The sequence below is a fragment of the Kribbella antiqua genome, from assembly GCF_004345665.1.
Taxonomy (GTDB): domain Bacteria; phylum Actinomycetota; class Actinomycetes; order Propionibacteriales; family Kribbellaceae; genus Kribbella; species Kribbella antiqua.
In genome coordinates, this window is record NZ_SLWR01000019.1 from 57,289 (window position 1) to 108,326 (window position 51,038).

At 68.1% G+C, this 51,038-nt stretch carries 45 protein-coding genes (1 of these 45 running past the window's edge); 26 read left to right on the top strand and 19 right to left on the bottom strand.

The features are described 5' to 3' along the window. Nucleotides 1–587: the 5' portion of a winged helix DNA-binding domain-containing protein gene (locus EV646_RS37175; protein WP_132157257.1), read on the bottom strand. Its footprint begins 517 nt before the window's first position; only the first 587 of its 1,104 coding nucleotides appear in the window; its start codon is at nucleotides 585–587; the stop codon falls past the left edge of the window. Nucleotides 588–758: 171 nt separating this feature from the next. Between EV646_RS37175 and EV646_RS37180 the strand changes: the two genes are divergently transcribed. From EV646_RS37180 to EV646_RS37200, 5 genes are all read left to right on the top strand, one after another. Beyond that, nucleotides 759–1,253 (top strand): hypothetical protein, encoded by a 495-nt coding sequence (locus tag EV646_RS37180; protein ID WP_132157259.1) that lies wholly within the window; start codon nucleotides 759–761, stop codon nucleotides 1,251–1,253. Between the two features lie 205 nt (nucleotides 1,254–1,458). Then, on the top strand, nucleotides 1,459–1,902 hold the full coding sequence (locus EV646_RS37185; protein WP_132157261.1) for a hypothetical protein: 444 nt from the start codon (nucleotides 1,459–1,461) through the stop codon (nucleotides 1,900–1,902). A 136-nt stretch (nucleotides 1,903–2,038) separates the two neighbouring features. After that, nucleotides 2,039–2,644, top strand: a complete 606-nt coding sequence (locus EV646_RS37190) for a hypothetical protein (protein WP_132157263.1) — start codon at nucleotides 2,039–2,041, stop codon at nucleotides 2,642–2,644. 740 nt (nucleotides 2,645–3,384) lie between these two features. Beyond that, nucleotides 3,385–3,633, top strand: coding sequence for a hypothetical protein (locus EV646_RS37195; protein ID WP_132157265.1), 249 nt, complete (start codon nucleotides 3,385–3,387; stop codon nucleotides 3,631–3,633). 366 nt (nucleotides 3,634–3,999) lie between these two features. After that, the gene (locus EV646_RS37200; RefSeq protein WP_132157267.1) at nucleotides 4,000–4,614 is read left to right on the top strand and encodes a hypothetical protein; all 615 of its coding nucleotides are present in this window, start codon (nucleotides 4,000–4,002) and stop codon (nucleotides 4,612–4,614) included. Nucleotides 4,615–5,577: 963 nt separating this feature from the next. Here the strand turns inward: EV646_RS37200 and EV646_RS37205 are convergent. Then, complete coding sequence (locus EV646_RS37205; protein ID WP_132157269.1) at nucleotides 5,578–6,141, bottom strand: RBBP9/YdeN family alpha/beta hydrolase; 564 nt, start codon at nucleotides 6,139–6,141, stop codon at nucleotides 5,578–5,580. A 96-nt stretch (nucleotides 6,142–6,237) separates the two neighbouring features. Between EV646_RS37205 and EV646_RS37210 the strand changes: the two genes are divergently transcribed. The 5 genes from EV646_RS37210 (at nucleotide 6,238) to EV646_RS37230 (ending at nucleotide 11,912) form a co-directional block, all read left to right on the top strand. Then, a complete protein-coding gene (locus EV646_RS37210) occupies nucleotides 6,238–6,705 on the top strand; it encodes an Lrp/AsnC family transcriptional regulator (RefSeq protein WP_199237453.1) in 468 nt (155 codons plus the stop codon). Nucleotides 6,706–6,923: 218 nt separating this feature from the next. Beyond that, nucleotides 6,924–8,369, top strand: coding sequence for a M4 family metallopeptidase (locus tag EV646_RS37215; protein ID WP_132157271.1), 1,446 nt, complete (start codon nucleotides 6,924–6,926; stop codon nucleotides 8,367–8,369). A 38-nt stretch (nucleotides 8,370–8,407) separates the two neighbouring features. Continuing rightward, nucleotides 8,408–9,343, top strand: a complete 936-nt coding sequence (locus EV646_RS37220; RefSeq protein WP_132157273.1) for an oxidoreductase — start codon at nucleotides 8,408–8,410, stop codon at nucleotides 9,341–9,343. 58 nt (nucleotides 9,344–9,401) lie between these two features. Next, entirely contained in the window at nucleotides 9,402–11,021 is a 1,620-nt protein-coding gene (locus tag EV646_RS37225) for an alpha/beta fold hydrolase (protein WP_132157275.1), read from the top strand. Between the two features lie 87 nt (nucleotides 11,022–11,108). Next, nucleotides 11,109–11,912: an aldo/keto reductase gene (locus EV646_RS37230; protein ID WP_158291120.1), complete on the top strand. Its 804-nt coding sequence runs from the start codon at nucleotides 11,109–11,111 to the stop codon at nucleotides 11,910–11,912. Here the strand turns inward: EV646_RS37230 and EV646_RS37235 are convergent. Continuing rightward, nucleotides 11,909–12,769, bottom strand: coding sequence for a hypothetical protein (locus EV646_RS37235; protein WP_132157279.1), 861 nt, complete (start codon nucleotides 12,767–12,769; stop codon nucleotides 11,909–11,911). The genes EV646_RS37230 and EV646_RS37235 overlap by 4 nt on opposite strands. Nucleotides 12,770–13,042: 273 nt before the next feature. Between EV646_RS37235 and EV646_RS37240 the strand changes: the two genes are divergently transcribed. The 8 genes from EV646_RS37240 (at nucleotide 13,043) to EV646_RS37275 (ending at nucleotide 25,704) form a co-directional block, all read left to right on the top strand. Then, nucleotides 13,043–14,077, top strand: a complete 1,035-nt coding sequence (locus EV646_RS37240; protein ID WP_132157281.1) for an AAA family ATPase — start codon at nucleotides 13,043–13,045, stop codon at nucleotides 14,075–14,077. 29 nt (nucleotides 14,078–14,106) lie between these two features. Next, nucleotides 14,107–15,069: a DUF58 domain-containing protein gene (locus tag EV646_RS37245; RefSeq protein WP_132157283.1), complete on the top strand. Its 963-nt coding sequence runs from the start codon at nucleotides 14,107–14,109 to the stop codon at nucleotides 15,067–15,069. Continuing rightward, the gene (locus EV646_RS37250) at nucleotides 15,069–16,022 is read left to right on the top strand and encodes a VWA domain-containing protein (RefSeq protein ID WP_132157285.1); all 954 of its coding nucleotides are present in this window, start codon (nucleotides 15,069–15,071) and stop codon (nucleotides 16,020–16,022) included. Before EV646_RS37245 ends, EV646_RS37250 begins: the two co-directional genes overlap by 1 nt. A gap of 180 nt (nucleotides 16,023–16,202) precedes the next feature. Continuing rightward, on the top strand, nucleotides 16,203–21,704 hold the full coding sequence (locus tag EV646_RS37255) for an ATP-binding protein (RefSeq protein ID WP_132157287.1): 5,502 nt from the start codon (nucleotides 16,203–16,205) through the stop codon (nucleotides 21,702–21,704). Nucleotides 21,705–21,725: 21 nt separating this feature from the next. After that, nucleotides 21,726–23,999, top strand: a complete 2,274-nt coding sequence (locus tag EV646_RS37260; RefSeq protein WP_132157289.1) for a penicillin-binding protein — start codon at nucleotides 21,726–21,728, stop codon at nucleotides 23,997–23,999. A 46-nt stretch (nucleotides 24,000–24,045) separates the two neighbouring features. Next, nucleotides 24,046–24,726 carry a hypothetical protein gene (locus tag EV646_RS37265; protein WP_132157291.1) on the top strand — a complete coding sequence of 227 codons (681 nt, stop codon included), beginning with the start codon at nucleotides 24,046–24,048 and terminating at the stop codon, nucleotides 24,724–24,726. 8 nt (nucleotides 24,727–24,734) lie between these two features. Then, entirely contained in the window at nucleotides 24,735–25,286 is a 552-nt protein-coding gene (locus tag EV646_RS37270) for a DUF6529 family protein (protein WP_132157293.1), read from the top strand. Nucleotides 25,287–25,467: 181 nt separating this feature from the next. Continuing rightward, nucleotides 25,468–25,704 carry a Rieske (2Fe-2S) protein gene (locus tag EV646_RS37275; protein ID WP_241996580.1) on the top strand — a complete coding sequence of 79 codons (237 nt, stop codon included), beginning with the start codon at nucleotides 25,468–25,470 and terminating at the stop codon, nucleotides 25,702–25,704. Here the strand turns inward: EV646_RS37275 and EV646_RS37280 are convergent. Continuing rightward, complete coding sequence (locus EV646_RS37280; protein WP_132157295.1) at nucleotides 25,701–27,275, bottom strand: GAF domain-containing sensor histidine kinase; 1,575 nt, start codon at nucleotides 27,273–27,275, stop codon at nucleotides 25,701–25,703. The genes EV646_RS37275 and EV646_RS37280 overlap by 4 nt on opposite strands. A 1-nt stretch (nucleotide 27,276) precedes the next feature. After that, nucleotides 27,277–28,440 (bottom strand): FIST signal transduction protein, encoded by a 1,164-nt coding sequence (locus EV646_RS37285; protein ID WP_132157297.1) that lies wholly within the window; start codon nucleotides 28,438–28,440, stop codon nucleotides 27,277–27,279. Nucleotides 28,441–28,560: 120 nt separating this feature from the next. Here EV646_RS37285 and EV646_RS37290 point away from each other — a divergent pair, with 120 nt between their 5' ends. The 5 genes from EV646_RS37290 to EV646_RS39665 all read left to right on the top strand — a co-directional run bounded on the left by EV646_RS37290 (nucleotide 28,561) and on the right by EV646_RS39665 (nucleotide 32,219). Further along, on the top strand, nucleotides 28,561–28,929 hold the full coding sequence (locus tag EV646_RS37290; RefSeq protein ID WP_132157299.1) for a response regulator: 369 nt from the start codon (nucleotides 28,561–28,563) through the stop codon (nucleotides 28,927–28,929). 75 nt (nucleotides 28,930–29,004) lie between these two features. Next, nucleotides 29,005–29,523, top strand: coding sequence for a sigma-70 family RNA polymerase sigma factor (locus tag EV646_RS37295; RefSeq protein ID WP_132157301.1), 519 nt, complete (start codon nucleotides 29,005–29,007; stop codon nucleotides 29,521–29,523). A gap of 30 nt (nucleotides 29,524–29,553) precedes the next feature. Beyond that, the gene (locus tag EV646_RS37300; protein ID WP_132157303.1) at nucleotides 29,554–30,201 is read left to right on the top strand and encodes a response regulator; all 648 of its coding nucleotides are present in this window, start codon (nucleotides 29,554–29,556) and stop codon (nucleotides 30,199–30,201) included. A 106-nt stretch (nucleotides 30,202–30,307) separates the two neighbouring features. Continuing rightward, the gene (locus EV646_RS37305) at nucleotides 30,308–31,933 is read left to right on the top strand and encodes a glycoside hydrolase family 13 protein (protein ID WP_132157305.1); all 1,626 of its coding nucleotides are present in this window, start codon (nucleotides 30,308–30,310) and stop codon (nucleotides 31,931–31,933) included. Nucleotides 31,934–32,051: 118 nt separating this feature from the next. Further along, on the top strand, nucleotides 32,052–32,219 hold the full coding sequence (locus tag EV646_RS39665; RefSeq protein WP_199237455.1) for a hypothetical protein: 168 nt from the start codon (nucleotides 32,052–32,054) through the stop codon (nucleotides 32,217–32,219). Here EV646_RS39665 and EV646_RS37310 read toward each other — a convergent pair. The 3 genes from EV646_RS37310 to EV646_RS37320 all read right to left on the bottom strand — a co-directional run bounded on the left by EV646_RS37310 (nucleotide 32,214) and on the right by EV646_RS37320 (nucleotide 34,734). Beyond that, nucleotides 32,214–32,987: an ABC transporter permease gene (locus tag EV646_RS37310; protein ID WP_241996581.1), complete on the bottom strand. Its 774-nt coding sequence runs from the start codon at nucleotides 32,985–32,987 to the stop codon at nucleotides 32,214–32,216. The genes EV646_RS39665 and EV646_RS37310 overlap by 6 nt on opposite strands. Next, nucleotides 32,987–33,670, bottom strand: coding sequence for an ABC-2 family transporter protein (locus EV646_RS37315; protein ID WP_158291121.1), 684 nt, complete (start codon nucleotides 33,668–33,670; stop codon nucleotides 32,987–32,989). Before EV646_RS37315 ends, EV646_RS37310 begins: the two co-directional genes overlap by 1 nt. An 83-nt stretch (nucleotides 33,671–33,753) precedes the next feature. Beyond that, complete coding sequence (locus EV646_RS37320; protein ID WP_132157311.1) at nucleotides 33,754–34,734, bottom strand: ABC transporter ATP-binding protein; 981 nt, start codon at nucleotides 34,732–34,734, stop codon at nucleotides 33,754–33,756. A gap of 61 nt (nucleotides 34,735–34,795) precedes the next feature. On the opposite strand from EV646_RS37320, the gene EV646_RS37325 reads away from it, so the two are divergent. Beyond that, nucleotides 34,796–35,569 carry a MerR family DNA-binding transcriptional regulator gene (locus EV646_RS37325; RefSeq protein ID WP_158291122.1) on the top strand — a complete coding sequence of 258 codons (774 nt, stop codon included), beginning with the start codon at nucleotides 34,796–34,798 and terminating at the stop codon, nucleotides 35,567–35,569. A gap of 162 nt (nucleotides 35,570–35,731) precedes the next feature. Next, nucleotides 35,732–36,229, top strand: a complete 498-nt coding sequence (locus EV646_RS37330) for a DUF3145 domain-containing protein (protein WP_132157315.1) — start codon at nucleotides 35,732–35,734, stop codon at nucleotides 36,227–36,229. A gap of 206 nt (nucleotides 36,230–36,435) precedes the next feature. Here EV646_RS37330 and EV646_RS37335 read toward each other — a convergent pair whose 3' ends face one another. The 4 genes from EV646_RS37335 to EV646_RS37350 all read right to left on the bottom strand — a co-directional run bounded on the left by EV646_RS37335 (nucleotide 36,436) and on the right by EV646_RS37350 (nucleotide 40,727). Then, entirely contained in the window at nucleotides 36,436–37,443 is a 1,008-nt protein-coding gene (locus tag EV646_RS37335) for a LacI family DNA-binding transcriptional regulator (RefSeq protein WP_132157317.1), read from the bottom strand. Nucleotides 37,444–37,480: 37 nt separating this feature from the next. Beyond that, on the bottom strand, nucleotides 37,481–38,305 hold the full coding sequence (locus EV646_RS37340) for a carbohydrate ABC transporter permease (RefSeq protein WP_241996578.1): 825 nt from the start codon (nucleotides 38,303–38,305) through the stop codon (nucleotides 37,481–37,483). Next, nucleotides 38,302–39,066 (bottom strand): carbohydrate ABC transporter permease, encoded by a 765-nt coding sequence (locus tag EV646_RS37345; protein WP_241996579.1) that lies wholly within the window; start codon nucleotides 39,064–39,066, stop codon nucleotides 38,302–38,304. Before EV646_RS37345 ends, EV646_RS37340 begins: the two co-directional genes overlap by 4 nt. Nucleotides 39,067–39,395: 329 nt before the next feature. Continuing rightward, a complete protein-coding gene (locus EV646_RS37350; RefSeq protein ID WP_132157321.1) occupies nucleotides 39,396–40,727 on the bottom strand; it encodes an ABC transporter substrate-binding protein in 1,332 nt (443 codons plus the stop codon). A gap of 326 nt (nucleotides 40,728–41,053) precedes the next feature. Between EV646_RS37350 and EV646_RS37355 the strand changes: the two genes are divergently transcribed. Continuing rightward, nucleotides 41,054–43,273 (top strand): glycoside hydrolase family 9 protein, encoded by a 2,220-nt coding sequence (locus tag EV646_RS37355; RefSeq protein ID WP_132157323.1) that lies wholly within the window; start codon nucleotides 41,054–41,056, stop codon nucleotides 43,271–43,273. Here the strand turns inward: EV646_RS37355 and EV646_RS37360 are convergent. The 7 genes from EV646_RS37360 to EV646_RS37390 form a co-directional block, all read right to left on the bottom strand. Next, nucleotides 43,252–44,271: a glycosyltransferase family 4 protein gene (locus EV646_RS37360; protein ID WP_132157325.1), complete on the bottom strand. Its 1,020-nt coding sequence runs from the start codon at nucleotides 44,269–44,271 to the stop codon at nucleotides 43,252–43,254. The two genes, EV646_RS37355 and EV646_RS37360, sit on opposite strands and share 22 nt — an antisense overlap. A 25-nt stretch (nucleotides 44,272–44,296) precedes the next feature. Then, on the bottom strand, nucleotides 44,297–45,718 hold the full coding sequence (locus EV646_RS37365; protein ID WP_132157327.1) for an acyl-CoA carboxylase subunit beta: 1,422 nt from the start codon (nucleotides 45,716–45,718) through the stop codon (nucleotides 44,297–44,299). A gap of 55 nt (nucleotides 45,719–45,773) precedes the next feature. Continuing rightward, entirely contained in the window at nucleotides 45,774–47,009 is a 1,236-nt protein-coding gene (gene fabF, locus EV646_RS37370; RefSeq protein ID WP_132157329.1) for a beta-ketoacyl-ACP synthase II, read from the bottom strand. A gap of 91 nt (nucleotides 47,010–47,100) precedes the next feature. Then, the gene (locus EV646_RS37375; RefSeq protein ID WP_130380551.1) at nucleotides 47,101–47,349 is read right to left on the bottom strand and encodes an acyl carrier protein; all 249 of its coding nucleotides are present in this window, start codon (nucleotides 47,347–47,349) and stop codon (nucleotides 47,101–47,103) included. Nucleotides 47,350–47,425: 76 nt separating this feature from the next. Next, entirely contained in the window at nucleotides 47,426–48,421 is a 996-nt protein-coding gene (locus EV646_RS37380; protein WP_132157331.1) for a beta-ketoacyl-ACP synthase III, read from the bottom strand. Then, nucleotides 48,418–49,611, bottom strand: coding sequence for an ACP S-malonyltransferase (locus tag EV646_RS37385; RefSeq protein WP_132157333.1), 1,194 nt, complete (start codon nucleotides 49,609–49,611; stop codon nucleotides 48,418–48,420). The genes EV646_RS37380 and EV646_RS37385 overlap by 4 nt, the downstream gene beginning before the upstream one ends. Before the next feature lie 79 nt (nucleotides 49,612–49,690). Further along, nucleotides 49,691–50,890 carry a PucR family transcriptional regulator gene (locus tag EV646_RS37390; RefSeq protein WP_132157335.1) on the bottom strand — a complete coding sequence of 400 codons (1,200 nt, stop codon included), beginning with the start codon at nucleotides 50,888–50,890 and terminating at the stop codon, nucleotides 49,691–49,693. Nucleotides 50,891–51,038 lie beyond the last annotated feature (148 nt).

The following is a 51,038-nucleotide window of genomic DNA, read 5'->3' on the forward strand; positions in this document are numbered from 1 at the left end:
GGATCGACGGCGGATCCGAGCCAGAGGTCGGCGGTCGACATCGCCGGGTTGCCGCCCTTGCCCCAGATGCCGCGCGGTGGGGTCTGGATGGTGGGTAGCAGGCAGCGTACGGCGTGGGCCAGCGCGGCCGGATCGCGGTCGGGCCACAGCGGGGCGAGGTGCTCACGCAGGTGTACGGCGGTCGCCGGGCCGGCGGTCATGCGTTCGATGCCGGCCTTCAGTACGGCGTCGATGTCGATGCCTTCGAGGCGATGCCGCCCGTACGTCTGGTTCTGGAAGACCTCACGCTCGAGCATCGGCTGGATCAGCGGACGGAACGCGAGGAAATCGCGGCTCGACATCAGGTGGATCGTTGCCCGCATCATCGAACCGCGCACCGCCTTGCGATCCTCGATGAGGCCCGCGAGCTCGCCCGGTTCGAAGTTGTTGAGGCGTGTCCACAGGCCGACGTACGGCGCGAGCGGGGACTGGGCTTGCATGCCGACGAGATGTTCGATCGTCTCCAGCGCGGTCGCGTCATGGCGCTCGATCAGCCACTGCCGCTGGAGCGTGGCGCGGTTCTGGGCCTGCAGACTCAACTTCGACATGGCTGATCCTCTCGTGCTCATGAGTTCAACGCTAGGCAGGGAAGCGGCCAACTTCGGTCCTCTATTCGTACGACGTGCAGCCGGCGACGGGTCGCACGTCGTACGAGCGGAAGCCGCCACTCCTGTGGATAACTTCGGACCCGGTGGGCCGGAAACCAATAGATTCAAGGCATGACCGGATTGCCTTCCGTAGACGATGTCCGTGCCGACCTGCCTGCCATCCTGGAGCGGTTCCGCGCGAGGCGCACGCGTGCGTTCAGCTTCGGCGCTGGTGTGCCTGAAGCGGTGGTGCTGACGTACGACGAGTTCGAAGACCTCGGCGGCGAAGCCAAGTTCGCCGTCGGCGACGACGTCCTCGAGCCAGCCCAACTGGCGAGACGATTGGCCGCCGTGGTGGGCGCCGCCCGAACAGGTGAGGGCGACCCAGTGGTCTGGGGCGAAGCCGGCGAACCAGAGGCAGTCGTCATGTCGACCGCCCAATACCGCTCCCTCCGAGGCGACGACGAACCACCGGCTGGTGTGATCGACGACCCAACCGCCCGCACCTACGCAACAGAACCACTCCCAGACAGCCGACCCTTCGATCTGGATGAGATCGCCGCGCTGATGGGACCAGAGGCTGTCCAGGAGTTGGAGGAGATTCGCCGTGAAGGCGACAACCCGTGAGCGGCCATCGGGGCTACGAGCTGTTGCTCACGAGCCAGTTCGTCGACGATCTTCGTCGTTTGGCGGCAGATGCCCGCGCCGCGACCCCACTAAGGCGTTCCTCCGACGGCAGCTCCTGCGGCAGCTCGAGCAGCTCAGCGAGGGAACTACCGACGGGCACCATGCGCTCGGATACGAACCAGGGAAAGGGGACCTGCGGGACTGCGTGACGGACTATGTGCAGTCGCATCCGGAACGGAAGGCGGACTATCGGCTGGTGTTCCGGGAGATCGGTCCGGCAGCGCCGGGGGAGCGGCCGCGACGGGAGTTGCTCGCGATCAAGCCTCGGCGCGGCTCGAACAACATCTACGCGCATGTGTGCGCCCGCCTGAAGCGCCATCCAGCTGACCGCCAACCGGGCTTGAACCGTTTCGGCGATCGACCAGCGGATTCCGGCGGGAACCAGGCGACCCGGCAGGCAGAGTTGGATGCGAAGAGGGCGATCGCACACGCTTGGGCCGGGCAGCAACCGTTGGCGTCCTCCCGCCCACTCGACCTGGCCGGCCTGACCGTCGCACGCACCACCTCGTCTCGTCGCAGTGCCAGGCACCGCTTGAGCCCGACGCACCACAGCCCCACTCATCCCCGCAACCGCGCCGCCGGCCTCTAAAGAGGTCGGCCGCCCGCCCGCACCGTCGTACTCGGTGGGCGTTGCAGGCTGCTGCAGCCTGTGGAAACACCCGTCGGCGAACACCCTCCGTATGACACCCTTACACCGACCGCACTCACGATCGGAGCCGTACCGCATGATCCGCCGACCGCTCACCCTGACCGTTGCCACGCTCTGCGGCGCCCTAGCGCTAACCGCCTGCAACGGCTCCCCCGAAGCCGGCCGGCCCGACCCGACGCCAACCTCTGCATCGCCAACCCCCACCCCAACCGCTCCATCCACTCCTGCCTGGACCCCAGAGGAACAGGCTTCCGTTACCGCTGCGACAGCGCAGTACAAGATCGCTCGTGCCGCCATCGACGCGGCGCTGCACAGCCCGTCCACGGCAACTCGCGCCAAGCTTGCGCAGGCTGGAAACGGCGGTGCCTGGATCATTGACGTCCTGGGTGATGTGAAGTTCAACCAGGACCATGGGTGGTACCAGGAGGGCAGGGTGGTCATAGAGTCCGTGTCCGTTGCCTCGGTGAAGCTGCAGGCGCCACAACCCGAGGTTCGTCTGAACGTGTGTCTCGATACGTCCAAGACCTCCATCCGCTACCAGGCGAATCGGAAGCCCGTGCCCGTGGGCCCGGACAACGGAGATCGACACAAGGCTCAAGCCGCTCTGGTCTACGCGCCGCCGGCTGGTCAGACCAAGAAGATGTGGTTCCTCGTCGCGGAGGAAGGTTCAGGCACATGTTGATGGCTGGCGCACGTGCCCTGGCGACGATTCTGATCACAATGGCTGCAGCGTTTGCGCAGGTTGGATCGGCGGCAGCGGATGACAAGGTGCCGCCGAAGCCCGAGGGAGACTACGTCCTGGTCTGCTACAGCAACCACAAATGTCTATGGGTTCTCCGCTCAGTCGTCGAGAACGGCCAGCCATCAACGACGTCTCCCGGCAAGAAGCCCGTCAAGAAGGTCACGCCGGCATGTCAGTTCGGTGGTGCTGCGCAGGCGTGTACCTCGGCATTGGGTAACTGGTCGAACAGCCAGCAGTGCTATCTGCAGAGCCTGAGTCCACAACCTCCTTACAGCGACCCCCGGTGGCAGGGTCACACGGATGGGGCTGTCTGGGCTTGTGTGCGGGAGCAGGGGTATGACGAGGGGGAGCATTTGGTGACGAGGTGGGTGTGGTTGCCTGGGGCGCCTGACACCGTCGTCGTCGATCCAGTGACGTTGGCTTATCAGGCGATTGCGGCGATGGAGTTGGCGCCGCCGATGGTTCGGACAGCGCCGGGGGTTGGGCAGGTTGGGCTCGTCAATATGCCTGTGTGGTTGTGGGTTGAGAAGACGGAGAACACTTGGGGGCCGATTACTCGGAGTGCGAGTGTGCCGGGGTTGGGTGTGACGGCTACTGGGCGGGTGGTGGCTGTTGATTGGGCTATGGGGGATGGGAGGACGGTGCGGTGTGCGGGGGCTGGGACGCCGTACGAGAAGTCCATGGGGGTGAAGGATTCGCCTGATTGTGGGCATCGGTACAAGGAGACGTCTCGCGAGTTGCCGAAGTGCGCGTACCCGGTGACGGCTACTGCTCAGTGGGACATCACGTGGCAGAGCACCCTCGGCGAAACTGGGCAGATCTCGATGACGCAGCAGGCCACGATCCAGCTGAGGATCGCCGAGGCGATTCCGGTACTGGTCGATCCCAACGCCCCCGAGGCTGCCGCTCCAGCCAAAGCCAGCTGCTGACATTCCTGTTCGCAGCCGAGCAATCCGCGGCTGCGCGAGAGCGGGCAGCTGCGTTCGCGTGGCCATTAGTGGCCGGATGAACTCCACCCGAGACACTCCGCGATGGTGCAGCGCGGTGCGACTGTCTGTGGCGTGCTTCGGCGCGTTGCAACCGGCCGTAACCAGGAGCGGATCTTCCTGGGCCATCGACGCGATGTTGAGTACGTGGCTGTTGTCGGGCCGGGCAAGTGCCAGGGGCGCTCCGTCGATGACCGCCGTCAGTTCCAGGCGCTGCAGGTTCCTGCAGGCTGTGGAAAACGGCCGTCGGTGAACACCCTCCGTATGACACCCTTACACCGACCGCACTCACGATCGGAGCCGTACCGCATGATCCGCCGACCGCTCACCCTGACCGTTGCCACGCTCTGCGCCGCCCTAGCGCTAACCGCCTGCAACGGCTCCCCAGAAGCCGGCCGGCCAAATTCCACCGTTACCGCCTCCAGTCGAACTCCGACTCCCACGCTCAGCACCCCCGCCGCTACTCCCACCTGGACACCCGAGGAACAGGCAGCGATCACGGCCGCCAAGGCGCAATACGCGGCGGCGCGTACCGCCGCTGGCGTCGCGCTCCACGATCCGCGTACCGCAAGTCGCGACCAGTTGGAAGCGGCCGGGAATGGCGGCGCCTGGCTGACATCAATCGTCGAGCGCATCGTCTTCCTGCGTGACCGGGGGCTTTATCAGAGCGGAAACGCCAAGATCGTCTCCGCGTCCACAACCTCTGTGGACCTCGCGGCGGAGCAGCCCTTGGTGGTTCTCAAGAGTTGCATCGACGGCGCCGGAGTGATGATGCGCTATCGCGCGACTGGTAAACCGGTGCCAGTCGTCACCACCAAAGACGGTGCTCGGCACACGATGAGCGTTCGCCTCGTCTATGCGACTGCGAAGACCGGATCCAAGAGGTGGTTCCTGGTCGAGGAGAAGGCGACCGGAACATGCTGAGGCCGGTCCGGCGCCACCTTCTGACCTTGATCCTCGCCTTCTCTGCCGCTGGCCTTTTCCCTGCCCTGTCGTTGGCGCTGCCGACACCACCACCTGGCTACGAATGGGTCTGGGACCCGATCTCGAGCACCTACACCTTGGCGCTCAGTGCTGGTATCCCGGTCGAGGAAGATCCTGCGTCAGAAGGCCAGGATCCGAAATCCAAGAAGAAGCGCACATGCCAGTTCAAAGGTGCGGCACAGGCCTGTACGGACGCAGCTCTGGGTAACTGGTCCAACAGCCATCAGTGTTACATGAGGCGCGAGGAGCCCCAGCCGCCTTTCAGCGATCCACGGTGGGAAGGCCACACCGATGGGAGTATCTGGGCATGTGTCCGTCAGCAGGGATACGACGAGGGCGAGCATCTGGTGACCCAATGGGTCTGGTTGCCTGGGGAACCGGACACCGTGGTGATCGACCCCGTGACCCTGGCCTACCGAGCTTTAGCGCAGATGCAGTTGGCACCGCCGGTGGTGAAGAGCGCTCCGGGGGTTGGGCAGGTTGGGCTTGTCAATATGCCTGTGTGGTTGTGGGTTGAGAAGACGGAGAACACTTGGGGGCCGATTACTCGGAGTGCGAGTGTGCCGGGGTTGGGTGTGACGGCTACTGGGCGGGTGGTGGCTGTTGATTGGGCTATGGGGGATGGGAGGACGGTGCGGTGTGCGGGGGCCGGTACGCCGTACGAGAAGTCCATGGGGGTGAAGGATTCGCCTGATTGTGGGCATCGGTACAAGGAGACGTCTCGCGAGTTGCCGAAGTGCGCGTACCCGGTGACGGCTACTGCTCAGTGGGAGATCACGTGGCAGAGCACCCTTGGTGAAACCGGGCAGATCTCGATGACTCAGGAGGGTGCCACGCAGTTGCGGATTAGGGAGGCTGTGCCTGTGCTTGTGGATCCCGATGGGGGTGAGGTGGCCGCGCCGGCTAAAGGTGGATGTTGAGGGATTGGCCGGCTAGGAAGGCGGTTAGGAGGGATTGGCCTAGGGGCCAGGTGTTTAGGTTGCTGGCGGAGTTGATGTGGCCCTGGGGGCCGGTGGTGATTAGGGGGATGGACCAGGCGGTTGCGAGTCGCGCTGCTGCGTTCACTGTGCAGTAGGGGTCGTTGTCGCTGGCAATCAATACGGCGGGGAGGTTGATGGGGGCCGTGGGCAATGATGTAAAGGTGGGGAGGCGGTCGGCTGGGAAGGTGGGGGCAGTTGGGTCCGGTGGGGCGACCAGGAAGGCGCCGCGGACCGAGGTGGGGCGAGGGGCGGTTGTGGTGAGCCAGTGGGCCAGGGCGTGGCAGCCGAGGCTGTGGGTGATGAAAGTGACGGGGGAGGTGGCCTTGGCTACGGCTGTGGTGATGGCTTGACACCAGTCGTCGAGGTCGGGGGCAGTCCAGGAGGTTGGTTCGAAGCGGATCGCGTCGGGGAGCCAGGCGGTTTGCCAGATGGATTGCCAGTGGTGTTCGTCCGAGCCGTCGAGGCCGGGCACGATCACGAAGGTCATTTGGTCTCTCCTGGGGATCATTTGTCAGTACGGGCGCAGATCGCTGCGCTCCCTGCCATGATGGAGCAGACCATCGTGGCTAGATGCTGACAGCTGATGAATCGAAGGCAGATGACCGAGGCAACGACTAGTTCATTGGATCCGATCGACCGGGAGATCCTTGCGATCCTGCAGGTCGATGGGCGGCTGAGTGGGGCGGACATCGGGCGAAAGGTCAATCTGTCGCAGCCTGCGGTGTCGGCGCGCATCCAGCGGCTGGAGCGGTCTGGGGTGATCACCGGGTACCGGGCCGTGGTCGATCCGGCGCGTATCGGGCTCAACATTCATGCGGTGGTGCGGGTGAGGACGACTCACGCGCGGATCCCGGAAGCGCTCGAGCTCTTCGCGACGCTGCCTGAGGTGACATCGACCTATCGATTGACCGGCGAGGACTGCTTCGTGCTCGATGTGCACACGGTCGATGCGGGTCGGCTCGAGCAGGTTGTCGACACCGTGGGCCGGCTTGGCCCGATCACCACGTCTCTGGTTCTGCGCGAGTACCCGGCCAAACCGCTGCAGCCCTGACCAGAGCTGCAGGCCCTGACCAGAGCTGCAGGCCCTGACCAGAGCTGCAGGCCCTGACCAGAGCTGCAGGCCCTGACCAGATCCGGGCAAACGCAGAGGACAACCCTTGCACGGGGGAAACAAGGCAACGCACTGCTTCCCAGCAGGCCATCCGGAGAACTAGGGTTCGACGGATCGTAGTTGTTGCGTTACGCAACACGCCTACCTTGGGAGGGAAGATGGCGAAACGCGTGATCGCGCTCGTCACCGCCGGACTGGCCGCCGCCTCGTTCGGGCTGTCTGTTACCAGTGCTGCGGGGGCAACGCCGGAGGCGAAGCCGGCGGATGGCCTGAAGCTCATCAAGACGAAGACTTCGCTGCTCGGCAAGCACTACTGGTACCAGCAGACGTTCAAGGGCCTGCCGGTGGTCAACGGGTACTACGCCAAGCACGTCACCAAGTCCGGCGCGGTACAGATCGCTGACGGGCGGGACGCCGTACCGGCTGATCTGGATGTGAGTGCGAAGGTGCCGTCGGCAACGGCGGCCAAGTCGGCCAACGCAGTGGTCGGGGCGCGAGCCCGCAGCGCGGAGCCGAACAAGAACCTCAACAGCACGCCAGCTGCCACGTCCACAACCCAGCAGCTCGCCGTTATCGGCGGACCGAACGCCAGGCTGGTCTGGAATGTCACCAGCAGGTCGACCGAAGGCGTCAGCCGTTCGCTGGTCGACGCCAAGACCGGCACCGTGGTCGAGTCGAAGGTGATCAGCGACAACGCCGATGGCCGCGGCATCGTGTTCGACCCGAACCCGGTGGTGAGCGAGCGGGACGAGTCGCTGACCGATCAGGACGACGCGAACACCGACGAGCTGTTCCCGGCGCACAAGAGCGTGATCCTGCGCAACCTGGCCGGCAACGGGAAGCTCGAGGGGAGCTACGTCAACATCGCGAAGGCGAAGGGCGGGCTCGCGCAGAGTGCCGACAACCGGTTCCTGTACTACCGCGACGACGACCGGTTCGAGCAGGTGATGGCGTATTACCAGGTCAACCAGACCCAGGAGTACATCCACAGCCTCGGGTTCAGCGACGTCAACAACGAGTCGCAGGACTTCGAGATCAACACCTACAACGGCGACAACTCGTTCTACGACCCGTCGAAGGACACCATCACGATGGGCGAGGGCGGCGTCGACGACGCCGAGGACGCCGAGGTGATCTGGCACGAGTACGGTCACGCGATCCAGGACGACATCGTTCCCGGGTACGGCGAATCGCTGGAAGCCGGCTCGATCGGTGAGGGCTTCGGCGACTACTGGGCCGTCACGATGTCGGTCCCGGTTAGCCGGAACTTCGATCTGCCGTGCGTCATGGACTGGGACGCGACGTCGTACACGAGCACTGAGCCGCACTGCCTGCGCCGGACGGACACCGGCAAGACGACGGACGACGTCGTGGGTGAGGTGCACGACGACGGTGAGATCTGGTCGAACGCGCTGTGGGACATCCACAAGGCGCTCGGCCGGACGAAGGCCAACAAGGTGATCCTGGAAGGCACGTTCTTCTACGCGCCGGACACCTCGTTCGCCGACGCCGCCCGCGTCACCGTCCAGGCGGCCCGCCTGCTCTACGGAAAGGCCACGGCCGCGAAGGTCACCGAGGCCTTCCAGGCCCGCAAGATCCTCTGACCGACACCAGGGTGTGCGCCCACGGCTACTGTGGGCGCATGACCTGGAGTACGGCGGACATCCCCGACCTGACCGGACGTCGCGCACTCGTCACCGGCGCCACCAGCGGACTCGGCTACGAGACGGCGCTCGAGTTGCTCAGACACGGCGCCGACGTGCTGATCGCGGCGCGCAATCCGGCAAAGGCGGCCGAAGCAGCGGCCAGCCTGAGCACGTCCTCCGGTCGCACGCCCACGGTCGTCGAGCTCGATCTCGCGGATCTGACGAGTGTCGAGAAGGCCGCAGATCAGGTGGTCAAGAGCTACGACAAGCTCGATCTGCTGGTGAACAACGCCGGCGTGATGGCGACGCCGTACCGGCAGACCGCGGATGGGTTCGAGCTGCAGCTCGGGACCAACCATCTCGGGCATTTCGCGCTCACCGGGCGGTTGCTGCCATTGTTGCTCAAGGCACCGGCTCCGCGCGTCGTGACCGTCAGTTCCTTTATGCACAAGACCGTTCGGGGGCTTCAGGCAACGGACTTCCGGCGGCCGGCGCAGGGGTACTCGAAGTGGGTCGCGTACGGGAAGTCCAAGCTCGCCAACGTCCTCTTCATGCTCGAGCTCGACCGCCGAGCGCGGACCGCGGGCGCCAACCTGCTCAGCGTCGGCGCACATCCTGGGTACGCCGCCACTCATCTGCAGGCGGCCGGTCTGGAGCTTGCCGGCCGAAACCGGCAGGCCAGGCTATGGGCGGGCGCCACCAAGCTTGTCGCGCAGTCTGCGGCGGCGGGGGCGTGGCCGAGCCTGTACGCCGCGACCTACCCGGACCTCCGGCCGGGTTCGTACGTCGGTCCAGGATTCTTCGAGTACCGCGGGGCGCCGGCGATCGTACTGCCGACCCGCACCGCCCAGGGCCCCGAGCTCGCCAAGCAGCTCTGGGACTGGTCCGTCGAGGCCACCGGAGTGAATCCAGCACTCACCGTGCCGAGATAGTGACACAGCGGTAGATTTGTGGTTACCCTCCGGTAATTCCGAGCTGGAGGTCGCCCCAGTGCGCAAAATCGCCGCCGCCCTTGCTGTTGCTTTGACCCTTATCACGCTGGGCTCGCGGGCCGACGCGGATCAGGCCGGTTTCAGTACGTCGTACCAGCGGATCCCCGGCGCTGGCGGGATCGAGATCGGCGCGGTCGTGCTGACGCCGACCGGGCAGGGCGACGGGCCGTTCCCGCTGGTGGTGATGCCGTCGAGCTGGGGCTTGCCGAACGCCGAGTACGTCGGTCAGGGCGCGAAGCTGGCCACGGCCGGGTTCCAGGTCATCTCGTACTCGAGCCGCGGCTTCTGGGACTCCGGCGGCGGGATCGACATCGCCGGCCCGCCGACCGTTGCCGATGTCACCAAAGTGATCGACTGGGCCGATCAGCACACGCCGGCAGATACCAGAAAGGTCGCCGCGGTCGGGATCTCGTACGGCGCCGGCACTTCGCTGCTCGCGAGTGCGCAAGACCCACGGATCAAGGCGGTCGGGGCACTCAGCGGCTGGGCGGATTTGATTGCCTCGCTCAACCCGAACGAGACGGTGGTACTCCAGTCCGTCGCCGGTTTGCTTGCTCTCGGCAACGTCACTGGGCGGCCCGGTCCGGAGCTGGCGTCGTTGCAGACGAAGTTCCTCACCGGCGACTACGACGGTGCGATCGCGCAGGCGAAGGAGTTGTCGCCGGTGCGCTCGGCGGCGACTGTGGTCGACAAGATCAATGTCAACAATCCGGCGGTCTTCCTGGCCAATGCTTTTGAGGACTCGATCTTTCCGCCGTCGCAGTACACGGACTTCTTCACCAAGCTGACTGGCCCGAAGCGGCTGCTGCTGGCGCATGGCGACCATTCGACGCCGGAGGCTTCTGGTGCGATCGGGCTGCCGAATGAGACTTGGGAGGAGCTCGCGGGGTGGCTGCGTCACTACCTGACCGGCGTAGACAACGGCGCTGACCGCGAAGCCCCGGTCCAGTTGAAGTCCCAACGCGGTGTCTGGCGCGGGTATCCGAGCTGGTCTGCCGTCGGTCAACCGCGTACGTCGTACCTGAGCAAGCCGAGCGGGTTGTCGCGCACGGGCGGCATGCAGGGCACCCAACAGACCGGGTGGACCAGTGGGATCGGCGCCGGTGTCCCGACAATTGCCGACAGTGGCGTGGCGCTTGTTTCCGGTGCGCTGCAAGGGCTTCTGTCGATCGCGACCGGGGTGGCGACACCGTTGGTGGACAGGTCGTTCGCGGGTGTGTGGTCTGGCCCGGTCTACACCAGTGGAGCACTCGTCAACGGCGCCCCGAAGCTCCATCTGACGGTCACCCCATCGGGTCAGGACACCTCGCTGTTCGCTTACCTGTACGACGTCGACGCGCTCGGGGTCGGCTCGTTGATCTCGCACAAGCCGTTGACGTTGCGAGGCGCGACCCCGGGCAAGGCCGTGCCGGTCGACGCAAGGCTGGAGGCGACGAGCTGGGAGGTGCCGGCCGGGCATCACCTCGTCCTGGTGGTCGATACCGTCGCCCCGCGCTACCTCGGCCGCAGCGCCATCGGCACCACCCTGACCTTCAGCTCGCCGGCGGGCGATCCGTCCTCGATCAGCGTCCCGGTCGCCCCACAGAGCGTGAGGACGCTGGAGGAATCGGGTACCTGAGAAGAGGTAGGAAACCTCCGGTCCGGGATGCGAACCGCCCGATCACCCCTGATCCTGGATACAACCACCGACCAGGGAGGTGAGCAGATGGCCGCTCCCAGTCATGCGCTCTCGCCTCAGCTGGTGCGGAAGTCCCGGCCGCCCCGCTTCGGGCTGGGTGGTTCGCGACTTGGCGAAACACCCGGCCCGGACGGCGACGCGACCGCGCTCGCCACCGTCGATGCGGCGTACCAGGCGGGAATCCGGTTCTTCGACACCTCGCCGGCGTACGGGGTGTCGGAGCAACGACTTGGTACGGCGTTGCAGCGGCGGCCGCGCGGCGAGTTCCTGGTGTCCACGAAGGCGCAGGAGGACCCCAAGCAGTCCGTGCAAGAAAGCATGGAACGTCTAGGCCTCGCGGTCGACCTGGTGTTCATGGACGACGAGACCGCCTACCCGGTGCTGGACGAGTTGCGCCGCGACGGTGTGATCAAGGCGATCGGCGCGACGTCGCAGGATTGGCGGCAACTTGATCAGATCGTTCGCGACCGAGAGGTCGACACGGTCCTCCTCACAAGCGAGTACTCACTGCTCGACCAGACCGCGACCCCGCTGCTCGATCGTTGCCTCGCCCGCGGAGTCGCGGTGATCGTGTCAGGCATCCTCACCCCCGAGGTGCTGCAACCCGACGAGGCGACCATCCAGGCGCGACGCATCTCGGCAGTGTGTGAGCGGTACGGCGTCTCGCTGCCGCAGGCGGCCCTCGCGTTCCCCACCAGGCATGCCGCGGTCAGCTCGATCCTCATCACCGCCGCCAGCCCGGCCGAGATTCGCGCCGACGCAGCACTCGTCCGGCAACCGGTCCCGGCCAACCTCTGGAGGGATCCAGAGCTACTGCGGTTGGTGCATTAGAACTTGTCGCCCGGGTCCGGCGAGCCGGTGCTCGACGGGTTCGGCGAACCAGACGGAAGACCCGTCGGCGGCGTCAGCGTCGGGCTGTTGGACGGCGACGGCCCAGTAGTCGACGACGGCGTACCCGGCGGTGGCGTGGTCGGCGTGACGGTGACCGTCGCGGTGTTGGTCGGCGTCGGGATCACTGGCTCCGGCTCCAGCGGCTCGGCATTCCGGAACAGCAGCCAGGCCAGGAACACCGCCAGCAGCATGATCAACGCCATCGCGGCGAGCGCCAGCATGAGCGCCACCCGCGAGGCAGGCCGGAGCACGCTCGGCCAGGGCAGCGGCCAGATCCGGAACAGACCTGGCCGGCGCCGGCCCTCCCAGTAGTGCCGGAAATCCGGCCCCCGGAACAGCCCGACATGCGGAATCCGATCCATCAGTACGGCGGACAGCACATCCTCACCCCGGCGCTCGGCGAGCAGGCGCTCGTCCGATGCTGCACTCGACCCGTCGTCGGACCGGATCGGCCCGAGCGCGACCCACAGCGCCAGATCGTCGTCGTCCGCATCGTTGTGCGCCAGTACGGCGTCGCCCGGCAGCTCGTCGACGGCGGTGACGAAGCGGTCCCGCGCCGCGGCGTCGTCGGCGGAACCCTCGGTCATCATCGCGACCACCGCGTTGCGGCCGTTTTCGTCGCTGGCGGCGTACAGGTAGCCGGCCGCGTTCGCGCCGAGGCGGCCGCGCAGCCAGAACTCGCCGACCCGGGGCGGATCCTCCGGCTCCAGCGGCAGCGCCTCCGGAATCACCCGCGCAGGCGCGTCCTCCAGCGTGTCCGCCGGCCGCGCCTCAGTCTGTGATTCCGTCGCTGTCATCCCCCCAATCCCACCACATGCCTGGTAGCACTGTCGCCACAGCCCGGCGCCCACTTTGTGCCTGAGATCCGTACGGCGGAGGTCGCGGCGTACGGATCTCACGCACAAAGTCGGCCTGAGGGGTGCGGGCTTGTCCGGGTGGGGAGGATAGATGGCGGACCTGGTGGGCCGTGCGCCCGGGGGACCCGGGGATCTGATGGAATGGCCGGTGTTCTGGACGCAGAAAGTGACGCAGGAAGACAAGGTCCGCCCGCGGACCCCGGAAGGACAGGCATGACCGAAACCACTGTGCCGGCAGGATCGGTGGCCCAGCAGTCCCGACTGATCGGCGAGGCCGTCAGCGAGATCAAGCGGGTGATCGTCGGCCAGGAGCACATGGTCGAGACCTTGATGGTCTCGTTGCTCGCCAAGGGTCACTGCCTGCTCGAAGGCGTCCCGGGCGTCGCGAAGACGCTCGCGGTGCGCACGTTCGCCGCCGTGGTCGGCGGCACCTTCGCCCGGATCCAGTTCACGCCGGACCTGGTCCCCTCCGACATCGTGGGGACCCGGATCTACCGGCAGACCCGGGAGGCTTTCGACATCGAGCTCGGCCCGACGTTCGTGAACTTCGTCCTCGCCGACGAGGTGAACCGGGCCCCGGCCAAGGTGCAGTCGGCGATGCTGGAGTTGATGGCCGAGCGGCAGGTGTCGATCGGCGGCCAGACCTTCCCGATGCCGAAGCCGTTCATCGTGATCGCGACCCAGAACCCGATCGAGTCCGAGGGCGTCTACCCGCTGCCGGAGGCGCAGCGGGACCGGTTCCTGGTCAAGATCGACGTGCCGCACCCGCGGGGGCACGAGGAGTTCGAGATCCTGCGCCGGATGAGTGTGGACCCGCCGGAGCCGCGGCAGGTGCTCAAGCCGGAGACGATCCTGGAGCTGCAGCGGTCGGCCGAGCAGGTCTTCGTCCACAACCTGGTCGCGGAGTACGCCGTACGCCTGGTGATGGCGACGCGGACGCCGTCCGACTTCCACCTGCCGGACCTGGAGCCGATCATCGAGCTGGGCGTCAGCCCGCGCGCCACCCTCGGCCTGATCAGTGCCGGTCGCGCGCTCGCGCTGATCCACGGCCGGGACTACCTGCTGCCCAGCGACATCCAGACCGTCGCACTGGACGTGATGGGCCACCGGCTCGGGCTGACCTTCGACGCGGTCGCCGACAACATCGACCCGCGCGCCGTGATCGAGCGGATCCTCGCCACCGTCCCGCCGCCGCAGCCGGTTTGGCGTGACGGCACCGACGGCTCCGGCCGCCCGGAGTTCGTGTAGTGCCCAACCGACCAGACCCGCGGGCTGCGATGACGATCTCGCAGCTCGCTCCCGAACGTGCACTCCGCCGGCTGGAGCTGACCGTCGTACGGCGCCTCGAGGGCTACCTGCACGGCGAACACCTGGGCCTGCTGCCCGGGCCTGGCACCGAGTTGGCCGAGGCGCGGGAGTACCAGGTCGGTGACGACGTACGGCGGATGGACTGGGCGGTGACCGCGCGTACGACCGTTCCGCACGTGCGGGACCTGATCGCGGACCGTGAGCTGGAGACGTGGGCGCTGGTCGACCTGTCCGGCTCGATGGACTTCGGTACGTCGCAGCTGGAAAAGCGGGAGTTGGCGGTCGCTGCGGTCGCCACGGTCGGATTCCTGACTCACCGGCTGGGCGACCGGTTCGGCGGCCTCATGCTGCGTGACTCGGCTCTACGCCGGTGGCCGGCCCGCTCTGGCCGGCTCGCGCTGTACGGCCTGCTCCGGGCGCTGCTGGCCGAGCAAGTCAACGGCGACGACGAGGCGCACCGCAGCGACCTGGCCGCGGCGCTGGAGTCGATGGCCCGGACGCAGCGCAAGCGCGGGCTGCGGGTGATCGTGTCCGACTTCCTCACCCCTGAGGACGGCGAGGTCGACGCCCGGATGGAGCCGTCCTGGGAGCGGGCGATGCGCAAGCTCACCGCGCAGCACCAGGTACTCGCGGTGGAAATCGTCGACCCGCGCGAGCTGGAACTGCCGAACATCGGCGTGGTCACCATCGGCGACCCCGAGACCGGCCAGGTGCGGGAGATCGACACCCGCCGGCGCAAGGTCCGGGAGGCGTTCGCGCTGGCCGCACTCGCACAACGGGAACGAACCAGGGCCGCTCTGCGTAGGGTAGGTGCGGGCCACCTCGTGCTGCGTACGGACCGCGACTGGGTCGCCGACACCGTGCGGTTCGTCCTCGCCTACCGGCGAGTGGCGCCGCGCCTGCACCAACCGCCGAAGGGAGTGGCTCGCTGATGGAGTTCCTGTCTCCCGGGCGGCTGTGGTTCCTGCTGATCATCCCGGTCGTCGTCGCCGGGTACGTCTTCCTGCAGCACCGCAGATCGCAGTACGCGCTGCGCTTCACCAACATCGCGCTGCTCGACCGGGTCGCTCCGCGTCGTCCGCAGTGGCGGCGGCACCTCGCCGTCACGCTGGCGCTGCTGGCCGCGCTGTCCTGCATCGTCGCGTTCGCGCAGCCGAAGGACGAGGTCAAGGTGCCGCGCGAGCGGGCCACCATCGTGGTCGCGATCGACGTGTCGCTGTCGATGATGGCCACCGACATCGAGCCGAACCGGCTGGAGGCGGCGAAGGACTCGGCGAAGGAGTTCATCAACCAGCTGCCGGCCAAGTTCAACGTCGCGCTGGTCAACTTCGCCGGTACGGCGTCCATCATCGTGCCGCCGACGACGGACCGGGCAACGGTACTGCGTTCGGTCGACGGACTGGAGCTGGCCGAGTCCACCGCCACCGGTGAGGGCATCTTCACCTCACTGCAGGCGCTCACCCAGGTCCCGCCGGACCCGGAGCACCCGAACGACCCGGCCCCGGCCCGCATCGTGCTGCTGTCCGACGGCAAGCGCACCGTCGGCCGTACGGCGCAGGAGGGCGCGCAGGCGGCGAAGGCGAAGAACACGCCCGTCTACACGATCTGCTTCGGCACCGACTCCGGCTTCATCGAGATGGACGGCATCCGCCAGCGGGTCCCACCGGACCGCGCCGAGCTGCGCAGCATCGCCGAGATCACCGGTGGCGAGGCGTACACGGCCGAGTCCGCGGGCGAGCTGAAGGACGTCTACAAGGACATCGGCTCCTCGGTCGGCTACGACAAGGTCGACAAAGAGGTCACCGCCCGCTTCGCCGGGATCGCGATGCTCTTCACGCTGGCCGCGGCCGGTGCCTGCATCGCGCTCGCGACACGTTTCCCCTAACACACCTCCGCTTGCGCGGCGCGCCCACGGTGCTGCTGCCGTCGTCCGGCCGGGGGATTAGGGTGCCGACTCGACGGTAATACGGCAGGACTGAAAGCCTGTGCCCGCGACCCCTAGCCAAAAGAAGGCAACACAGTCTGGGGCGCCGCGCGTACAGGGTGAGATCTCGGAGGCGGGTCGATGTTCAGGCGTATCGCAGTGGTGAACCGGGGCGAGGCCGCGATGCGGCTGATCAACGCGGTCCGTGAGCAGAACGCTACCGGCGGTGAGCAGATCCAGGTGATCGCGCTCTACACCGAGGGCGAGCGTACAGCGACCTTCGTCCGGGAGGCCGACCTCGCGTACCCGCTCGGGCCGGCGTCGGCGCGGCCGTACATCGACCTCGCCGTACTGGAGCGTGCCCTGCGGGAGACCGAGGCGGACGCTGCCTGGGTCGGCTGGGGCTTCGTCGCCGAGGACCCGGCCTTCGCTGAGCTGTGCGAGCGGCTGGGCGTGACGTTCATCGGGCCGTCGCCGGAGGCGATGCGCAAGCTCGGCGACAAGATCGGGTCGAAGCTGATTGCCGAGGAGGTCGGCGTACCGGTCGCGCCCTGGAGCCGCGGTCCGGTCGAGTCGCTGGAGGCGGCACTGACGGCGGCCGAGGGGATCGGCTACCCGTTGATGCTCAAGGCAACGGCTGGTGGCGGTGGCCGGGGGATCCGGGTGATCCGGTCGGCCGAAGAGCTCACCGAGGCGTACGCGCGTACTAGTGACGAGGCGGCCCGTGCGTTCGGCAGTGGTGTCATCTTCCTCGAGCGGCTGGTCACCGGCGCTCGCCACGTCGAGGTGCAGGTCATCGCCGACGGTCAGGGCGCCGCGTGGGCGCTCGGTGTCCGGGACTGCTCTGTCCAGCGCAGGAACCAGAAGGTGATCGAGGAGTCCGCCTCGCCGCTGCTGACAGCGGCGCAGGTCGACGACCTCAAGGCGTCGGCCGAGCGGCTGGCGCTCGCGGTCGATTACCGCGGCGCGGCCACCGTCGAGTTCCTGTACCACCCGGGCGACAAGACCTTCGCGTTCCTCGAGGTGAACACCCGGCTGCAGGTGGAGCACCCGATCACCGAGATGACCACCGGTGTCGACCTGGTGAAGGCCCAGCTGCATGTCGCGAGCGGCGGCCGGCTCGAGGGCACCCGGCCGACCGAGATCGGGCATGCCATCGAGGCCCGGCTGAACGCCGAGGACCCGGACCGCGACTTCGCGCCGGCGCCCGGGCGGATCGCCGTACTCGATCTGCCGGCCGGTCCCGGCGTCCGGGTGGACACCGGAGTGAGCGCGGGCGACAGCATCCCGGCCGACTTCGACTCGATGATCGCGAAGATCATCGCGTACGGGCGCAATCGGGACGAGGCGCTCGCCCGGCTGCGGCGGGCGGTCGCCGCGACCACGGTGATCATCGAGGGCGGCGTCACCAACAAGAGCTTCATCCTCGACCTGCTGGACCAGCCCGAGGTGATCGACGGCAGCGCCGACACCGGCTGGATCGACCGGGTCCGCGGCGAGGGCAGGCTGATCGCGCACCGGCACTCTGGCATCGCGCTGGTCGCGGCGGCGATCGAGGGATACGAGGACGCCGAGGAGGTCGAGCGGACCCGGCTGCTGGAGACCGCGCACGGCGGGCGGCCGCAGGTGCAGCACGAGGTGGGCCGCGCGATCGACCTCAAGCTCCGCGGCGTCGGGTACCGCGTGACGGTCGCGCGCATCGGTCCGGACCGGTTCCGGGTCGGCGTCGGTAGTGGCGACGTCATGAAGGTCGTGGACGCCGAGCTCGAGCGACTGGATGCGTACACGGGCCGGCTCGTCGTCGGCGGGCAGCGGTTCCGGCTGGTCACCGCGACGCACGGCCCGGTGCACCTGGTCGAGGTCGACGGCGTGACGCATCGCGTGAGCCGGGACGAGGGCGGCGTACTGCGTTCTCCCGCTCCGGCTCTGGTGGTCGCGACCCCGGTCCCGAACGGTGCCGAGGTCGAGGCTGGTGCGCCTGTACTCGTGCTGGAAAGCATGAAGATGGAGACGGTGCTGTACGCGCCGTTCAAGGCCACGGTGAAGGAGTTGCTCGTCGCCACCGGCAGCCAGGTGGAGACCGGTGCGCCGCTGGTCCGGCTGGAGCCGGTCGCGGAGGACGCCGCCCAGGCTGAGGCCGCGCCGGTGGACAACGGCGTACAGCTTGATCTGCCGAATGGGTCGGGGGAGAAGTCCGCGGCGGAGCGCGTCGAGCGCGGGCTGGATGACCTGCGGAGCATGCTGCTCGGGTTCGACATCGACCCGCGGGACGAAGGCGGCATGCTGACGGACTACCTCGCCGCTCGTGCTGAGCTTGCCGAGCCGCCGGTGCTCGCCGAGATCGCGCTGCTGCAGGTGTTCGCGGACTTCGCCGAGCTCAGCCGCAACCGGCCGGTCGGCGAGGACATCAGCACCGAGAACCGGGTGCACAGCCCGCGCGAGCACTTCCACACCTACCTGCAGAGCCTGGACCCGGATCGCGGCGGTCTGCCGGGCGAGTTCCGGGCCCGGCTGACCCGGGTGCTGAGCCACTACGGCGTGACGGATCTGGAACGCAGCACCGAGCTGGAAGAGGCCGTGTTCCGGATCTTCCTGGCCCAGCAGCGCTCGACCCCGGACGTGCTGCTCGTGACGTCGGTGCTGCAGCGCTGGATCGCCGAGCCGAAGCCGGCCGCGCCGGTCGAAGAGGACGTGCACGAGCTGCTGGACCGGTTGGTGCTGGCGACTCAGCTGCGCTTCGCGGTAATCGGTGACCTGGCCCGTAGTGTCCGGTTCCGCTGGTTCGACCAGCCGCTGGTGGATGCGGATCGCGCGTCGGTGCTGGCCGGCGTCGGCGACGAGATCGCGGCGCTCGCGGCGAACCCGGAGGCTCCTGACCGCAAGGAGCGCATCGACGCACTGGCGGCGATTCCGGAGCAGATCGTCCGATTCCTCGCGCAGCGGCTGGAGCGCGGCTGGGTCGAACGGGAGCCGATGCTGGAGGTGCTGATCCGTCGGCACTACCGCGAGTACGAGCTGCACGACCTGCGTGAGTTCGCCGTCGACGGGCGGCCGTTCGCGACGGCCGATTACTCGATCGACGACCGGCCGACCCACCTAGTCAGCACGGTCGGCACGGTCGCCGAGCTGGCTGACCCGGAGAGCGGGTTGGTCCGGGCGCTGACCGCTGAGGTCGAGGCAACCCCTGCCGGGCGGGAGTCCGTTGCCGAGCTCTACCTGTACGGCCCGGACCTGCCGGAGGGACAGCAGGAGGCTTCGGATCAGCTCCGCGACCTGATCGCCGTACTGCCGGTTGCTCAGCAGGTACGGCGGATCACGCTGGCTATCGCACCGGGTCAGGACCGGCCGGTCTGGTACTTCACCTATCGTCCGTCCGCCGGGTCGGTGGTAGAGGATGACAACGTCCGCGGCGTGCACGCGATGGTCGGCCGGCGGCTGAGCCTCTGGCGGCTGCGCGACTTCCGGATCAACCGGCTGGACGCGCCGGAGGACGTGCTGCTCTATCACTGCGTGGCGCGGGAGAACGAGGCCGATCAGCGGCTCGTCGCGCTGGCGCAGGTCCGTCAGTTCGCCGTGGTCCGGGACGAGGACGGTCAGGTCACCTCGCTGCCGCACGCCGAGCGTGCGATCGCGAACTGCCTGGAGGCGATTCGCCGGGCCCGCACCGCGGCCGGTGCGGCCGGCGCGAAGCTCGACATGAACCATGTCTGGGTGAAGATCTGGCCGGAGGTCCACGCCCAGGTCGACGAACTCACGGCGCTGCGGCGCAACATCGCACCGATGACCGCCGGCGCCGGGATCGAGGAGGTGCTCGTCCAGGGCAAGGTGGCGACGCCCGACGGCGGTCACAACGAGCTGGCGGCGCGGTTCTACTACCAGCACGGCGCCGGCGTGGTCACCTCGGTGGAGCAGCCGCCGACCGAGCGGCTGATGCCGCTCGACGACTACGCGCAGAAGGTGCAGCGGTCCCGTCGGCGCAACACCGTCTACCCGTACGAGGTCGCCGGCATGGTGGCCGGGACGGGCGGGACCTGGAGTGAGTACGACCTGGACGACACCGGCGCGCTGGTGCCGGTCGAGCGCCCGCGCGGTCTGAACAAGGCCGGCCTGATCGCCGGGGTGGTCAACACGCCGACCTCTCGCCACCCCGAGGGCATCACCCGGGTGGTGCTCAGCGGCGACCCGACCAAGGCGCTCGGAGCGGTGGCGGAGGCGGAGTGCTCGCGGATCATCGCCGCGCTCGACCTGGCCGAGCGGATGCGCGTCCCGGTCGAGTGGTACTCGCTGTCCGCCGGCGCTCGGATCTCGATGGACTCCGGCACCGAGAACATGGACTGGGTCGCCAAGGCGCTGAAGCGGATCGTCGAGTTCACCCAGGCCGGCGGCGAGATCAACATCGTTGTCGCAGGCATCAATGTCGGCGCGCAGCCGTACTGGAACGCCGAAGCGACGATGCTGATGCACACCAAGGGCATCCTGGTGATGACGCCGGACAGCGCGATGGTGCTCACCGGCAAGCAGTCGCTGGACTTCTCCGGCGGTGTCTCCGCGGAGGACAACTTCGGCATCGGCGGCTACGACCGGGTGATGGGCCCGAACGGCCAGGCGCAGTACTGGGCGCCCGACCTCAAGGGCGCTCGCGACGTCCTGATGTCGCACTACGACCACACGTACGTCGTACCCGGCGAGCCCGGGCCGCGGCGGGCCGAGACGAGCGACCCGGTGGATCGCGACGTGACGTCGTACCCGCACACGATGGCGGACAGCGACTTCCGCACGGTCGGCGACATCTTCTCGTCGGTGACCAACCCGGATCGCAAGAAAGCCTTCGACATCCGGACGCTGATGCGAGCCGTCACCGACCAGGACCACCCGGTGCTGGAGCGCTGGGCCGGGATGGCCGACGCGGACACCGCCGTCGTACAGGACGCGCGCCTCGGTGGGTACCCCATCTGCCTGCTCGGGATCGAGTCCAGGTCGGTGCCGCGCCGCGGTTTCCCGCCCACCGACGGACCGGACACCTACACGGCGGGCACGCTGTTCCCGCGCTCGTCGAAGAAGGCAGCCAGGGCGATCAACGCGGCCAGCGGGAACCGCCCGCTGGTGGTGCTGGCGAACCTGTCCGGCTTCGACGGCTCGCCGGACTCGATGCGGAACCTGCAGTTGGAGTACGGCGCTGAGATCGGTCGCGCGATCGTCAATTTCGAGGGCCCAATCGTGTTCTGCGTGGTGTCGCGCTATCACGGCGGTGCGTTCGTCGTCTTCTCCAAGGCGCTGAACCCGTCGATGACGGTGCTCGCGGTGGAAGGCTCGTTCGCGTCGGTGATCGGCGGCGCGCCGGCGGCCGCGGTGGTGTTCGCCGGTGAGGTGGATGCGCGGACGGCCGCGGACCCGCGGGTGGCGACGTTGGCTGAGCGGGTCAGTGAGGCGACTGGAGCCGAGCGAGCCGCGCTGGCGACTGAGCTCGCGGAGGTGCGTACCGCCGTACGGGCAGAGAAGCTGGGGGAGGTCGCGGCGGGGTTCGACCGAGTACACAGTATCCAGCGTGCAGTGGAGGTGGGGTCGGTCGACGCGGTCATCAGTGCGCAGGAGTTGCGGCCACGGTTGATCGAGGCAATCGAGCGTGGAGTGGCCCGAGGCTGAAGCCGCGCTTAACCTGGAGGTATGCGTACCGAAAGGGGCGGTCGCAGCAAAACTCGATCCTTGATCGAGTTCATCGCCGTGAGCGTGCTGGCCGGCGCGCTAGCGGCAGGACTGGTGATTCCGTTCGCCGGCTTCGCAGGGCAGGGGTCCGAGAAGGCCTCAGAGGCCGTCCAGAGCCTGCCGCAGGAGCTGGACATCGAGCCGGTGGGCATCCGGAGCAGGATCCTCGCGGCCGACGGCAGTCTGATCGCCACCCTGTACGAGCAGAACCGGGTCCCGGTGTCGCTGACCCAGGTCAGCCCGATCATGCGCAAGGCGATCATCGCGATCGAGGACTCGCGCTTCTACGAGCACGGCGCGCTCGACCTCAAGGGCACGCTGCGCGCGATGGTCCGCAACCAGACCGAGGGCGGGGTCCAGCAGGGCGGGTCGAGTATCACCCAGCAGTACGTGAAGCTGAGCCTGGTCGAGAAGGCCCGGAACGCCGAGGAACGCCGGCGGGCCACCGCGGTCACCTACCAGCGCAAGCTGGCCGAGTTGCGGTACGCGATCGCGGTCGAGAGCGAGCTCTCCAAGGACCAGATCCTCGAGCGCTACCTGAACCTGGTGAACTTCGGTGACGGCGCGTACGGCGTCCAGGCCGCGGCCCAGCACTACTTCCGGACCACGGCCAAGAACCTCACCCTCCCGCAGGCCGCGATGCTGGCCGGACTGGTGAAGAACCCGACCGGCTACGACCCGACCAACAACATGACCCGGGCCAGGGCCCGCCGCGACCTGGTGATTCGCCGGATGCTCGAACTGCACGTCATCACGGCGGCGGAGGCGAACAAGGCGCTGAAGGCGCCCGTGATCAACCGGGCGCAGATCCAGAAGGTCCCGAACGGCTGCGCCAGTTCGCGGTACCCGTTCTACTGCGAGTACGTCGTATCGAAGCTGCTCGACAACCCCGCACTCGGCCGGACCTCCAAGGAGCGGGACCACTACCTGAAGACCGGCGGCCTCACCGTGCGGACGTCGCTCGACCCGCGCATGCAGGCGGCCGCGCAGGCGTCGATCAACGAGCACACCAAGCGCAAGGACACCGCGATCGCGGCCATCACGATCGTCGAGCCGGGCACCGGCCTGGTGAAGGCGATGGTGCAGAGCAAACCGTACGGCCGGGGCAAGAACCAGACGGCGTACAACTACAACGTGGAGAAGTCGTATCCCGGCGGGTTCGGCGGGTTCCAGAACGGCTCCACGATGAAGGCGTTCACAATCGCCGCCGCGATCCAGAAGGGCCTGCCGCTGACCTACCGGATCAACTCGCCGCAGCAGATCAACCTCAGCAACAAGAAGTTCCGCACCTGCCACGGCTGGACCCGGGACCCCGACTACACGCCGCAGAACTCGACCCGCGGCGGAAACCTCACGATGGTCGAGGCCGCGCGGTACTCGACCAACACCTACTTCCTCCAGTTGTCCCAGCGGGTCGGCCTGTGTTCGATCGCCACCATCGCCGGGAAGCTCGGGATGTACAACGCGCAGACGCTCGAGCCGCTCGACCAGGTGGTCTCGATGACGCTGGGCGTCGGCTATGTGACGCCACTGATGCTGTCCAACGCGTACGCGACCTTCGCCGCCCGCGGCAAGTACTGCCGGCCGCTGGTCGTGACCTCCATCAGCGACAAGGCGCGCCGGCCGATCGAGACCCCGGGCATCGACTGCAACCAGGCCATCGCCCCGGAGGTCGCCGACGGCGTGAACCAGGTGCTCAGCGCGGTGATGGACCCCGGCGGTACCGGTGGACGGCTGCGGTTCGGCACCCGGGACATGGCCGGCAAGACCGGCACGATCCAGCAGAACCTGGCCGTCTGGTACTCCGGCTACACCCCCAACCTCGCCGCGGCGGCCGTCGTGGCCGACGCCAACCTGCCGTACACGAACCTGATGTACGGGCACACCCTCGACGGTCGCGACATCCGGGACCCCACCGGCTCCGGCACCGCCGGCCCGCTCTGGCAGACCGCGATGGAGAAGGCCCTGAAGGGCCTGCCGGTGGAGCGCTTCGTCGCGCCGAAGGCGATCACGGTCAAGGGCGACAAGAAGGACATCCCGCCGGTGTGGGGGATGTCGCCGGAGGAGGCCGCCGACGTACTGCGACAGGCCGGCTTCGAGGTGACGGTCGCTGAAGAGCGCGTCGATTCCGAGGAAAGCGAAGGCACGGTCGCCTACACCGACCCCAGAACCCGCGAAGGCGCACCCGAGGGCGCTGTCATCACCCTGTACCTCTCCAACGGCCGCAACGGTTGACCGGGGACTGCCTGGCGGCGATCCTCGTGTGAGAGGTGGGGGAGCCATGGGGCATCGCAGTCCGCTGGTCACACTCGCTGCCACAGCCGTCGGGGTGGTGGCGCTGCTCGTCGTGAACAGCACCCAAACCAACACCAGCGCTCCGGCTGGATCCGCGACCACCGCGCCGCCGGCCACCACGCCGCCAGCCACCACGCCGCCTCCTGCCACGACCCCGCCGACCACTCCGCCGTCTTCAGCCGCTACGACGACCACGCCACCACAGCAGCAACTGACGGCGGTCTATGCAGGCCGGACGAACGGTCGTGAGGCGACTCTGGCCGTGGCAGTGAAGGCAGGCCGCGCGGCGGCGTACCTCTGCGACGGTCGCCGAGTCGAAGCCTGGCTGACCGGCACACACGTAGGCCACGCGATCACACTGCGGTCCAAGGCCGGCGACCGGCTGGTCGCGACAATCGCCGGAAACACGGTCGCCGGCACGGTCACCGTGCGCGGGCGGACGCTGCGCTTCACGATCGCGAAGGCGGGTCCACCGGCCGGCCTCTACCGCGCGCGGACCTCGAGCTCCACGATCGGCTGGATCGTGCTGCCCGACGGCAGCCAAGTCGGCATCGACAACGACGGCACCCCGGCTCCCGCGCCCCAGCTCAATCCAGACAGCGGTACGGCGACAGTCGACGGAACCGCGGTGACGGCCACGTCGGTGACCGGCGACGAGACGTTCTGAGGAGGGAAATGGCGACGACAGTTCCGGTCCGGGCGGCCGGCAGGGTCGTGCTCCCACTGTCCGTCGGCGCAGCGGTCGCCGTCGTACTCGGTCTGTACGGCAGGTTGCATGATCCGACTGGGGTCGCGGTGAACGTCGCCGGCTTCTCCAGTCCACAGTCGGTCAAGGCGTGGCTGGCAACGCTCGCGCTTCTGCTGGCCCTTGTGCAGCTTGTCTCTGCGATGGCCTTGTTCGGGCACTTTCGAGCGCTGGCCGGCCGGAAGTGGATCGGACCGCTGCACCGCTGGTCGGGTCGCGCCGCCGTCGCAGTCACCCTGCCGGTGGTCGCGCATTGCCTGTACGCATTCGGATTCCAGTACGACGAGCCGCGGGTGCTGCTCCACTCCTTGCTCGGCTGCTTCTTCTACGGCGCCTTCGCCGCCAAGATGCTCACACTGAGCCGTGACGGCCTGCCGCGCTGGCTGCTGCCGGTGGTCGGTGGGGCTGTCTTCACCGGCTTGGTCGGGCTGTGGCTGACGTCGTCACTGTGGTTCTTCACCACGTTCGGCATCACTCGTTAGGAGTATCTGCAGTGGATGAGCCCAGTCGCCGTACTGTCCTTGCTGCGGGTGCACAGCCGTCGCCGCCGTCGCAGGCTGTAGTACCTATGGCGAGCCCAAGAACGACGCCCCGGCCAGTTCCGCCCCGGCCGGCACGGCAATCGCCAGTACCAGCGACGTCCCGGTCGGGGGCGGGGTCATCATCGCCGCCAGCGAGGTCGTCGTCACTCAGCCGACGGCCGGCACCTTCAAGGCGTTCACCTCGGTGTGCACCCACCAGCAGTGCCAGGTGGCGAGTGTTGCCAACGGCACCATCAATTGCGACTGCCACGGCAGCAAGTTCAGCATCACCGATGGCTCGGTTGTCCACGACCCAGCGCCGCAGCCGCTCGCCCCGAAGCAGATCACCGTCTCCGGCACCTCGATCAGTCTGGCCTAGAATCCGTCGACCGGTTCGCGCTCGAGGGGCAGCTGGACTTCGAGGCGGGTACCGCTGCCGGAAGGGCTATGGACGGTCAGCCCGCCGCCGGCGGCCTCGACGCGGTCCTTGAGACCGATCAGGCCGGAGCCTCGGGCCGGATCGGCGCCGCCTACGCCGTCGTCGCTGATCGACAGCCGCATCGCCCCGTCGATGGCGTCGACCGAGACGTGCACCACCGAGGCGCCCGAGTGCTTGGCCGCGTTCGTCAGCGCTTCTGACAGGACGTAGTACGCCGTCACCTCGACGCGCTCGGCCAGGCGATCCTCAGTCAGGATGCGGAGCTCGACCGGGACGGACGATCGGCGGGCCAGCGCCTTCAGGGCAGGAGCGAGGCCGCCCTCGGCGAGGATCGTCGGGTGGATGCCGCGCGCCATCTCCCGCAGTTCGTCGAGCGCCTGCGTCAGTTCGGCGGCCACGCTGTCCAGGATCCCGGCGAGTTCATCGAGCTCCGGCGGTACGGCGGCCTGCGCCGCCTGCAGCCGCAGTGCTAGCGAGACCAGGCGCTGCTGTGCGCCGTCGTGGAGATCACGCTCGATCCGGCGTCTGGTCTCGTCGGCGCTCGCGACGATCCGCGAGCGGGACGCCTTCAACTCGGTCTGTGCTCCGGCGTTCGCGATCGCGGTCGCGACGAGTTCGGTGAAGTCGGCGAGCCGCGACTCGGTGTCGGCAGGGGTCGGCTTGTCGCCTGCCGAGCCGACCGCGATCACGCCCCACAGGCGGCCTTCGACGACGATCGGGACTCCGACCGACGAGCGGATCCGCAGCGGCGGTGCCGTGGCGACCAGCGGGCTGTCGTCTTCGCCGTACTCCATCCGTTCCGGCCGTTGGGTCTGGTGGATGAGGCTGGTCAGCTTCCAGGCGCCGAGAGCTGTGGGCGCGTCCATGGGGACGAGCTCGCCGACCGCACTCCAGGCGGCAACCACGGTCGCTGCCTCGCCGGGGAGAAAGCGGGTCAGCTCGGTGAAGTCGGCACCGAGAAGCTGTCCGACTTGGGCCGTGACTGTGGCGAAGACTTCCTTTGGTGCCGCCCTGGTGGCGACCAGTGTCGCGACGTGACGCAACGCCGCCTGCTCGCGGGCGAGTCGCTCGATCTCCTCGCGTACGGCGCGCTCGTCGTCCAGGACGCGGAGCATCCGCATCGTGATCGCCGCGACCCGGGCCATGCCGCCCATCAAGCCCGTTTCCTCCGGGCTTAGCTCGTGCTGCCGCGCGACCACGAGCGTGGCCCCCGGTGGGTGCTCGAGCTGGGCCGAGGTCGCGACGCACCGGCCGGCACCCGGTACGTCGAGCCATCGCGAGGACGCGACACCGGGGTGGACCGCCTCGAGTTCCCCGACCGGCGTGGCGCCTTCCGGGAAGCCGACGGCCGCGATCAGACTGCCGTCGCAGACGATCGCGGCCACGTCGGCGTCCAGCGCCTCGGCCGCCCGCTCGACCGCCACCCGCGCGGCCTCGAGTTCGGTAGGCGCGGTCGACACGACGGCGACGAATTCGGCGAGTTGCTGTGTCGACCAGGCGGAGGCGTCCATCTCAGCCGACCGAGAGCACAACCAGGGTCTGGTTGTGGAAGCCGCGCAGGCCGCGCGTACGCGCGATCTCGCCGTACGTGTAGAAACCCGCGACCGGGGCGCCGGACGTGACCGCGGCGAGCCGGTCGATCTCACGGCGGATCCCTTCGTCGCCGAGGACTCCACGCCGGGCGATGCAGTCGAATGCGAGTACGCCCAGCGGTGCGTTCCCGTCCAGCGCGGCGAGCGAGTCCGCGCACGCGGCATCGGTTGCCTCGAGCACCGACAGCGCGTCGCCCTCCATGATCCAGACCAGGGCGCCTTGCGGAATCTCGGCGATACAGGACAGCGACCGTTCCACGAAGTCGCCGCCGCTGATGAACCGCACCTGGTCCTCGCCGTTCGGCCGGGCCAGGCCGAGCGGGTGGGTGAGCGCCAGCCGCGCCAGCCATTCCTGATCCCGGTCGGCCGGCTCGTCGACGCGCAGTTGCTTCAGGTAAACGTCCAGCGCCGGCCGGTCGTCGAGCGTGTAGACGCGGTTGGCGGCACTCGCCGTGACCAACATCGGCTCGCCGACCCGGCGCCACCCATGCCGTACGCCGATCCCGAACGGCGCGTCCGAGGCGATCCCGGCCGCGACAACCGCATCCGTGAGTACGTCGTCGTCGTACAGCTGATGGGTGCGGATCATCCGCAGGTCGTCGCCGGCACAGCCGCCCACCAACGGCACGGTCGCGCCGAGCACGCTGTAGGCGCCGCGGACGATCTCCTGCTGATCGCCGGCCAGACCGTCACTGAGCAGGATGAGGACCTTGTGCGGCAGGTCCTCCCGCACCGGCAGGCAGCGGGCTACCCGCGCTCCCGCCAGCCGCAAGTCCTGCGATGCCTCGGTGGCGGCAGCGGTTTCGACCGCGAAGCCTTCGCCTCCGAGTGCGGTGACGACCACGCTGGCCTCGCTCGGGCCGGCCGTCGCGATCTCGCCGGCCGTCGTACAGCCGATCAGTGGTACGCCGGGCGCCTGCTGCCGGAGCTCCGCCAGCAGCGCGGGCAGGTCGTGCGACTGGGAGCAGAAGACGATCAGCAGCTTCGCGTCGCCGTGTTCGAGGGCGTCGTCCGCCGCCCGCGCCCCGGCTCGCGTATCGAGGCCGTGGGCGGATCCGACCGCCAACCACCGAGCAGGCTGCACGACTTCCTATCCAGTTACCGATGCGCGCCTAACGTATCGACGCTACATTGCGTCGTCACTGCCCCAAAAGGTCCCGTTACCTGCAATGCGCGGGGGAGTGCCGAGCGGCATCCTGGTGTCATGGCTTTGCGCTGCTTCATTGTCGACGACAGCCCCCATTTCCTGGCGGCTGCCCAAACCCTGCTCGAACGCGACGGGTTCGCCGTGGTCGGGGTGGCCGGCAGCTCCGAGGAGGCGCTGCGGCGAGTGGAGGACGCTGAGCCGGACGTCGTACTCGTGGACGTCGATCTCGGCGGTGAAAGCGGCTTCGACCTGGTCCGCCGGTTCGAGCGCGAAACCAGTCTGGACCAGTCCAGGGTGATCCTGATCTCGACGTACACCGAGGAAGATCTCGGAGATCTGGTCCAGTCCGCTCCGGCGGCCGCATTCCTGTCCAAATCGAGCCTGTCGGCCGGGGCGATCCGCGGCATCCTCGATCGCAATCCGTGAATTCCTGCTAGCAGGTACGGCGAATGGCCGGTGACCTGGACGACGTGAGCCGCTCTGTTGAGCGATGCTCATGGGGTGCGATCCCCCCGCCACCCCTCGGAGTTGCGGGACCGCTTCGAAACAGAAGCGGTCCCGCTTCTTCCACGGCTGAACGCCGCGGCGTACCGGCTGACGGGGAACCACGCGGACGCGGAGGATCTGCTGCAGGAGACGTACCTGCGCGCCTACCGCGGCTTCCCGGGCTTCGAGCCGGGCACGAATCTGACCGCCTGGCTGTACCGGATCCTGAAGAACACCTTCATCAACAGTCACCGCAAGCGGCAACGCGAACCGATCACGGTTCCCACTGACTGGCATGAGCCCAAGGCTGGGCTCGAGCCGTCCGCCGAAGCCGCCGTGCTCGACTCGCTCACGGACGACCGCCTGGTACAGGCTCTCTCGTCGCTGCCCGAGATCTACCGCCGCGTGGTCCTCCTGTACGCCGAAGGGTTCAGCTACCAGGAGATCGCCGCAATCGTCGGGGTCGCCCGCGGCACCGTGATGTCCCGGCTGCACCGGGGCCGGAAAGGACTCAAGCTCCAGCTCGCCGCCTGAAAGTGCTGAGGGTGGACGATACTCAGTGGCATGACGAGCATCGTGCTGGCGGAGGACGACGTACTGCTCCGCGAGGGGCTGGCCAGCCTGCTCGAGCGGTCGGGCTTCGAGGTCGCCGGGCAGACCGGTGACAGCGCGTGGATTCTTCCGCTGGTCCGGGAGCTGACGCCTGACCTGGTCGTGCTGGACATCCGGATGCCGCCGACCAACACGACCGAAGGCTTGGATGCCGCCCGGGAGATTCGCACCGAGTTCCCGGCGATCGGCATCCTGGTGCTGTCCGCGCACGCCGAAGTCGAGCACGCGATGGAGCTACTGGCGACGGGCCAGCGGATCGGCTACCTGCTGAAGAGCCGTGTCACAGACGTGGGGGAGTTCATCGAGACGCTCGAGCGGATCGTCAAGGGCGGCTCGGTGATGGACCCGGCGCTGGTTCAGGAGCTGGTGAGTGCCCGCCGGCACAACGACCCGCTCGCCGCTCTCAGCACGCGGGAACGCGAGGTACTCGCGCTGATGGCGGAAGGCCGGTCGAACGCCGGCATCGCCCGGCGGCTGTGGGTGACGGAGGGCACCGTCGAGAAACACGTCCGGCACATCCTCAACAAGCTGAGCCTGCCGGAGACCGAGGACGACCATCGCCGGGTCCTTGCCGTCGTCACCTATCTCGAGACGCGCTGATTCCGGCTAGCAGGTAGCCGAAGTGGGCGCTGGCGGTGCAGACCCGGCACGCCTCGAAGCGGATCGTTGTCAGTACGAGCGGGGGCTGCCGAGAGGATTGATGGAGATGACCGCGTCAGGCTGGTGGCGGAACGCCGTCATCTACCAGGTCTATGTGCGTAGCTTCCAGGACTCCGACGGTGACGGTGTCGGCGACCTGGCCGGTGTCCGCGCCCGGCTCCCATACCTGCGCAGCCTCGGTGTCGACGGCATCTGGCTGAACCCGTTCTACCCCTCACCGCAGCACGATCACGGGTACGACGTCGCCGACTACCTGGCGGTGGACCCGGACTACGGCACCCTCGACTCCTTCGACCACCTGATCCGTGACGCGCACCGGCTCGGCCTCAAGGTCCTCATCGACCTCGTCCCGAACCACTGCTCGACTTCCCATCCGTGGTTTGCCGAAGCGTTGGCTGCCGGGCCGGGGAGTCCGGAACGCTCGCGGTTTCATTTTGCCCAAGGCAACGGTTCGGAGCCGCCGAACAACTGGCGTTCGATCTTCGGCGGTTCCGCGTGGCAGCAGGTCGACGACGGCGAGTGGTACCTGCACAGCTTCGCGCCGGAGCAGGCCGACTTCAACTGGCGGCACCCCGACGTCACGTCGTACTTCGAGCAAGTACTGCGGTTCTGGCTCGAGCGGGGCGTGGACGGTGTCCGGATCGACGTGGCCCACGGGCTGCACAAGGCCGACGGCCTGCCGGACCACGAGAACGCGATGGACGACGAGCTCACCGGCGACCCGCTCAACTCCCACGCCTGGAACCAGCCCGAGGTGCACGAGGTCTGGCGCCAATGGCGCAGCATCGCCGAGGAGTACACCGCGTTGACCGGTCGCGAGCGCGTGCTGATCGGCGAAGTCGGTGTCCTGGACGCCGAGCAACTCGCGCAGTACCAGCGCCCGGACGAACTGCACCAGACCTTCTACTTCGAGTTCCTCCGCGCCCAGTGGAACGACCAGACCTTGTACGACGTTGTCGACCGCGGCCTGGGTACGGTCGCCGGCCCGGCGTCGTCGGTTGCCTGGGTGCTGAACAACCACGACATGCCTCGGTCCGTGACCCGGTACGCCGGTGGTGCTCCGGGCATCGACACCGGTGACGTCGACCTCGGCACGATCCGGGCGCGGGCGGCTGCGCTGCTGATGCTGGCGCTGCCGGGTGCGGCGTACGTCTACCAGGGCGAGGAGCTCGGTCTGCCTGAGGTCACCGATCTCCCTGTCTCAGTGCTGGTCGACCCGATGTACCACCGCACTGGCGGCGTACGACGTGGTCGGGACGGCTGCCGGGTTCCGCTGCCTTGGACGGCTGCTGCGGATGGGCTGGGCTTCACGTCCGCTACGCCCTGGCTCCCTCAGCCTGACTGGTTCGCCGACCACGCGGTTGACCAGCAATTGAGCTCCGGCGAGTCGATGCTGCACCTCTACCGCGAGGCACTCGAGCTGCGGCGGCGGGTGCCGGCGCTGGCCTCGAGCGAATTCCACTGGCTGCAGACCGAGCCCGGCGTACTGGCGTTCACCCGGGGCGACGGCTTCTACTGCGTCGTCAACTGCTCCTCACGCGTCGTCGCCGCCCCGGTCGACGGTGAACTACTCCTCGCCAGCAACGACGAGGTCGGCGACAAGCTCCCTCCGAACAGCGCCGCCTGGTACCTGTCGGAGCTCCCCGCGGAAGCGTTCGGTGAAGCAGCATGAGCCCCCGTCCGCGCTGCACCACACCCCCACAGACCGGCGGACCTGGCGTCTTGAGGCCCCCCTGTAACTCGGCGCCAGGTCTGCCGTTCCACCCGTCACCGAAACGAGGAGGCGCACGATGCGCCAGCTCCAGGTCACCAAGGTAAGCCGGACCGCAACCCAACGCCGCCGCGCCGCCCTCCTCACCGAGCAACCCCTGGATCCGCGAGACCCCGACATCCTCCGCGCCAAGCAACTCGCCCGCGAATCCGACCAGGCCACGACTCGCGACGATCCGAGCCTATGAGGTGGCGCCGGTGTAGCGGCGCAGGCCTAGGTGCCAGAGGAGCAGGGTTGCTGCGGTGAAGGCGGTGCCGAGGAGGACGGCAGCGAGCAGAGTGGTGAGGTCGGGGCCCTGGGTGAGGGTTTGGGCCGGCCAGGTGGTGATCGCGGCGACGGGGAAGGCGAACGTGAGCAGGCGCTGGAGCCAGCGGCCGTAGATGTCGACCGGATAGCGGCCGAGTTCCCAGGCGGCGCCGTACAACACTCCGAGGTTGAGGCGGGGAGCCCAGAAGGCCAGGGATGCGAGTCCGACCGAGGTCGCCCAGCCGATCAGCAGTCCAATGAGGGTGAGCAAGGCCCAGCCGGCCACGGCGAGCGGTGACGGGACGATGCCAAGCTCGTGGAGTCCGAGGATGACCACGCCGATGCCGAGGACGCTCTGCACGAGGGCGAGAGGTGCGTGCCGGGTGCTCGTGGCGAGCAGCACGCTGGTCGCCGGCTGGAGCAGGTAGGTGTCGAGCCGGCCGTCGCGGATCTGCTGGGAGAGGTCGGCGAGGCTGGGGTCGAGGAAGGTCGCTCGAAGGCCGGTGATGAATGCGAAGGTGCCGATGAGGGCCAGCATCTGTCCCGCGGACCAGCCGGCGAGCAGGCCGGTCTGGGCGAAGATGATGCCGATGGCACCGATCGACGCGGCCAGCTCCACGACGGCGAGCAGCGCGTCGAAGAACAGATTGACGCGGTAGGCCAGGGACCGCCGCAGCGATAGCGAGAACGCCGTACAGAGCAGTCTCATCACGCCCCCACTGTGGTGTAGCGGCGTACGCCGAGACGCCACGCACCGACGGCGCAACAGCCCAGCGCGGCTGTCCACAACACCGAGATCGCATAACCCGCTGCTGCGTCGGCCGGTGTCAGGGCGCCGGTTGCCAGTTCGGCGGGGAAGCCGAGCATCGACCGGAAGGGCAGGAGCTGGGCGATGGTCCGAAGAGGATCGGGAAGCAGCGCGTTTGGTGCTGCGGAACCACCGAGCAGGAAGATCAGGGCACCGCCGAAGGCGACAACGGCATGGACTCGCTCGGTCCAGAACGCAGCCATCGCCAGCGTCCAGACGAACAGGAAGCGCAAGACGGCTGCGAGAGCGAGGGCCGGCAAGGCGGCCAGCAGCGCCAGAGGTGCGAAGTGTACGCCGACGGTCAGTCCGACCAGCGTGATCAGCGGTAACCCGAGCACGAGCATCCAGAGGCGAATCGCCAGGTTCTCCCCAAGCGGGCCGATGACAGGCGGTTGCGGTCGCAGGAGCGCGGCGGCGACGTCACCGCTGTAGATCGCCTGCGCGAACGTGTGGTTTTCGAAGGACGCCGTCACCAGCGCCACGCAGATCACGGCGAGGTAGTAGCTGCCGACCTGCGCGCCTGCGCTAGGGACATGGAGCCAGACGAACAGCCCTAGCAGCGGGGCCACAGCTTGTCCGATCACCAGGGTGACAAGGAACCACCAGGCACCCGACCAACCGATGATCTGACGCCAGATCTCAAGGCGTATCAGTCGGAGGAGCCGGCTCATGAAGACCGCAGGTGCTGGTAGGCCTGGTTCATCACGTGCTCCAGCGATGGCTCCTCGACGGACAGGTCGGCGACGGCGTAGCGGGAGAGGATCCGGGCCGTGGCTGCCGGGACCTCATCCCGGAGGACGCGCAGGAGCCACTGATTCCCGTCGCGTTGCAGCACGTCGCCGTACTGCGCCAAATCGGGGCTGTCGTCGGTCACGGTCACCCGGATCAGCTTGGCCGGGGCGAAGAGCGCGCTGAGTTCGTCGCGACGGCCGTCGAAGGCGATCGCGCCGTCGTCGACCAGGATCAGTCGCGGACACAGCGATTCGACGTCGGCCATCGAATGGCTGGTCAGCAGCACGGTGGCACCGGTTTGGGCGGAGTACTCGGCGATGAAGGTTCTGATCACCTTGGCCGCGGAGATGTCCAGGCCGATCGTCGGCTCGTCGAGGAAGAGGATCTCCGGGCGGTAGACGAGCGCGAGTGCGAGCCCGGCCCGCATCCGTTCGCCGAGGCTGAGCGCGCGTACCTGCCGCTGGAGGATGCTGTCGAGGTCGAGGAGTGCGCTCAGTTCGGCCAGGTTGCGCCGGAATTGGGGCTCGGCGATGTCGTAGAGGACCTGTTGGTAGCGGAAGGAGTCCAGCACGGTGAGCTCCGGCGCGTCCCCGATCGGCTGACTTCCCCGGATGAGCGCGATCTTGCGGAGGTAGTGGTTGTGCCGTCGCCAGGGGACTTCTCCCAGCACGCGAACCCGGCCGCTGGTCGGGTGCAGGATGCCGGCCAGGATCTTCATCGTGGTCGTCTTCCCGGCGCCGTTGCGGCCGAGGAATCCGACGACTTGGCCGGCCGCGATCTGGAAGCTGATGTCGTGGACGGCGTGGACATCGCGGTATTGCCGTCGTACGAGCGCTCGAGCGGCCGCGACGAGTCCGGTGTCGCGCACCGGGACGCGGTAGGTCATCGACAGTTCGGCCACGGTCACAGCCATCATATTTAAAGTCTATCGTTGATGTACGATTTGAGTGTTTGCTGCGGGACGGCGAGGAGGCGCAGTGCGGAAACCCTCAAGTGGCACGTCAAGGGCGATCAGAGGGGTCGCGCTCGCCCGGGAAGCCGGGATCTCGGTCCAGCAGGTGCGCAACTACGAGCAGGCGGGGTTGTTGCCGGCGGCAACCCGCTCCGCAGCGGGCTATCGGGAGTTCGACGAGTCACATCGGCAGGCCTTGGCAGCTGCTCGTGCGCTGGTCCGCGCGTACGGCTGGGACGATGCCGTGACGATCATGGCAGCGGTGCATCGCGGTGACCTGAAGACTGCGGTGGCCCGCATCGACCATGCTCATGCCCAGCTCGACCGTGAGCGCGAACGCATTCAGCAGGCTCTGCACGCCTTCGAGGTCGTCGTCACGCATCCACTCGACGCCGACCCTCGAATGGCGGCCGCGCTCGCCCAGATGACGCGGCAGGGCACCCCGCTGCGGATCGGACAGCTCGCGGACCTGTTGGGCGTTCGTACGTCGACATTGCGCTTCTGGGAGCAGGCCGGGCTAATCCGCCCGTCCCGCGAACGAACCACCAGTTACCGCGCGTACGACGTACCGGCCGCAAGGGACGCCCACCTCGTACGGCTCCTGCGCGAAGGTAACTTCCCGATGGCGATCATCCGCGCGGCGCTGGACGAGATGCACTCCTCACCCGATGGTCGCCCCGAACGAGTCGGTGCCGAACTCAACCGTCGCGATGCCGAGTTGCACGCACGCAGCCTGGCCCGATTGCGCGCCGACGCCACCCTCATCGCGTACGTGGACTGGATCGCGACACGACGGTGATGTAGTTGACACGGCGAGGTTGCTGGTGTTGGTGGGGGTGGTGGTGCAAGATGTACGCAGTGTTCCTCAGAGCATGCTCTGGGGAGGACTGGTTCCGCCGGGATCGACGAGCGGGTGTTCGAGAACGCTGGGGAAGGCGCCCCTCGAGCACAGGAGGTCCCGGTGGCGACGACTCGTGGCGTTCTGTACGTCCACACGGTGCCGTCAGCGTTGTGCCCGCATGTCGAGTGGGCCGCGGGCGGCGTACTCGGCGTGCCCGTGAAACTGGACTGGACGCCGCAGCCCGCAGCTCAGGGCACCTACCGCGCTGAGCTGTCCTGGCAGGCCGAGGCAGGTACGGCGGCCAAGCTGGCATCAGCCCTGCGGGGATGGCAGAAGCTCCGGTTCGAGGTGACCGAGGAGCCGAGTAACGGCGTGGAAGGTGAGCGGTACTCGTTCACCCCGGCCCTCGGCGTCTTCCACGCGACCACCGGCGTGCACGGCGACATCATGGTGCCGGAGGAGCGCCTGAAGGCAGCAATGCTGAAGGCCGCCAGCGGCGAAGCCGACCTCACCGAGGAGGTCGAGCGCCTGCTCGGCCGCCCCTGGGACGACGAACTCGAGCCCTTCCGGTACGCCGGCGACGGCGCGCCCGTCCGCTGGCTCCACCAGGTGGTCTGAAGGGCCAACCTGAGAAGTTCAGAAGAAAGCCATGAAAGGTGCGGACTTCGCCGAACTTTTCGATGAGACTGAGCATCAGACTCTCCACCAGGGTGGGAGGAGCCGTGGCCGCTGGGCCACCGGGTGTCGGGACACCCCCGGTTGTCGCAAAACAGCGGCCGCACCACGTAGGGCGCGGACCTCAGGGTCCGCGCCCTTCCCACGTCTTACGTCGAGGCGCGTTGGATCAGGCGGGTGGGGAGGATGAGGGGGCTGGGGGTTTCACCGGACATCAGGGACTGGAGCATCCGGGCCATTTCGCGGCCCAGAGCCTGGATGGGCTGGTTGACGGTGGTGAGGGGAGGGGCCGTGTGCCGGGCGCTGGGGATGTCGTTGAAGCCGACGATGGCCACGTCGCCGGGGACGGATCGGCCGGCATCCGTGAGTACTCGCAAAGCGCCGATCGCCATCTGGTCGGAGGCGATGAAGACCGCGTCCAGGTCGGGGTGCTCGGACAGGAGCTCTGCCATCGCGCGACTGCCGCCGTCCTCGCTGAAGTCGCCGTGGGCGACGCGGCCGGCATCGAGGCCAGCGACCGCGAGCGCCTCCTGGTAGCCCTTGAACCGCGCGGTGCCGGCGCCTTCGTCCATCCGGCCGGTGATGGTGGCGATCCTGGTCCGGCCTTTGTCGACCAGGTGTTCGGTCGCCAGTCGGGCACCGCCGCGGTTGTCGGCGTCAACGTAGAAGCGCGGCTCGAAGTTGACCGGGCGTCCCCCGAACACGACCGGTACGTCGGCCTTGTCGGCCAGCTCCGCGAGGGTGTCGCCATGGGTCGACATCATCATGACGCCATCGGCCTGCCGAGTCCGCAGCAGTTGCTCGAGCCGGGTCTGGCCGCGGGTCGAGGTCGCGAGCAGCAGCATCAGCTCGAGCTCGGTCTCCTCCAGCACCGAGTTGACCCCGACCACGACCTCGGCGAAGAACGGGTCGGCGAAGACCTGCGGGTTGTCGCTCGAGATCGCCAGTACGACGGCGCCCGCCTGCTGAGTCGCGAGTGCGCGAGCCGTTGCGTTCGGCACGTATCCGAGATCGACGACGGCTCGCTGGACGGCTTCGCGCTTGGCCTTGCTGACGTGCGGGGCGTTGTTGATCACCCGGGACGCCGCCGACCGGGACACGCCGGCACGCTCGGCGACTTCGTCGAGCGTCACTTGCCGTCTGGAAATGTCTGTCACCGGCGCGTCCTTAGAGCTTGAGTGAATAGAGCGTAAATCACGACCGAACGGCTCCGTCCATGATGCCGCTGATCAGCTGGCGGCCGAACAGCACGAACACCAGCAGCAACGGCACGATCGCGATCAGCGTGCCGGTGAACATCAGCGTGTAGTCGGTGTAGTACTGCGTGGCGAGCTGACTGAGCGAGAACTGCACCGTCGGGTTGTCCGCGTCCAGCACGGCCAGCGGCCAGAGGAACTCGTTCCAGGTGCCCATGAAGGTGAACAGTCCCAGTACGGCGGCGCCCGGCCGGAGCGCCGGCGACACCACCCGGAGGAACAGGCCGAACGTCGTACAGCCGTCCAGGCGGGCGGCTTCGATCAGCTCATCCGGTACGGCGCGTTCGGCGTACTGGCGCATCAGGAAGACGCCGAACGCCGAGACCAGGAACGGGACGATAACGGCTTGCAGCTGGTTCTGCCAGCCGAGTTTCACCATCACCATGTAGAGCGGCACGATGCCCATCTGCACCGGCACCATCATCGTCGCCAGCACCGCGAGGAGCAGCGCGCTGCGGCCGCGGAACCGCAACTTGGCGAAGGCGAATCCGGCCAGCGACGAGAAGAACACCACCGAGACTGTGACGGCGATCGATGCGATCGCTGAGTTCAGCATGCCGCGGGCGAAGTGTGCTTCCTCGGCCTCGGGGCCGAACAATCGCTGGATGTTCTCGCCGAGGTTCCCGCCGGGGAGCAGCGGCGGTGGCATGTCGCCGATGACGTCGTTGGAGCGGGTGGCGACGACGAACAGCCAGTACAGCGGGAACACCGACAGGATCAGGCTGACGAGCAGCGTGAGGTAGACCAATGGTTGCCGTCTCACTGGGTGCCTCCGCGGAGACGGCGGCCGATCAGCGCGTTGGCGACGCCGACGATGACGGTGAGCAGGAAGATCATCCAGGCGATCGCGGAGCCGTAGCCGTAGTCGAAGTTCTGGAAGCTCTGCTCGAACATGTACATCGCGATGGTCTGGAACTGCCGGAGGCTTCCGCCGGACACGTCGCCCTGGCCGAACAGCAGCGGCTCGGTGAACAACTGCATCCCGCCGATTGTCGACATTACTACGGTGAAGATCAGCGCGGGCCGGATCAGCGGCACGGTGATACTGCGGAACTGCCGGATCGCGCCGGCTCCGTCGATTTGCGCAGCCTCGTAGAGGTCCCGCGGGATGGCTTGGATCGCGGCCAGGTAGATGAGCGCGTTGTACCCGGTCCAGCGCCAGTTGACCATGCTCGCCACGGCGATCCAGGACGACGTCCTACTCGCCTGCCAGTCGATCGGGTCGATGCCGATCAGGCCGAGTATGCCGTTGACCAGGCCGGTGTCACGGCCGTAGAGCTGCCCGAACACGATCGCGACCGCAGCAACCGAGGTGACGATCGGAGCCAGCACGCCGAGGCGGAACAACAGCAGGGCCCGGATCGGCCGGTTCAGCAGCGCCGCGACGATCAATGCCAAAAGCAACTGCGGAACCGTCGCCAGCACGAACAACCCCAGCGTGTTCACCAACGCGTTCCAGAAGTCCGGATCCGCGAGCAGCCGCGAGTAGTTGTCCAGCCCGACAAAACCCGCATCCCCAGTCAAATCCCAAGCCCGCAACGAAACCCACGCCGTATAGACGAGCGGAAACAGCCCAAAGGCGGTGAACAACACAAAGAACGGAGCAATGAAAAGGTATGGCGACCCGTACAGGTCCAGTCGGCTCCAGAGCCCCCGCCGTCCGGCGGATAAGCCGCCTCCGGAACCTACCGTGCCAGTTCCGGCAGCGGCTCGCAGCCGCCCTCTGCCTCCTTGCCCTTCACCTCCCACAGCGTCGAGGCGGCTTGCCGCTCCGACGCTGCGGGTGCCGGGGGAGTCCGGCACCGGCTGGGTGTGCGCCCCGGACTGCTCGCCGGTCGCCTGCCCCGGGGCGCTCACTTGTCGACGGCTCGCTTGGAGTCGGTGAGTGCTTTGGTCCAGGCCTCTTCCGGCTTCAGCTTGCCTTGTTCGATGGCCGTCAGCGCGTCGCCTACCGCGTCGCCGACCAGCTGGTTTTCGGGGCCCAGGTAGACGGGTTTGAGGCTCTTGGCGGACTGGCCGAAGATCTTGCCGACCGGGGCATTGTTGAAGTAGGCGTTGACCGCGCCCGACACCGCCGGGTCGTCGATCGCCTGTGGGGACGACGGGAAGTTGTTCTTCGCCTTGAACGCCGCGGTCTGCCCCTCCGGGCTGGTCAGGAACTTCGCCAGCTCGGCGGCCTCCTTCGGATGCTTGCTCTGTGCCGGTACGGCGAGGAACGAACCGCCGCGGACCGCGCCCTCACCAGGAACCCGGGCGACGTCCCACTTGCCGGCGTTCTCCGCTCCGGCCTGCTCCTTGATGATGCCGAGCATCCAGGCCGGGCACGGGATGGTGGCGAACGTGCCCTTCTTGAAGCCCGCGTTCCAGGCCGGTCCCCACATCTGCAGCTTGCCGGAGAGTCCGGCGTCGATCATCGACACGGTTTGGTCCCAGGCTTTCCGGACACCCGGGTTGGTGTCGACGATCAGCTTGTTGTCCCGGTCGAAGTACGTCGTATCGCCCTGCTGCATCAAGATGTTCTGGTAGATCCCGCCGGCCGTGTCGAAGAACGAAGCACCGGTGCCAGCGGCAACGAACCGTTTGCCGGTGGCAAGATACGCGTCCCACGTCGGCCACAGCTCGCCGACCTTGGCGCGATCCGTCGGCAAGCCCGCCTTGGCAAACAGGTCGGTCCGGTAACACATGCCCTGGGCACCGACATCGGTGCCGAGGCCAACGAGCTTGGTGCCGTCGGCGGTCAGCGCCTGCTTCCACTTCCAGTCCAGGAAGTTGCCCTTCAGCTCACCGGCGCCGTAGTCGAGCAGGTTGGCGAACTGGTCCGGCTTGGCCATCAGCTTGACCAGGATGCCCTCCTCCAGCGCGACGATGTCGCCGGCGCCGCTGCCCGCGGTCAGCCACTGCTGCAGCTTGGGCGTGTAGTCGTCGAGTTGGGCGATGCTGTCCTGCTTGATCTTGATGCCCGGGTGCGAGGACTCGTACTGCTTGATCAGGTCCTCGTAGCCGAACTGGCCGAAGGTCTTCACGGTGAGCGTGACGGTGCCGTCGCTCGCACCGCCCGCTTCGTCCGAGCCGCCGCACCCGGCGGCGACGAGCAAGGCGACGGCGGCACCGGCCGCGACCACCGATCTCGCGCGGAAGCCCGAACCGAGCCGGGCTGACCATCCTGACCATCGCGCTGACGACATGGAGACCCTCCTCGCAGGTCTTAGACGGAACTGGGGGAGGCGCTCCCAGTTGTCCGGACGCAAATGGCCACGGTGACGCCGCTGAGCCGGCGCCCGGCTGAACCCGGTGATGCTTGAGGGGCGAGTCGGGCCAGAAACTGGGAGCGCTTCCAGGCGACCATAGGGCACCGCCGCTCCCTTGGGAAGTGTTCATTTCAGTCTTGACAGGACCGCAAGGCGTGGGCAGCATGCTCACCGACGCCGGTCAACGGATGGCCGGTGTTGCAAGCGCTCCCAGCGCTCTTCCGGTGCCCGCCCAGGCGCCACGGACCTCCGGAGGCATGCTCATGCCCAGAATCGGTCGGCGATCAACTGCGGTCGTCCTGGTCGTCACGCTCGCGGCTGCTCTCACCAGCGCAGCTGCTCTCAGCAGCCCGGTGGCTGCGGCCGAACCGTCGTACGAGCGGGTGCTCAACGGTACCTTCGACGGCGGTAAGGAACCGTGGTGGAGCAGTGGGAACACGCCGGCGACGGTCACCGACGGGCGGTTGTGTGCGCAGGTCCCGGCCGGCACGGTCAATCCGTGGGCCTCGATGATCGGGCAGGACGATCTGCCGCTGGAGGAGGGACAGCCGTACACGCTGCGGTTCGAGGCGTCGGCCAGCCGCCCGGTCCAATTCCGTACGGCGCTCCAGCAGGCGGCCGCGCCGTACTCGACCGTGCTCAACAAGACAGTCGACGCGACGACCACGCCGCAGACCTTCGAGTTCACTGGGACTTCTCCGCTGACGGACACGCACGGTCAGGTGTCGTTCCAGCTGGGTGGCGCGACCGAGCCGTACACGCTGTGCCTCGACAACATCTCGGTCATCGGCGGGATCGTGCCGCCGGGTGGGGTGCCGGACTACGGCTCGCCGGTGCGGGTCAACCAGCTCGGATACCTGACCAAGGGGCCGAAGCGGGCTACTTACGTGACTGCGGCAACCACCGAGCTCGACTGGCGACTGCTTGACAGCGGCAACAAGGTCGTTGCGACCGGCAAGAGTAAGCCGTACGGCGTCGACGCGATGTCTCAGGACGCCGTCCAACTGATTGACTTCGGCAACTTCCGCGGGACCGGCACCGGCTTCCGCCTGGCCGTTGGCAACGACATCAGCGAGCCGTTCGACATCGGTGACCAGGTGTACGCCGGTCTGCGGCAGGACGCGCTCGCCTACTTCTACAACAACCGCAGCGGTATCCCGATCGAGGCGACGTACGTCGGGCCGCAGTACGCACGGGCGGCCGGCCACCTCGGCATCGCACCGAACCAAGGCGACACCAACGTGCCGTGTTTCCCCGGCACGTGCGACTACAGCCTCGACGTGCGGGGAGGTTGGTACGACGCCGGCGACCATGGCAAGTACGTCGTCAACGGCGCGCTGGCGGCCTGGCAATTGCTGGATCTCTACGAGGCCTCGCAGGGAGCCGATGGGACCCTGCGGATTCCGGAGGCGGGCAACGGCGATCCCGACGTACTCGACGAGGCGCGGTGGGAGCTCGACTTCATTCTCCGCATGCAGGTGCCTGCCGGCCAGGCGCTCGCCGGGATGGTGCATCACAAGATCCACGACGAGAAGTGGACCGGCTTGCCGTTGGCACCGGCCGCCGACCCGCAGCCGCGGTACTTGTACCCGCCGTCGACTGCAGCGACGCTGAACCTGGCCGCGGTCGGAGCTCGGTGCGCGCGGGTCTACGCCCGGTGGGATCGGGCTTTCGCGACGCGCTGCCTGGCCGCCGCCGAGAAGGCGTGGAACGCGGCGCGGCAGCATCCCGCCCTGTATGCGCCCGCCGGTGGTGAAGGTGGTGGAGCGTACGACGACACCAAGGTGACGGACGAGTTCTCGTGGGCCGCGGCGGAGTTGTTCGCGGCGACCGGGAGGGCGTCGTACAAGAAGTTCGTCACGACGTCGCTGAAGGCGGCGGACGGGTTCTCCTGGCAGGAGACCGGTGGGCTGGCAGATCTCGCGCTGGCGCGAGTGCCCTGGCGGTTGCCGGTCGTCGAGCAGTGGAAGCTGCGGCAGCGGATCGCCGCGGTCGCGGATGTCTATCTCGCCGATCTGCGCTCCCAGGGCTACGCGACCCCGTACAAGCCGGCTGACGGGAAGTACGTCTGGGGGTCGAACAGCGGCGTTGCCAACAATGCGATGATCCTGGCGATCGCGGCCGGCCTCACCGGGCGAGCGGCGTACCGGACGGCTGCGTTGGAGTCGCTCGACTACCTGCTCGGGCGGAACGCGGTCGGTCTGTCGTACGTGACGGGGTACGGCGAGCGGTCCAGCCACAACCAGCACCACCGGTTCTGGGCTCACTCGCTCAACCCGTCGCTCCCGTCGCCGTACCCGGGTTCCCTTGCCGGCGGCCCCAACTCCGGCCTCCAGGACCCCGTTGCCCAACGCAACCTCCAGGGCTGCGCACCCGCCAAGTGCTACATCGACGAGATCGGCTCGTACTCCACCAACGAAGTGGCCGTGAACTGGAACTCGGCGCTGGCCTGGATCACCGCTTATGCCGACTTCCAGGGCTGAGCGCGCTCGGCGCCCGCGCCGATCGGATTGTCCGGCCAGAAGACGGGATGGGTCGCGGTCGTGGCCCGGCCTGGCAGCCGCCGGGCCGACTCGACGGCGGCAAGGAGAGCGGTCCGTGTCGCGTGCCGGTCGTACCGCTCCTTGATCCAGCGCCGGGCGGCGGCGCGGACTGGATCGTCGCCGGCCGTGTTGACGAGTTCGAGCGCGCGGTCCGCGAGCAGGTGCGGCCGGGCGTCCTCCACCCGCCACGTCCCGGGCGCCTCGAACAACTCCGTGCCGCCTCCGGCCGGGTAGCCGACGACCAGACAACCGGATGCGAGCGCCTCGGCGACCGGGAGGCCGAAGCCCTCCGAGATGCCGAGGGCAACGAAGACCGACGTACGGCCGAGCGCCTCGGCGACCTCGGGCTCGGTGAGCTCGGACAGCACGAGGAACTCGACTCCACGAGAGCGCGGATCGTTGCGCAGCAGCCGATCGAGTACGGCGGCCTCGAGCGGACGCCGCCGTGGCATCCAGGCGATCGTCGGCCGCGTCTTCACACCCGGACGGAACAGCTCGGTGTCGATCGGATTCGGGACCAAGCGGATCGGCAATTCAGGGTGCAACCGGGCCAGCACGTCCCGGCTCTCGTGCGACACCGCCCAGACCTCCGGCGACGGCGTCCAGCCCGGGTAGTCAGTGGTGTCCCGCCAGGACCAATAGGTCAGGAAGTGGTTCTGATTGAAGATGACCTTCCGCGCACCGGGCGCGGGGTCGATCCCGGGCAGCAGATAGAGCTCCGGTACGACGAGAACGTCGTACGAGCTGAGCTCGAGACGATCGCCGCCGAGGATGGGTGCGGTCGTCTCGAACCACGGCAATCGGTAGCCCTCGGTGCGGAACCAGAGCCAGGCGTCCACACCCGCGGCGCGCAGCAACTCCACGTGATGCGCATGAATCCGGATACCGCCACCGGGTGAATCAGGCTCCTTGACCGCATAGATGACCCGTCCCGACACGGACCTAGGAGATCAGACCGAAGGGTCAGAGCGGGATGTTGCCGTGGGCACCTCGGCGGTGTGGAGCTGCGGCGATCGCTGCGGCCAGGGAGGAGCGGGTCTTGGAGGGCTCGATGATTTCGTCGACGACGCCGATTTCGCGGGCTCGTTCGATGCCGCCGGCAATCTTTTCGTGTTCGGCGGCGAGCTCGGCCTCGACCTTCGGGCGCAGTGAAGGGTCGACCTCGGCGAGCTTGCGCCGGTGCAGGATGCGGACGGCGGCGACAGCGCCCATCACGGCGACCTCCGCGCGCGGCCAGGCAAACACCCGGGTGGCGCCGAGCGATCGCGCGTTCATCGCGATGTAGGCGCCGCCGTACGTCTTCCGCGTCACCAGAGTCACCCGCGGTACGACGGACTCGGCGAAAGCGTGCAGCAGCTTCGCACCACGCCGTACGACGCCGTCCCACTCCTGACCGACACCTGGCAGATAGCCCGGTACGTCGACAACCACGACCATCGGCACGCCGAACGCGTCGCACATCCGGACGAACCGGGCCGCCTTCTCAGCCGATAGCGCGTCCAGGCAGCCGCCCAGCCGCAGCGGGTTGTTCGCAATCACGCCGACCGTCCGCCCGCCGAGCCGGCCGAGCGTGGTGACGATGTTCGGCGCCCACCGCTGGTGCAGTTCGACGGCGGAGCCCTCGTCGAGCACCCCTCCGACCAGCGGATGGACGTCGTACGCACGCTTGGCCGACTCCGGCAGGAACCCGGACAGATCCGTGTCCGGTACGTCGCCCGACACGGACCCCTGGTTCGCGAACAGATCCGCGAGCCGCCGGGCCTGCTCGAGGGCCGCGGCCTCGGAGTCGGTGGTGATGTGGACTACGCCGGATCGCCGGCCGTGCGGCTCGGGACCGCCGAGACGCAGCATGTCGACGTCCTCACCGGTGACCGAGCGGACCACGTCCGGTCCGGTGACGAAGATGCGGCCTTCCGGCCCGAGGATGACGACATCGGTCAGCGCCGGCCCGTACGCCGCACCGCCCGCGGCCGGGCCGAGCACGACCGAGATCTGCGGGATCTTGCCCGACGCCTGCGTCATCTCGTAGAAGATCCGGCCGACCGCGTGCAGGCTCAGCACACCCTCGGCCAGCCGGGCGCCGCCGGAGTGCAGCAGCCCGATGATCGGCACTTCTTCTCGGCGTGCGACCTGGTACGCCCTGACCACCACATCGCAGCCTTCATGGCCCATCGCACCGCCCATGACGGTGGCGTCCGAGCAGTAAGCGACCACTGCCGCGCCCTCGATGGTGCCGCGCGCCGCGACCATGCCGGACAGGTTGTCGGGCGTGATCAGCTCCAGCGAGCCCGGGTCGAGCAGGTTCGTCAGCCGGGTGACCGGATTGCGCGGGTCGAGCTCTCGGGAGAGCTTGGCCGGCTTCGGTGCTGCGGGAGCGGTCGTCATCGGGGTCCTCCGGGAGAGCCTTGAGGGCCGGCCTTGTGAGCCGGCCCCAAAGCAACTAGACCGTCTTGAAGGCGATGGCGGCGTTGTGGCCGCCGAAGCCGAAGGAGTTGTTCAGCGCCGCGATGTCCCCGTCCGGCAGCTTGCGCTGCTCGGTCGCGACGTCCAGCTCGATCTGGTCGTCGAGCTTGTCCACGTTGATGGTCGGCGGCGACACGCGGTTCTGCAGCGCCAGTACGGTCGCGATCGACTCGACCGCACCGGCCGCGCCGAGCAGGTGACCGATCATCGACTTCGGTGCGGTCGCGATCGCGTGGTCCGCTTCCTTGCCGAGCGCCTGCCGGATCGCCAGCGACTCGGCGATGTCGCCCTGCGGCGTCGAGGTGGCGTGCGCGTTGATGTGAAAGATGTCGGCCGGCGTCAGGTCGCCCTCGGCCAGCGCCCGCTCCATCGCCCGGCGCGCGCCGGAACCGGTCGGGTCGGGCTGCGCGATGTCGTGACCGTCGGCGGAGATGCCCGCGCCGGCGAGTTCGGCGTAGATCTTCGCGCCGCGCGCCTTCGCGTGCTCGTACGACTCCAGCACCAGGATCCCGGCGCCCTCACCGAGCAGGAAGCCGTCCCGGTCCACGTCCCACGGCCGCGACGCCTTTTCCGGCTCGTCGTTGCGTTTGCTCAGCGCCTGCATCATGCCGAACGCCGCCAGCGGCAGCGCCATGATCGCGCCCTCGGTCCCACCGGCCAGTACGACGTCCGCGCGGCCGAGCCGGATCTGGTCCAGACCCAGCGCGATCGCCTCGTTGCCGGAGGCGCAGGCGGAGACAGGCGTGTGCACACCGGCCTTGGCGCCGAACTCCAGGCTCACGTACGCCGCGGACGAGTTCGGCATCAGCATCGGGATCGCCAGCGGCGACACGCGGCGCGGGTTCTGCAGCAGTGCGTCGTAGTTGGCCAGCGTGGTGTGCAGGCCGCCGATGCCGGAGGCGACAGCCACACCGAGCCGCTCCTTGTCCAGCCCGGAGTCCTCCAGGCCGGAATCGGCCCAGGCCTCGCGGGCGGCGACGACGGCGAACTGCGCGTTCCGGTCCAGCCGGCGGGCCTTCACCCGCTCGATCACCTCGGTCGGCTCGACCGCGGCCGGTGCGGCGATCTGGACCGCGAGGTTCTGCACCCACTCGTCGGTCAGCCGCTGTGCGCCGGAACGGCCGGCCAGCAGTCCTTCCCAGGTGCTGGACACGTCGCCCCCGAGCGGGGTGGTGGCTCCGAGCCCGGTGATCACCACTCGGGTCTTCGACATCGTTACCTCAGCTTTCGAGACAGGTGGGTGGGTGAAGGTGGTGCTCATCCGGCAGCGGCCGGATGAGCACCGGCCAGCGAAGGACTGTGGGTCAGCCGTTCTGGGCGCGCTCGATGAACGCCACCGCGTCGCCGACGGTCTTCAGGTTCTTCACCTCGTCGTCGGGGATCTTCACGTCGAACTTCTCCTCGGCGGCCACCACGACCTCCACCATGGAGAGCGAGTCGACGTCGAGGTCGTCGGTGAAGGACTTGTCCAGCTGGACGTCCTCGACCGGGATGCCGGCGATCTCGTTCACGATCTCGGCGAGGCTGGAACGGATCTCTTCGGTGCTGGCCATCTCTTGGTTTCCCTTTCGGAGTTCACTGGCTTGTTCAGCCGGGCCGGCCACCTGAGCCGCCCCGGACAACTATGGGCTACGGAATGCGGATCACCTGTGCGGCGTACACCAATCCGGCGCCGAAGCCGATGATCAGCGCGAGATCGCCGCTCTTGGCTTCGCCGGACTCGCGCATCGCGGTGATGGCGAGCGGGATCGACGCGGCCGACGTGTTGCCCTGCCGCTCGATGTCGCGCGCCACCTTCACGTGCTCGGGCAGCTTCAGCGCCCGCCGCATCGCGTCGGTGATCCGCATGTTCGCCTGGTGCGGCACGAACAGGTCGAGGTCTTCGGCCTTGACGCCGGCCACATCGAGCGCCTGCTGCGCGGTCTTCGCCATCTCGAACGACGCCCACCGGAACACCGGGTTGCCGTCCATCCGCAGGTGCGGCCAGTTGTAGCTGCCGGCCGCCTCCTGCCAGGACTCCTTCTGGCTGATCACCTGGTACTGCGTGCCGTCCGAGCCCCACACGACCGGGCCGATCCCCGGCTCCTCGGTCGGGCCGACGATTGCGGCACCGGCTCCGTCGGCGAAGATGAACGCCGTACTGCGGTCGGTCCGGTCGGTGAGGTCGCTCAGCCGCTCGACGCCGATCGCCAGCACGTACTTCGCGCTGCCGCCGCGGACCATGTCGTTGGCCATCGCGACGCCGTAGCAGAACCCGGCACAGGCGGCCGAGATGTCGAAGGCGGCCGCGGTCGGCGCACCCACCTCGACGGCGATCCGGGTCGCGATCGCCGGGGTCTGGTAGAGGTGCGTCACGGTCGCGACGATGACGCAGCCGATCTGGGCCGGTTCGATTCCGGCGTCCTTCAGCGCGTCCTTGGCGGCGTTGACCGACATCATCAGGACGGTCTCGTCGTCGTCGGCCCAGCGCCGTTCCTTGATCCCGGACCGGGTCTGGATCCACTCGTCACTGGAGTCGATCTGCTCCAGGATCTCGGAGTTCGGTACCACGCGACGCGGCCGGTACGACCCGATGCCGAGCACTCCGGCGTACGCCGTACCGGTGGATGCGGTGATCGCGCTCATGCGTTGCCTCCCTTGGGATGCAGACGGACCAGCGGCTGGCCCGGCGCGACCGGGTCGCCTTCCTCGACCAGCCACTCGACCACGATGCCGCCGTGCGGGGCCTTGACTTCCAGCTCGTCGCGCAGGCTCTTCACCTTCGCGACCACCTCTCCGGATTCGACCGTGTCACCGGACTCCCGGGAGATCTGGCCGGCGCGGGTGAAGGTGCCCTTCATCGGCGCGACCAGCAGCCGCCAGGTCGGCGAGGCGTCGATCTCGGAGGGGCTGCCGTGCTTGTCGACGAACGCGCGGGCGTCGTCGAGCTGCTCCGGCGTCTTCAGCGCGAACGTCTCGACGCCCTTCAGTGCCCTCTTGGCGATGCCGGTCAACGTGCCGGCCGGCGGCAGCTCCAGGATCCCGGTGACCTGCAGGTCGGCCATCGTCTCCATGCACAGGTCCCAGCGGACGGGGGAGTTGACCTGGTTGACGAGCCGGTTGAGCACCTCGCGCCCGTCGTGGACCACGTGGCCGTCGCGGTTGGAGATCAGTCGCGTCCGCGGGTCGTGGGTGCTGATCGCGGTCGCGTACTTCGCCAGCGTCTGGACCGCGGGCTCCATGTGCTTGGTGTGGAACGCACCGGCGACCGACAGCGGGATCAGGCGGGTCTTGGCCGGCGGGTCGGCGGCCAGCGCGGCCAGCTCCTCGACCGTGCCGGCCGCGACGATCTGGCCGGGGCCGTTGTCGTTCGCGGCGGTCAGGCCGTGTTCGGCGAGCTTGGCCAGGATCTCGTCCCGGTCGCCGCCGAGCACCGCGGTCATCGAGGTGGCGGTGGCCGCCGCGGCGGCCGCCATCGCCTTGCCGCGTTCTCGGACCAGCACCATCGCCTGCTCGGCGCTCAGCACGCCGGTGCCGGCCGCGGCCGCGATCTCACCGACGCTGTGCCCGGCGACCGCGCCGACCTTGGTGAACGCGTCCGACGGTTGCGGGAACACCGCCAGTGCGGCCAGCATGCTGGACGCGACCAGCAGCGGCTGCGCGATCGCGGTGTCCCGGATCGTGTCCGCGTCGGCCTTGGTGCCGTAGTGGGTGAGGTCGAGACCGGCCACCGCGGAGAGCCAGTTCAGCCGGCTCTCGAACGCGGGATCTGCCAGCCAGGGCTCGAGGAAACCTGGGGTCTGGGCACCCTGACCGGGCGCGACGATGACGAGCACGTGACCAACTCTCCCTGAGCCAGGCCCCCGATGGGCCGAGAAGCCGCACGAATTCTACCGGTGCGACTTTGTGGGAATCCTACAAAACGAGGCTGCCGGGCTCCGGGTTGAGCAGGCGGCCCAAGGTCAGTGCGACACGTAACGTGAAAGCGTCTCGCGGATTGACGGGCGAGTAGCCAGTGAGATCGCCCACACGCTTCAGCCGATACCGGACGGTATTGGGGTGGATGAACAGGGCCCGGGCCGTCGCCTCGATCGAGCCACCCGAGTCCAGGTACGACGAGACCGTTTCGAGCAGGACACCGTCGCCCAAGGTAAGCGGGCCGTAGACTTCGGTCGCCAGTTGTCGCCGGGCGTGACCGTCTCCGGAGAGTGACCGTTCGGGGAGCAGTTCATCGGCGTGGACGGGTCGCGGCGCCGTCGGCCAGCCGGGTGCGGCGCGCAGCCCGGCGACGGCCGCGCGGGCCGACGTCACGGCTGCCATCAGGTCTTTCACCACCGGCCCGACGACGATTGGGCCGGGTCCGAACCAGGTGGTCAGTTTTTGTACGATCTCGACAGGTTTACTCGTACCACCGAGTACTATTACCAGCCGGTCGCCCTGCATCGCGCACAGAGCGTCAGCGCCCGCCTCGCGCGCCGCGTGCCGGACGGCGTCGGCCACGTTGGCGTTCCCGGGCTCGTCCGGCGCCCGGCCGACGACCACCGCGACTTCCGCCGACCCCGTCGTACCGGAGCCGGTCCAGCCGAGGGCGGAGGCGCGGGAGCGGACTGATTCGTCGGTTTCGCCGCGGATCACCGAGTCGACCACGAGGGCTTCGAGCCGGGCGTCCCAGGCGCCGCGCATCTCGGCGGCCTTGGCGTAGACGGTGGCGGCGGCGAAGGCGACCTCGCGGGCGTAGCGCTGCATTGCCTCGCGGACGACCGGCACGTCCTCGGGCGGGAGCAGGTCGCCGATGGTGTTCTCGATCATCTCGATCGTGGTCCGGAGCAGGTCGACGGTCTGGTGCAGCGAGATGACCCGGGTGAACTCGCGCGGCGCGGAGCCGAACATCCGGGTCGGCATCGCGGAGTGCGCCTCCGGATCGCGGAACCAGTCGACGAACGCGGTGATCCCGGACTGCGCGACCAGCCCGATCCAGGACCGGTCCTGTGCGGACAGCTTCCGGAACCACGGCAGCTTCTCGTCCATCGCGGCCATCGCGGCGGTGGCCAGCGCGCCGGTCGCGTTCTGCAGCCGCTCCGCCCGCGCCAGATGCGCCTTGCTCCCCTTGACCACGCCCCGACCCTAACCCCCGCCCCACCGCCGCATCTGGTGGGTTACCCCACCACCTTGTGGGTTCGCCGCCCGTATTCGGGCCGGGAACCCGGGCGGATTCACGCGGTGGTTGCAACACCGGGTGGTTTTGACTGGTCGGATAGTAGCT

Bases quoted from the DNA above. Each gene is read 5' to 3' on its own strand.
- EV646_RS37255 (WP_132157287.1), top strand. From the start codon at position 16,203: ATGTTCAGGCGTATCGCAGTGGTGAACCGGGGCGAGGCCGCGATGCGG.
- EV646_RS37305 (WP_132157305.1), top strand. From the start codon at position 30,308: ATGACCGCGTCAGGCTGGTGGCGGAACGCCGTCATCTACCAGGTCTAT.
- EV646_RS37320 (WP_132157311.1), bottom strand. From the start codon at position 34,734: ATGATGGCTGTGACCGTGGCCGAACTGTCGATGACCTACCGCGTCCCG.
- EV646_RS37200 (WP_132157267.1), top strand. From the start codon at position 4,000: ATGATCCGCCGACCGCTCACCCTGACCGTTGCCACGCTCTGCGCCGCC.
- EV646_RS37260 (WP_132157289.1), top strand. From the start codon at position 21,726: ATGCGTACCGAAAGGGGCGGTCGCAGCAAAACTCGATCCTTGATCGAG.
- EV646_RS37230 (WP_158291120.1), top strand. From the start codon at position 11,109: ATGGCCGCTCCCAGTCATGCGCTCTCGCCTCAGCTGGTGCGGAAGTCC.
- fabF (WP_132157329.1), bottom strand. From the start codon at position 47,009: ATGTCGAAGACCCGAGTGGTGATCACCGGGCTCGGAGCCACCACCCCG.
- EV646_RS37355 (WP_132157323.1), top strand. From the start codon at position 41,054: ATGCCCAGAATCGGTCGGCGATCAACTGCGGTCGTCCTGGTCGTCACG.
- EV646_RS37220 (WP_132157273.1), top strand. From the start codon at position 8,408: ATGACCTGGAGTACGGCGGACATCCCCGACCTGACCGGACGTCGCGCA.
- EV646_RS37235 (WP_132157279.1), bottom strand. From the start codon at position 12,769: ATGACAGCGACGGAATCACAGACTGAGGCGCGGCCGGCGGACACGCTG.
- EV646_RS37210 (WP_199237453.1), top strand. From the start codon at position 6,238: ATGAATCGAAGGCAGATGACCGAGGCAACGACTAGTTCATTGGATCCG.
- EV646_RS37365 (WP_132157327.1), bottom strand. From the start codon at position 45,718: ATGACGACCGCTCCCGCAGCACCGAAGCCGGCCAAGCTCTCCCGAGAG.
- EV646_RS37180 (WP_132157259.1), top strand. From the start codon at position 759: ATGACCGGATTGCCTTCCGTAGACGATGTCCGTGCCGACCTGCCTGCC.
- EV646_RS37350 (WP_132157321.1), bottom strand. From the start codon at position 40,727: ATGTCGTCAGCGCGATGGTCAGGATGGTCAGCCCGGCTCGGTTCGGGC.
- EV646_RS37380 (WP_132157331.1), bottom strand. From the start codon at position 48,421: ATGAGCGCGATCACCGCATCCACCGGTACGGCGTACGCCGGAGTGCTC.
- EV646_RS37310 (WP_241996581.1), bottom strand. From the start codon at position 32,987: ATGAGACTGCTCTGTACGGCGTTCTCGCTATCGCTGCGGCGGTCCCTG.
- EV646_RS39665 (WP_199237455.1), top strand. From the start codon at position 32,052: ATGCGCCAGCTCCAGGTCACCAAGGTAAGCCGGACCGCAACCCAACGC.
- EV646_RS37240 (WP_132157281.1), top strand. From the start codon at position 13,043: ATGACCGAAACCACTGTGCCGGCAGGATCGGTGGCCCAGCAGTCCCGA.
- EV646_RS37280 (WP_132157295.1), bottom strand. From the start codon at position 27,275: ATGGACGCCTCCGCCTGGTCGACACAGCAACTCGCCGAATTCGTCGCC.
- EV646_RS37195 (WP_132157265.1), top strand. From the start codon at position 3,385: ATGGGGGTGAAGGATTCGCCTGATTGTGGGCATCGGTACAAGGAGACG.
- EV646_RS37250 (WP_132157285.1), top strand. From the start codon at position 15,069: ATGGAGTTCCTGTCTCCCGGGCGGCTGTGGTTCCTGCTGATCATCCCG.
- EV646_RS37300 (WP_132157303.1), top strand. From the start codon at position 29,554: ATGACGAGCATCGTGCTGGCGGAGGACGACGTACTGCTCCGCGAGGGG.
- EV646_RS37245 (WP_132157283.1), top strand. From the start codon at position 14,107: ATGACGATCTCGCAGCTCGCTCCCGAACGTGCACTCCGCCGGCTGGAG.
- EV646_RS37205 (WP_132157269.1), bottom strand. From the start codon at position 6,141: ATGACCTTCGTGATCGTGCCCGGCCTCGACGGCTCGGACGAACACCAC.
- EV646_RS37190 (WP_132157263.1), top strand. From the start codon at position 2,039: ATGATCCGCCGACCGCTCACCCTGACCGTTGCCACGCTCTGCGGCGCC.
- EV646_RS37290 (WP_132157299.1), top strand. From the start codon at position 28,561: ATGGCTTTGCGCTGCTTCATTGTCGACGACAGCCCCCATTTCCTGGCG.
- EV646_RS37270 (WP_132157293.1), top strand. From the start codon at position 24,735: ATGGCGACGACAGTTCCGGTCCGGGCGGCCGGCAGGGTCGTGCTCCCA.
- EV646_RS37265 (WP_132157291.1), top strand. From the start codon at position 24,046: ATGGGGCATCGCAGTCCGCTGGTCACACTCGCTGCCACAGCCGTCGGG.
- EV646_RS37215 (WP_132157271.1), top strand. From the start codon at position 6,924: ATGGCGAAACGCGTGATCGCGCTCGTCACCGCCGGACTGGCCGCCGCC.
- EV646_RS37375 (WP_130380551.1), bottom strand. From the start codon at position 47,349: ATGGCCAGCACCGAAGAGATCCGTTCCAGCCTCGCCGAGATCGTGAAC.